This is a genomic window from Flavobacterium micromati, assembly GCF_900129585.1.
Lineage (GTDB): Bacteria > Bacteroidota > Bacteroidia > Flavobacteriales > Flavobacteriaceae > Flavobacterium > Flavobacterium micromati.
Genome location: NZ_FQWF01000010.1, coordinates 1 through 57,671, shown reverse-complemented (window position 1 = coordinate 57,671; position 57,671 = coordinate 1). Strand labels below are relative to the sequence as shown.

General features: G+C 33.2%; 37 protein-coding genes and 1 tRNA gene (1 of these 38 running past the window's edge). 16 read left to right on the top strand and 22 right to left on the bottom strand.

The window, feature by feature from the left end; all coding sequences use genetic code 11:
• Both BUB42_RS11465 and murQ read right to left on the bottom strand, forming a co-directional pair.
• A protein-coding gene (locus BUB42_RS11465; RefSeq protein WP_073020454.1) for a sodium:solute symporter crosses the window boundary here: on the bottom strand, positions 1-302 show its beginning. The gene continues 1,207 nt to the left of window position 1, outside the view; only the first 302 of its 1,509 coding nucleotides appear in the window; it begins with the start codon at positions 300-302; its stop codon lies off the left edge, out of view.
• Positions 303-369: 67 nt separating this feature from the next.
• On the bottom strand, positions 370-1,188 hold the full coding sequence (gene murQ, locus BUB42_RS11460; RefSeq protein WP_073020452.1) for an N-acetylmuramic acid 6-phosphate etherase: 819 nt from the start codon (positions 1,186-1,188) through the stop codon (positions 370-372).
• A gap of 618 nt (positions 1,189-1,806) precedes the next feature.
• On the opposite strand from murQ, the gene BUB42_RS11455 reads away from it, so the two are divergent.
• Positions 1,807-4,899, top strand: a complete 3,093-nt coding sequence (locus BUB42_RS11455; RefSeq protein WP_073020450.1) for a SusC/RagA family TonB-linked outer membrane protein — start codon at positions 1,807-1,809, stop codon at positions 4,897-4,899.
• Between the two features lie 11 nt (positions 4,900-4,910).
• Positions 4,911-6,206 carry a RagB/SusD family nutrient uptake outer membrane protein gene (locus tag BUB42_RS11450; protein ID WP_073020448.1) on the top strand — a complete coding sequence of 432 codons (1,296 nt, stop codon included), beginning with the start codon at positions 4,911-4,913 and terminating at the stop codon, positions 6,204-6,206.
• A gap of 465 nt (positions 6,207-6,671) precedes the next feature.
• On the opposite strand, the gene BUB42_RS11445 is transcribed toward BUB42_RS11450, so the two are convergent.
• From BUB42_RS11445 to BUB42_RS11430, 4 genes are all read right to left on the bottom strand, one after another.
• A complete protein-coding gene (locus BUB42_RS11445; protein WP_073020446.1) occupies positions 6,672-7,850 on the bottom strand; it encodes an exo-beta-N-acetylmuramidase NamZ family protein in 1,179 nt (392 codons plus the stop codon).
• Between the two features lie 96 nt (positions 7,851-7,946).
• Positions 7,947-8,876, bottom strand: a complete 930-nt coding sequence (locus BUB42_RS11440) for a DUF4397 domain-containing protein (RefSeq protein ID WP_073020444.1) — start codon at positions 8,874-8,876, stop codon at positions 7,947-7,949.
• 25 nt (positions 8,877-8,901) lie between these two features.
• Complete coding sequence (locus tag BUB42_RS11435) at positions 8,902-10,509, bottom strand: SusD/RagB family nutrient-binding outer membrane lipoprotein (protein WP_073020442.1); 1,608 nt, start codon at positions 10,507-10,509, stop codon at positions 8,902-8,904.
• Positions 10,510-10,519: 10 nt separating this feature from the next.
• On the bottom strand, positions 10,520-13,570 hold the full coding sequence (locus tag BUB42_RS11430) for a SusC/RagA family TonB-linked outer membrane protein (RefSeq protein WP_073020440.1): 3,051 nt from the start codon (positions 13,568-13,570) through the stop codon (positions 10,520-10,522).
• A gap of 211 nt (positions 13,571-13,781) precedes the next feature.
• Between BUB42_RS11430 and BUB42_RS11425 the strand changes: the two genes are divergently transcribed.
• The 10 genes from BUB42_RS11425 (at position 13,782) to BUB42_RS11380 (ending at position 32,797) form a co-directional block, all read left to right on the top strand.
• On the top strand, positions 13,782-14,531 hold the full coding sequence (locus tag BUB42_RS11425) for a DeoR/GlpR family DNA-binding transcription regulator (protein WP_073020438.1): 750 nt from the start codon (positions 13,782-13,784) through the stop codon (positions 14,529-14,531).
• A gap of 131 nt (positions 14,532-14,662) precedes the next feature.
• A complete protein-coding gene (nagB, locus tag BUB42_RS11420; RefSeq protein ID WP_073020436.1) occupies positions 14,663-16,588 on the top strand; it encodes a glucosamine-6-phosphate deaminase in 1,926 nt (641 codons plus the stop codon).
• A 15-nt stretch (positions 16,589-16,603) separates the two neighbouring features.
• On the top strand, positions 16,604-18,643 hold the full coding sequence (locus BUB42_RS11415) for a beta-N-acetylhexosaminidase (RefSeq protein WP_073020434.1): 2,040 nt from the start codon (positions 16,604-16,606) through the stop codon (positions 18,641-18,643).
• Positions 18,644-18,795: 152 nt separating this feature from the next.
• Positions 18,796-21,711, top strand: a complete 2,916-nt coding sequence (locus BUB42_RS11410; protein ID WP_073020432.1) for an FAD-binding and (Fe-S)-binding domain-containing protein — start codon at positions 18,796-18,798, stop codon at positions 21,709-21,711.
• A gap of 143 nt (positions 21,712-21,854) precedes the next feature.
• Positions 21,855-22,676 (top strand): alpha/beta hydrolase, encoded by an 822-nt coding sequence (locus tag BUB42_RS11405; RefSeq protein WP_073020430.1) that lies wholly within the window; start codon positions 21,855-21,857, stop codon positions 22,674-22,676.
• Between the two features lie 14 nt (positions 22,677-22,690).
• Positions 22,691-24,529: an outer membrane protein assembly factor BamB family protein gene (locus tag BUB42_RS11400; protein ID WP_073020428.1), complete on the top strand. Its 1,839-nt coding sequence runs from the start codon at positions 22,691-22,693 to the stop codon at positions 24,527-24,529.
• A gap of 219 nt (positions 24,530-24,748) precedes the next feature.
• Entirely contained in the window at positions 24,749-26,671 is a 1,923-nt protein-coding gene (locus BUB42_RS11395; RefSeq protein ID WP_073020427.1) for an amino acid permease, read from the top strand.
• Positions 26,672-27,082: 411 nt separating this feature from the next.
• Positions 27,083-28,306 (top strand): metallophosphoesterase family protein, encoded by a 1,224-nt coding sequence (locus BUB42_RS11390; RefSeq protein WP_073020425.1) that lies wholly within the window; start codon positions 27,083-27,085, stop codon positions 28,304-28,306.
• An 11-nt stretch (positions 28,307-28,317) separates the two neighbouring features.
• Positions 28,318-31,359: an AAA family ATPase gene (locus BUB42_RS11385; RefSeq protein ID WP_073020423.1), complete on the top strand. Its 3,042-nt coding sequence runs from the start codon at positions 28,318-28,320 to the stop codon at positions 31,357-31,359.
• Positions 31,360-31,759: 400 nt separating this feature from the next.
• On the top strand, positions 31,760-32,797 hold the full coding sequence (locus BUB42_RS11380; RefSeq protein ID WP_073020411.1) for a glycoside hydrolase family 130 protein: 1,038 nt from the start codon (positions 31,760-31,762) through the stop codon (positions 32,795-32,797).
• Between the two features lie 750 nt (positions 32,798-33,547).
• Here BUB42_RS11380 and BUB42_RS11375 read toward each other — a convergent pair.
• From BUB42_RS11375 to BUB42_RS11350, 7 genes are all read right to left on the bottom strand, one after another.
• Positions 33,548-36,142, bottom strand: coding sequence for a cation-translocating P-type ATPase (locus tag BUB42_RS11375; RefSeq protein ID WP_073020409.1), 2,595 nt, complete (start codon positions 36,140-36,142; stop codon positions 33,548-33,550).
• Positions 36,143-36,462: 320 nt separating this feature from the next.
• A complete protein-coding gene (locus BUB42_RS11370) occupies positions 36,463-36,747 on the bottom strand; it encodes a DUF2490 domain-containing protein (RefSeq protein WP_073020407.1) in 285 nt (94 codons plus the stop codon).
• A 755-nt stretch (positions 36,748-37,502) separates the two neighbouring features.
• Entirely contained in the window at positions 37,503-38,504 is a 1,002-nt protein-coding gene (locus tag BUB42_RS11365) for a sodium:calcium antiporter (protein WP_073020406.1), read from the bottom strand.
• A 172-nt stretch (positions 38,505-38,676) separates the two neighbouring features.
• On the bottom strand, positions 38,677-39,522 hold the full coding sequence (locus tag BUB42_RS11360) for a universal stress protein (RefSeq protein WP_073020404.1): 846 nt from the start codon (positions 39,520-39,522) through the stop codon (positions 38,677-38,679).
• 93 nt (positions 39,523-39,615) lie between these two features.
• Positions 39,616-41,028: an L-lactate permease gene (locus BUB42_RS11355; RefSeq protein ID WP_084118331.1), complete on the bottom strand. Its 1,413-nt coding sequence runs from the start codon at positions 41,026-41,028 to the stop codon at positions 39,616-39,618.
• A 392-nt stretch (positions 41,029-41,420) separates the two neighbouring features.
• Positions 41,421-41,564, bottom strand: coding sequence for a hypothetical protein (locus BUB42_RS16440; RefSeq protein ID WP_170857223.1), 144 nt, complete (start codon positions 41,562-41,564; stop codon positions 41,421-41,423).
• An 11-nt stretch (positions 41,565-41,575) separates the two neighbouring features.
• A complete protein-coding gene (locus BUB42_RS11350) occupies positions 41,576-42,565 on the bottom strand; it encodes a 2-hydroxyacid dehydrogenase (protein WP_073020401.1) in 990 nt (329 codons plus the stop codon).
• Between the two features lie 649 nt (positions 42,566-43,214).
• Between BUB42_RS11350 and BUB42_RS11345 the strand changes: the two genes are divergently transcribed.
• Together BUB42_RS11345 and BUB42_RS11335 are read left to right on the top strand one after the other, a co-directional pair.
• Entirely contained in the window at positions 43,215-43,520 is a 306-nt protein-coding gene (locus BUB42_RS11345) for a hypothetical protein (protein ID WP_139257361.1), read from the top strand.
• A gap of 735 nt (positions 43,521-44,255) precedes the next feature.
• Complete coding sequence (locus BUB42_RS11335; RefSeq protein WP_073020395.1) at positions 44,256-45,095, top strand: bacteriorhodopsin; 840 nt, start codon at positions 44,256-44,258, stop codon at positions 45,093-45,095.
• Positions 45,096-45,900: 805 nt separating this feature from the next.
• Here the strand turns inward: BUB42_RS11335 and BUB42_RS11330 are convergent.
• From BUB42_RS11330 to BUB42_RS11290, 6 genes are all read right to left on the bottom strand, one after another.
• Complete coding sequence (locus BUB42_RS11330; protein WP_073020394.1) at positions 45,901-47,172, bottom strand: S8 family peptidase; 1,272 nt, start codon at positions 47,170-47,172, stop codon at positions 45,901-45,903.
• Positions 47,173-48,129: 957 nt separating this feature from the next.
• Positions 48,130-49,251 (bottom strand): nickel-binding protein, encoded by a 1,122-nt coding sequence (locus BUB42_RS11325; protein ID WP_073020392.1) that lies wholly within the window; start codon positions 49,249-49,251, stop codon positions 48,130-48,132.
• A gap of 89 nt (positions 49,252-49,340) precedes the next feature.
• Positions 49,341-49,715 carry a DUF4242 domain-containing protein gene (locus tag BUB42_RS11320; protein WP_244533923.1) on the bottom strand — a complete coding sequence of 125 codons (375 nt, stop codon included), beginning with the start codon at positions 49,713-49,715 and terminating at the stop codon, positions 49,341-49,343.
• Positions 49,716-50,725: 1,010 nt separating this feature from the next.
• On the bottom strand, positions 50,726-51,106 hold the full coding sequence (locus tag BUB42_RS11310; RefSeq protein WP_073020388.1) for a hypothetical protein: 381 nt from the start codon (positions 51,104-51,106) through the stop codon (positions 50,726-50,728).
• Positions 51,107-51,784: 678 nt separating this feature from the next.
• Positions 51,785-52,237 carry a hypothetical protein gene (locus BUB42_RS11305; protein ID WP_073020386.1) on the bottom strand — a complete coding sequence of 151 codons (453 nt, stop codon included), beginning with the start codon at positions 52,235-52,237 and terminating at the stop codon, positions 51,785-51,787.
• A gap of 977 nt (positions 52,238-53,214) precedes the next feature.
• A tRNA-Arg gene (locus BUB42_RS11290) sits at positions 53,215-53,288 on the bottom strand.
• 92 nt (positions 53,289-53,380) lie between these two features.
• Here BUB42_RS11290 and BUB42_RS11285 point away from each other — a divergent pair.
• Complete coding sequence (locus tag BUB42_RS11285) at positions 53,381-53,893, top strand: adenine phosphoribosyltransferase (RefSeq protein ID WP_073020381.1); 513 nt, start codon at positions 53,381-53,383, stop codon at positions 53,891-53,893.
• On the opposite strand, the gene BUB42_RS16755 is transcribed toward BUB42_RS11285, so the two are convergent.
• From BUB42_RS16755 to BUB42_RS11270, 3 genes are all read right to left on the bottom strand, one after another.
• Positions 53,890-54,030: an SsrA-binding protein gene (locus BUB42_RS16755; protein WP_073020379.1), complete on the bottom strand. Its 141-nt coding sequence runs from the start codon at positions 54,028-54,030 to the stop codon at positions 53,890-53,892. The two genes, BUB42_RS11285 and BUB42_RS16755, sit on opposite strands and share 4 nt — an antisense overlap.
• A gap of 89 nt (positions 54,031-54,119) precedes the next feature.
• Positions 54,120-56,111, bottom strand: a complete 1,992-nt coding sequence (locus BUB42_RS11275; RefSeq protein WP_073020377.1) for a M56 family metallopeptidase — start codon at positions 56,109-56,111, stop codon at positions 54,120-54,122.
• Between the two features lie 48 nt (positions 56,112-56,159).
• Entirely contained in the window at positions 56,160-56,522 is a 363-nt protein-coding gene (locus tag BUB42_RS11270; protein ID WP_073020376.1) for a BlaI/MecI/CopY family transcriptional regulator, read from the bottom strand.
• A gap of 358 nt (positions 56,523-56,880) precedes the next feature.
• Between BUB42_RS11270 and BUB42_RS11265 the strand changes: the two genes are divergently transcribed.
• Positions 56,881-57,534 (top strand): response regulator, encoded by a 654-nt coding sequence (locus tag BUB42_RS11265; protein ID WP_073020374.1) that lies wholly within the window; start codon positions 56,881-56,883, stop codon positions 57,532-57,534.
• The last annotated feature ends 137 nt before the right edge of the window (positions 57,535-57,671 follow it).

Below are 57,671 nucleotides of genomic sequence, written 5' to 3'. Positions count from 1 at the left end.
CGGTAATATAATGGCAATAATACTTTTGTAATGATTATAAAACCTATTGCATTTCCAATAATAAATTGAAAATATTTAAATTGTTCACCACTTGCAGCACCTACTTCTCCAGGAACAGAAATAAAGGTCACTCCAGAAAGAGCAGTTCCTATCATCCCAAAAGCCACCAAATACCATTTTGAATTTTTATTTGCGGTAAAAAACGCTTTATTTCCATCATCCTTCCCACTTACCCTATGTGAGATATAAAATAAAACTCCAAAATAAACAATTATAAGTATAAGGATTGCACTTGGTGTCATTCTAGGTATTTATCGGTTTATGGTTTTTTGGCTTTTGGTCGCTTTTTAATAGTGTAAAAGTAAATTTTTAGATTTTATTTTCAGCCAATAAAACAGCTCTTACGCTTTTATGTTTGATCAATAATTCCGAAGCTAGTTTTTCGTCAATATTGAGTTCTTCAACAATCATTTCGACTCCTCTTTGAACTAGTTTTTTATTAGACAGTTGCATATCAATCATTTTGTTACCATACACTTTTCCTAGTTTTATCATTACTGATGTCGAGATCATATTTAAAACTAATTTTTGAGAAGTTCCTGCTTTCATTCGTGTACTACCCGTTAAAAATTCAGGACCTACTACAATTTCAATTGCAAAATCTGCTTCTTTTGAAATCAGGCTGTTGCTGTTGCATGAAATACTTCCGGTGCTAATACTATTTTCACGAGCCATTTTTAAACCACCAATCACGTACGGCGTATTTCCTGAGGCTGCAATACCAATAACAAAGTCAGAGCTTGTTATGTTGTGTTTTTGTAAATCTAACCATCCTTGCTTGAAGTCATCTTCGGCGTTTTCTACTGCTTTCCTGATTGCATAATCACCTCCAGCAATAATCCCAATTACTAAATCATGCGGTACACCAAAAGTAGGAGGACATTCTGATGCGTCTAAAATACCAATTCTTCCTGATGTTCCTGCTCCTATATAAAATAATCGCCCGCCAAGTTGCATTTTTATTACAATAGCGTCAACCAGTTTTTCTATGTTTGGTATTTGTTTTTTAATCACACTCGATATTTTTTTGTCCTCTGCATTAATTCCCATTAGTATTTCTTGTGTGCTCATTTTTTCAAGATTAGCATAAAGCGATTCTTTTTCTGTATCAGGATTAATTTTAGTCATAATTAATTTTTATTAAAAATAATAGGAGTTGTTACCAAATATCGACTCTATTACATCAGGTTATATTTTGTTTAAGTGAAATTGCGTTCAACAAATACGATCAGGTCGACAGTATTTTTATCCAACTGATGACAAAAATAACAATAAGTTTTAATTAAACAATCTTAATATGCATTATTATGTTTTAAATAATTATAATAATGCAAAAAAACGCATAATGTTGTTTAATGATGAAAATAAGATTGAAATAGTTTATAAAAATATATATTTCAAATATCTCTATTTTTTAGCAAAATAACTTCCATATTATAAGTAAATCATTTAGTGAACTAATTTAAAATCGCATAATTTACGTAATTTTTGCACTAAAATAAATTCAATTTATGAATATATAAAATGTTAACTGCTTTTTTTTCTTTTTATTTAATTTAAAAAGGGACTTATTTACTCGTTACTATAAGATGTAAAGTGATAGTAAACAGCTATTAAAGCTATCATATCAATCTTTTTTGCATTTTATTGCACTTATTATCATAAATAAGTAAAAAAAAGCAAATTTTATTTTGAATCTCATAAATTTTTAATAAATTTGAATATCAATTTAACTAACTATAAATTATGAAAAAACTAATTTTAACATTTTGCATTATTGTATTTTCAGCTTACATCGCTGAGGCACAAAGCAAAAGAATTTCAGGCAAAATTACAGATGTCGAGTCGGGAATGCCTATTGCAGGGGTTTCTGTATCTGTAACTGGAAGTAAAGCCAGCGCATCAAGCGGCTTCGATGGGGACTACAGCATAGAAGCTAAAAATGGTGATAACCTGCTTTTTACTTTTGTGGGCTATAAAGGTTCAGTAGTCAGAGTTACTGGTTCATCGATGAATGTACAGCTAGATGTAGAGACGAGTGCATTAGAGGAAATTGTTGTTATGGGTTCGACCATTCGAACCACAAGAAAAGAAATGGGTAATGCAGTAACCACAATAAAAGCTGCAGATTTGGTCAAAGCACAAGCCACTGGATTTGCATCTGCTTTGCAAGGCAAAATTGCAGGAGCTCAGATTACTCAAAATTCAGGTGATCCCTCAGGTGGTTTTTCAATTAAACTAAGAGGAACTTCTTCCATACTAGGCGGGTCAGATCCTCTCTACGTTATTGACGGTGTAGTTATCAGTAATAGTAGTGCCAATGTTTCAAATCCTGAGATTGGTGGTAACACAAACGTAGTCATAGGACAAAACCGTACTGCAGATATCAATCCAAATGATATTGAAAGTGTGGAAGTACTTAATGGTGGTGCTGCAGCAGCTATTTATGGTTCTCGTGCAGCAAATGGAGTTGTTATTATTACCACCAAAAAAGGAAAAGCTGGGGAAGCATCATACACTTTTTCAACAAGTTTGGTTGTCAATTCGTTACGCAAAAAATTAGACGTCAACCTTGTTAACAGACAATTTGAAATACCTGCAGCTAATGGAGCTTTATTTCCAATTAGTGGATTTGCTGCTAGCTCAGCTACAACTGTTCCTGTAAATAGAGGTTTAAATCAAGCTGGAGTTCCTCAAGGACTTATAAATATGGACACCCGTTTAAAAGATGTAACCCGCTATGATTTTCAGGATGATATTTTTACTACTGGTGTTGGTACCGACACTTACTTCTCGGTCGCAGGTGGTGATACTAACACTAAGTATTTTGCATCGGTTGGCTATCTAGAAAATGGTGGGATCGTAAAAAATACTGATTTTAAAAGACTAGGTATTAATCTTAAAGTTCAAAATAAAATCAACGAAAAGCTTTCTGCTTCGTTTGGTGTAAACTATGTTACTTCTCGCTCTGAAGACAAACCTGACGGAAATGTCTTTTACAGTCCGATGAATTCTTCAACGATTAATAATAACATCTATGATATATCCTCGCGGGATGGTAATGGCAATTTGCTGGCGGTTGATCCGGGTCGCGTTAATCCACTCTCTGTTATTGAAACTTTCAAATTTGGACAACAAACCGATCGTGTGATTGCTGATGTACAATTGAATTACAAGCCCTTTAAAAACTTTAATGCTGACTTTATTGTTGGATTAGACAATTTCAACCAAAAAGGATTTGGCTTTATTCCTAGATTTCCTTATGCACCAGTTAACGTAGGTACTTTTAACGATGGATTTGTATCAGAAACCGATAATAAAGTGTACCAATTAAACAATGATTTAAACCTTAGGTACGTTTGGAATGTCACAAAAGATTTTACGGCAACAACTTACGCAGGATATAATGTGCAATATTACAGAGATAAACTTTTTTCTGTACAAGGACGAGATTTGAAGCCGTTTATTGAAAATATAAATGCTGCAAATACAATAATTGGTGGTTCAGCTTCTTCTGGAGAAACAAATTACAATTTGTGGGGCGTTTATCTTCAAGAAACTTTGGGCTATAAAAATAAATTATTTGTAACAGCAGCTATTCGTCAAGATGCATCTACAATTTTTGCAGCGGATGTAAGAAGACAAATTTATCCAAAAGTTAGCGGAAGTTATGTTCTTTCTAGCGAAGAGTTTATGAAAGAAAGTAAAGTGAGTACTGCAAGACTGAGAGCTTCGTGGGGAGAATCAGGAAACTTAACGGCGATTGGAGCTTATTCTAGATTTACTAACTATTCTACCGGTAACCTTTTTGGACAAACTTCTTTTACGCTCGCGGGCAATAGCCGTGGAAATTTAGGTTTAATACCAGAACGCAATGTATCTTATGAAGTAGGAGCTGATTTTGGATTCTTCAAAGATAGACTAACACTTTCTGGGACGTATTATAGAGCCGATATTAAAGATTTACTTTTGCGTGTTCAAGCTGCACCCTCAACTGGTGCAACTTCATCGATTGAAAATTTAGGTGAAATGACTAACAAGGGCTTAGAATTTACGGTGAAAGGTATAGTTGTCAAAAGTGAGGATTTTAATGTTGAGATCTACGGTAACATGAGCAGAAACAGAAATGAAGTTACTAAATTGAACCAACCGTTCTTTTTGTTAGATTCAAATCCAGCGGGTGCTCCAGTTGCGGTTCAACTTAATCGTCCGGTTGGAACTTATTTTGGAAGTTACTATGCACGTAATCCTGATGGAAGCTTATTGCTCATGCCAGATGGATTGCCACAAACAGAGCGCGGAAATACTGCCACGGGAGCAATTCAACGAAATGCAAATGGGCAGCCGTTTGGTGATGTTTTGAACAAAGAAATTGGCGATCCAAATCCAGATTTTATTTATGCTTTTGGTACTAATATTACCTATAAAAAATGGGGACTTTCAGTTTTATTGGACGGAGTTAGTGGTGGAGATATATGGGATGCCGATTTTAGAACACGTCAAGGTACTGGTGCTGGTCAATTAGTTGCTCAAGAATTAAGAGGAGAGCTACCACGTGGCTACATTTACTCTATTTATAACATTCAAGAATTTAGGATTGTTGATGGTAGTTACCTTAAATTGAGAGAAGTTTCGATAAACTACTCTTTTGGTAAAGTGAGTAATTTATTCGAAGATTTTACACTAAATCTTAGTGGTCGTAACCTTTATTCGTGGGATAGATTTACAAGCTATGATCCTGAAGTAAATTCTGGTGGACAATCAGCTGTGGCGAGATACAATTTTGGGACAATTCCAATTCCGAGAACTGTTGCACTAGCGCTTAAATTTAAATTTTAATACAAAGAAAAATGAAAAAATTTATCATATTATCAGCTTTTATGAGCTTGTTTCTAACCTCCTGCGACGAAGAATTTTTAGATCCTACACGCGCTTCAGAAGAAGATGTATTTTCTTCACGCAATGGTTTAGTTGGTGCTGCCAACGGGCTACAATCAAGATTTAGTGTTGGGCGTCAGAGTCCGTATGGCTATGCTATTATAACTGCAAATGGATTTACTACAAATGAGCTTGGAGCTCCACAAGGCGGGAATGCAGATGAAGTTGGTTTATTCGCTGGTTCTGGAGAGGTTTTACCAGTCAACGGAGTAGTGAGCAATATTTGGGCACAAAGCTTAATTCTGAATTCGGAAGCTCAAAAGGTTATCAATAATATTGACCGCATTAGCCTGCCTGTCGAAAAAGCTAGCGTTTTTGTACATGCGTCAATTTTCAAAGCTTTAGCTTTAGGAAATTTGATTCAATTTTTTGAAAGAGTGCCAATTTCAACCGAAAAAAATGCTATTTTTAATTCACGCACCGAAGTGCTTGCGGTAGTAATTAAAACTCTTGAAGATACCAAAGCATCGTTGCCTAGTGCAACTGGTTTTGCTGGATTGGTGGGTAATTTAAATTACACAAATACAGTCAATGCACTTTTAGCTAGATTTTACCTGATGTCTGGCAGTCCTAGCGATTTAGATAGAGCTTTTGAACATGCAACATTAGTTAACTTAACTGTGCGGTCTAGCTTTCCTTTTGATGCTGTAAATCAAAATTCAATTGCAGCTACAGCATTTTTGGTTGCCAATAATTATCAGCCAATCGGGCGTACATTGGGATTACCTGCAGCACTACAGCCAGTTGCGGCTGATGGTCGAATCAATTTTTATATCAACCCACTTTCTACACCAATAGCTGTTCGAGGAGCAGGATTTTGGAGTAGTTTAAGTAGTTCGGTACCTGTTTATTTACCAGGAGAAATGATTTTGATTAGAGCAGAAGTATTGGCACGAAAAAACCAGTTGCCACAAGCTATTACAGAAATTAATAGAATATTACAAAAAACGGCCGCGGCTGACGCTTGGGGTATAGGCGCAAATTTGCCAGCTTATTCAGGAGCAGCTAACCAAGCAAGCGTGCTAACAGAAATTTATAGAAACCGTTGTATCGAGTTGTTTATGTCTGGTTTAAAACTTGAAGATACACGTAGATTTGGACGTCCCGCAGCTGGAACACCTGGTGCAGAGCGAAACCGCAATTTTTACCCTTACCCAGATTCTGAGCGTTTTAATAATCCAAATACGCCAGCTGATCCGCCAAATTAACTGATTTCTAATACTATTTAAACGAGTTGCTTTTTAGCAACTCTTTTTTTTATTTCAAACAGAAAACATAAAAACTAATAGCTATTTAATTAAACTTTTACGGCGGCATAAAGTATGGTTTCTTCTAAAGATTCATAACTTAATAACTGCAAATCTCACCGTTGTTGGACAATACATCTACTATCTTAGAATGATGAAGCTAATAAACGTGTATCACTTAATGTGAGGAAAATAAGCTGAGTTCAAGGTTTAGTTATTGCGATCCGCTATGAAATAAATAACCAAAATAAATTTTTTGTGCTGAAAAAAGAGTAGGGGAATGATATCGATTTTTTTTTTTAAGTTTTTTGGCAAATAACTGTAAATTAAAAAAGAAATAACGTCTTTAGTATTTAGAAATTAGTAGGAAATGAGCAAATATTTTTTATATTATTTCATTTGTATCTAAATACCTATTGAAACAACCTAATAAATTAGATATTTTGTCCTCATTTTTTTAAATGAAGTTAAATCTTTTTGCCAACTTTCTCTTATCTTATTTTCAGAAACACCTTTTTCAATTTGAGTTTGCAATTTCTTTGTCCCAGCTAGTTTGGTGAAAAAAGCATTAAAGAAATTAGTTTTATCGCTTGTGTTTTGATAGGCTTTTATTAACCATCTTAGTTCCAGCTTATGCAGTTTTGGATAGGTTGCTAGATCTTCCCCAAAACATTCTTTGCCATTGTGCATAGGTTCTTTAGCACCAAAATTTGGCTTAGGAGTAAAACGGTAATCATAAATTTTGCTGGACAAAAAAGGGGAACCATAAATTTGAAATTGTTTTTCAGTTCCTCGACCGACACTTACGTTAGTTCCTTCAAAAAAACATAAACTTGCGTAAAGATTAATAGATTGATCATTAGGTAAGTTAGGAGAAGGTTTTATAGGAATATTGTACTCCATTTTACGATTATAGTTTACACAAGGTATCACGGTTAGTTTACATTGTGCTGCATTTTTAAGCCAATTTTGACCATTAATCATTTTTCCATATTCGCCAATAGTCATTCCATGTAAAAGCGGGATAGGGTGCATGCCTACAAAACTGGTAAATTCCTTTTCTAAAAGTGGGCCATCAATAATAGTTCCATTAGGATTTGGGCGATCTAGTATAATAAGCGGAATTCCATTTTCTGCGCAAGCTTCCATCACATAATGCAGGGAAGAAATATACGTGTAGAATCGAGCGCCAACATCTTGTAAATCAAAAACCATCACCTCTATACCATCTAATTGAGCTGGTTTAGGTTTTTTATTATCTCCATAAAGTGAAATTATAGAAATTCCAGTTGTTAAATCTTTTCCGTCCACAACAAGTTCGCCAGCATCTGCAGTTCCTCTAAATCCGTGTTCAGGTGCAAAAATAGTTTGTACATTTATTTTTTGATCTAAAAGGAAATCTACGAGATGTGTTTTATTGCTTAAAACTCCTGTTTGATTAGTTACGATACCTACTTTTTTTCCTTTTAGTAAGGGAATGTATATTTCGAAATTATCTGCGCCAGTTTTGATTTCGCGACTGATATTGTTTGATTTACTATAGCAAACATCATTAAAAACCACAAAGAATAGAATAAGTGTGTATTTTATCAAATTTTGAAACATATGATTTTTTAATTATACTTCGATTAATAATGTTGACAGTAGATTAGTAAAAAAGAAACCGCTTTACAGTTGTAAGCGGTTTCAAATAAACTTTTATTATCTATTAGTTATAAAACTCACAACTGGTGGATTAACAGTTGCAGTAGGTAATCCACCTATAATTCCTCTACAAAATATCGTGTAAACTCTACCTGCTCGTGGTATGAATATTACTGCTGGTGCAACATTAGCAAGGTTTGCTATTGTTGTACCTGTTATTGTACCAGGTGCATTGCGTGGTGAACCAGCTACACGCACTTGCAATTGATATCCTCTCGTATCATTGGGTTCTTGAGGTTCAATCGCTATAAATTTTTCATCTCCGCCTTTGAATGTAATATTAGTATAAGTTAAAACCTCTTTTGTAAGAACAGGAGTAGCCCCAAGATTAGAAGTTGCTTTAATGATCCCTAAATCATATCCTACAGCGGCTGCATTACTAATTACATTTATAAACCGAACGTAAGCTTTTGTTTTGTCTAAATCAGCTGGTGCAAAATCATCATTAAGTTGTAAAGTAGAATAAACTGCTGGTGTAATTGTAGGTGGTGTTGATAAAAGGAAATTAGTATAAGATTTTCCTTTTTCAGTAACAATATTACCATTAAATATAGTACTTGCTGGAACCTCAGGCAAAGTGGCAGTCGCAGCTCTACTCGGAGTATCAGCTCTAAATTGTTGAGTTCCGGGCTCTATTAAAGCATAGTTAATAGGTGTTGGATATGTTGAACCGTAAACTATTCCTAAAGGTAAGCCTGAGGTTATGTTAAGAGCAGAGATTTTTATATTATTTACAAAGTAATTTATTGTAAAGTTTGCTCCCGTCGGTCCTACTGCTGCGTGTACAAATTTTACATTGGCTAAATTCTCAAGATTCTCTTTTGATTCAAATGGAGTAAAATCATGATCGTCTCCACATGATGCAAAAAAGAATAATCCAAGAACAGCAATGATCAATTTTTCTATGAAATTAAATTTATTTTTCATCTAATTAGTTTTTAATTTTTAATAATTACTGCTGAGAAAACCACATTTCTACTGTATGATAATCTGCTTTGTCCCCACCAATAGCTTTTAAAGCTTCAAAATTCCATACATATTCTGAGTTAAAGCGCGGACGTACACGGTACGGCAATTTCCCATTGTTGTCAATAAAAAGTCCTCCATTAGGGAGTAAATTTAACGTTGTATACACATTTACGTTATCGTACTTATATTTACGCATGTCAGTCCATGTTTCTAACATTCCAAATCCAAAAAGAGCTACATACTTTTGCAACATAATTTGACTAAGCGTTAATGCATTCGCAGCTGGTACAACATTCACATTGGCTATAAATGCTGCTTTCTCTGCGGCACTAATTAGCGTAGTGATAGGAAAAGTACTGCTTGGTACTGTATTACTGTTTACAAAATCAATACTAGCATCAATAGCTTTTCTATAAGCGTCTAATGCCATTGCTTTATCTCCTTTGATAAAAGCGGCTTCAGCTTTCATGAATTGAATTTCAGAGTAGGTCATCAAAGGAAAATTGGCTTTATCTCTAAATAAGTATCTCCCAGGAATTGTAACCGATCCAGGTGCATAAGTTCCCCACAAGTTAGGAATTCTATTTACGTTTGTAACTACTGTCGATGCGGTTGTGTTTAAAGGGTTTCCATTAAAAGTATATTTTGTTGGATCAGGATTAGCTGCTGAACTAGGTGCAGTTTCCGATGTTCCTACAGATGGTACAAGTACTCGTGACATCCTAGGATCTATAGCCCCAGTAAAAATACTACCATTCATTGTCCTCAATGCAAAATCAGTTTGACGGAAATTAGTCAGATTACTTCGTTGCGGCCCATAAAAATTACTATCATCAGTAACAGTTCCATTAAATCGTATTACCGCATTGTCTGCATTAGAAGATAGTGATTTATCGCAAAATTCGATCACTTTATCAGGATTGTAAGTTGCCTTATTGATTTGGCTATTTAAATTACGGGCTAAAACTCCGTAAGCGAACTTAGTCCATTTTGATCGCTCTCCTCCATACATTTTATCACCCACGCCAGTAAAAGCTTGCGAAACTCTACCATCTGTACGAGCTAGATCACCTAAGCCATCATTCAATAATCGTACTACTTCGGCATATACTTTTTCTTGTCCAACATAGTCGTATGATAGACGCTGAGTAAAAACTTGATCTAAGTCAATAAGCTCTGAATGATAATCAGTTGTGACCTGCCATGACCATGCTCTAATAACTTTTGAAATACCAGTAATATCGTGACGTTCCTCCTCAATTGCTTTTTCTTGCATTTTTGTCAAGTTCAAACCTATTGCAAAGTAAGTCATTCTCCAAATTTCGCCTGCTTGATCGCTATTTTCAACAAATCCATATCGATCCCACGGGTTACCTGTAGCAGTATTACTAAAATTTTGAATATACCTACCTAGGAAACGATTGTCAAATTGTAGTCCGCGAGCCATTTGTTGCTCTATCGGTGACATCAGTGACACTGCAGATACGTCTACAGGGAAACTCGGATTTACATTTAATTCTTGCAAGTCATCACAAGATACTGCAGAGACTGTAAGGGCCAGTAAGGCCATATATTTTTTTATATTTTTCATCATTTATTTATTAAAGTCCAACTCTCATACCTAAGTTCAAGCCTCGCGGCGTCGATAGTACGCCGAAATCAAAACCTACACCTCCAACACCTCCGGTGGAAGCATTTGTACCATTTACAGCAGGATCTGCTCCTTTATAATTTGTAAGTATAAAAGCATCCGTCATGGTCAACGACAAAGAAAAAGAATTCAAAAATGTCTTTTTCAATATTGCAGAAGGCATTCTATAACTTAGCGTAATATCTCTCATTCTTAACCAATTAATGTCTTTTTCAATAAAATCAGCATCTACACCACCAGATCTGTAATATTCGTTTTGAACACTTGGTCGTATTGGAATATTATTTTGAGTGGGTGTGGCAGAGTTTTCTAAACCATCACGCAATATTCCTTGGACAATTCTAGTTTCATTTCGATCAAGGGATTGTGTTGATAAACCTTCACTATATAAAAATCTTTCAGTTCCATTAAAAATATCTCCGCCTTTTCTAATGTCCAACAAAAAGGTAAGACTTATATTTTTATAGGTAAACGAGTTAGTTATCCCCATTACAAAATCAGGATTTCTATCCCCAACTACTTTAAAGTTAGGATCTCTTATTGGAAAACCAGATATTGCATCAATTAATGGTTGACCTGCATTGTTTCTAAGATAATCCACTCCAGTTATAGTTGTTAAGGGATTTCCAACTGTTACTCCACCGCGAACATTGCCATACAACCAAGTATCAGAAATATAATATTCAGTAACAGCCTCAGGAAGATTTAAAAGTTTGTTTCGCATTTTGTTAAAGTTTGCAGAAAAATTCCAAGTGAAGTTCTCATTTCTAACTGGAGTTGCATTCAAAGTCACTTCCAAACCTTCATTTTGCAAATCTCCAAAGTTTGCTGATGTCAAAACAAATCCTGTTCCATAACTTAACCGCAGAGCTCTCAAAATAGGGTCAATTGTTTTAGTGCTGTAAACAGCTACATCTAAACCAATGCGGTTGTCAAAGAATTTTAATTCGGCGCCTAACTCAGTAGATTTGCGAAACTCAGGTTTCAAATTTGCGTTAGCTCCTGTCACTCCGTATCCATATCCACCGTCAGTTGTTAACTGAGGTGTAAATACTGGTTCAGCTGAATAAGGAGATGGTATATTTGCCGCTTCTGCGTAGGACGCTCTCAGTTGTCCATAAGAAAGAATTTTTTTATTTTTTAGCGTTGGTAAATTCGTAAAAACAAAACTACCACTTACTGAAGGATAAAAGAAAGGATCTTTTAGCACTGATGTGTAATCTTGACGTCCCGTTAAAGTAACAGTTGCAATCCTATCGTAATCGAAACTAGCTTCAGAGAAAAAACCTACTACACGACTTTGAACAATTCGTTCTTGTGATCTTTGCGTAGTAACATCTGTATTGTTAATGGAATAGAAATTAGGATCAAAAAATTTACTTCCACTTGTGGATAAAACTCTGCTGTAATTGTCAAATACTGAATTTCCAACCATTATTTTAGAGTTGAATTTTCCAATAGATTTCTTTGCGGTGGCTAAAAATTGAGTATTTAGGTTACTGGTATTGTTATAATAGGTCTCAATAAAACCATTCGGTCCAATACCAGCTGAGGATTCTGGATTGATTGCTCTATATCCTTGGGCTGAATTTATATCCCATCCTACGCGCCCTGTTAGATTGAGCCATGAAGATGGATCATAAATCAATCCTAAATTAGTTATAAAACGGTTATTAATATCTTCCGCTGTATTTCTATTTACATCCCAGTACGGATTGTCTATTTCAACCGCTTCAAGTGCACCAGTTGTAATTCTCCTTCTAGTCCCATTTGGATTAAGGTAGTCACTTGCATCATCATCTGCAGGCCAAGCTAATAGAGCTAGTACAGATGTTCCAGCACCTTTTTGAGCTTTTTGGTTACTTGCTTTTGTAAAATTAAATGTAGCTTCTGTTCTTAATTTTGAAGATATCTTTGCTGTTGCATTAAGGCTTGCTGTTAAACGGTCATATCCAGTGTTTGGAGTTACACCAGTTTGCGTTAAATTAGCAACAGATAAACGATAGGACGTAGTTTCAGTTCCTGCTTCAAATGAAAGGTTGTGATTAGTTAATACTCCCACGCGGAAAAAATTTTGAACATTGTCATAAAGTTTGGTGTCTGGTGCATATTCAGTTCCAAATTGTCTTCTATATTCAGGATTATTTATACCATCAGCACCTCGTTGAAAAACTCTTTGTGTTTCTGGAAAACGATAAATATTTTCTAATCTCGTGTTTGTAGAGAAAGTAATTTGTCCAACGCCCTTTTTACCCTTTTTTGTGGTAATAACAATAGCACCATTCCCAGCCTGAATACCATACAATGCTGCTGCTTCAGGACCTTTTAAAATAGTGAATGTCTCAATATCTTCTGGGTTGATATCAGCTCCTCTATTGGTGAAATCTTGAGCTCTATTTGGCTGATCAGATATCAATGAGCCTTGGCTTAACGTTTCATTACTGATAGGTAAACCATCAACTACGTATAATGGCCCATTGTTACCGCTCAACGAGTTTACCCCTCGTAGTTGGATTGCTGCAGAAGCTCCTGGTGCACCTGAGGTGCTTATGACACTTAAGCCAGCAACGCGACCTTGTAAGGCATTTGCAAAGTTAGGGCGTTGTGTATCTGCAACCTCTTTACCTTTAATTTCTTGTATTGAGTATCCCAATGCTGATTTTTTTCTCTCAATACCTAATGCACCTATTATTGTTACATTATTTAAAGTCTGCGAGCTCTCGTCCAACATTATTTTCACAACATTGTTGTTTACAATAATTTCTTTTGTGTTATATCCTATGTATGTTATTAAAAGAACTGCACCTTTATTAGCTTTTATTGTAAAATTTCCATCCGCATCAGTTAAAGCTTGATTTTTTGTTCCCCGCTCCAGGATGTTAGCTCCGGGTAATATGCCACCTTCGCCGTCAATGACTTTACCTTGTACTATCATGTTTTGAGAATAACTCGAAAGTATTCCAAAAAAGAATAGGAGAAGAATTAAATACTTTTTTTTCATAATTATTTTAGTTTTTTGATTACACACAAATATATTAAAATTTTGATAATGACTGCAATATTGTTCGTATTAATTTATAAAATTAAATAAATAACGCAACATAACGCTAAAAAAAGATTCATTTAGTTGTAATAGTGACTTTTAGGAATAACACTATTAAGTTTCGAATTGATTTTTTTGATATATTTGCATTAGATATTTAAAATGTGATATGTTAAAAGCAGAGCGACACCAATTCATAATAACTAAACTTGCTGATGAGCAACGTGTTAGTACCATAACTTTAGCACAAGATTTGAGTGTATCTGAAGATTCAATCAGAAGAGATTTGAATAAGTTGCACGAAAAGGGATTATTAGAAAAAGTGTATGGCGGAGCAATTCCTCTTAGTGAAAAGCATAAAAGTGTTTTTGATATCGAAATATCTAATGAGGAACGGAAAAAAGTAATTGGTAACAAAGCGCTATCATTACTGCATGACGGTCAAGTAATTATTATGAGTGGTGGTACTACTAATCTTGTTTTTTCTAAATTGATTCCTCCGTCGTTAACGGCTACAATTTATACTTATAGTTTGCCTATTGCCATGCAATTATCTCGATATCCAAATATCGATTTGATATTTATTGGTGGTAAAATGCAAAAGAACGCTATGGTTACTATCGGCATGGACGTGCTGCAAGTATTGGCAAAAATTAAAGCGGATATTTGTTTTATGGGTGTTAGTAGCATTGATAGTAAACAAGGGCTGACCGAAATGGGTTATGAGGTTTCAATTGTCAAAAAAGCGATGATCGAATCAGCTGAAAAAGTAATTACAATGTTTACATCTGACAAGTTAAACACTAGAAAGCCGCATGTGGTATGCGACTTAACGCGATTAGATACTATAATTACTGATTTAAGCCCTGATGATGCAAGTCTTGAAGAGTACAGAAAATCAGGTATAATTATACTTTAGCTATAATTTAGATATTCTTAAATTTGCATTATTTAGCGTTATTTAATTTTATTTATAATAAATAACGCAAAATAAAATAATTGTTTTTCTTTTTTGTATATATTTGTTAAACTATTTAACTCAAATGTATTATGGAAAACACTGTTTCTTTACTTTATGATATTCCTGGAAAATTCGAAGAAACACGATTCGAGAAAAACCACAATGTAATTTTTAAAAACTCAGTTGAAGCTTCAAAAGTCGTCGCTGAAGAAATAGCACAATTAATTCGTCTAAAACAATCCAATAACGAATCTTGTGTTCTTGGTTTAGCAACAGGTTCATCTCCTATTAAAGTCTACGAAGAGTTAGTTAGAATGCACAAAGAGGAAGGTTTAAGTTTTAGCAGTGTTATCAGCTTCAATTTAGATGAATATTATCCTATGACCAAAGAAAATCGTCAGAGTTATCATTATTTCATGCACGAGCATTTATTTAATCACATCGATATAAAACCCGAGAATGTAAATATTCCAGATGGAACAGTGGCATTAGAGCAACTCAATCAATATTGCACAGATTATGATTTAAAAATAAAAAAATCTGGTGGAATTGACTTTCAGTTATTGGGTATTGGTCGTACTGGACACGTAGGATTTAATGAGCCTGGTTCTCATATTAATTCGGGAACTCGAATCATAACTTTAGACCATATTACAAGAGTCGATGCATCTTCTGATTTTAATGGAATAGATAATGTTCCAAAAAGAGCCATAACCATGGGCGTCTCCACAATACTTAAATCCAAGAGAAATGTATTAATGGCTTGGGGACAAAACAAATCTGAAATAATCAAAAGAACCATTCAAGGCGATATTTCATCTGATGTTCCCGCTACTTTTTTACAGCATCATTCTAATGCGACTTTTGTATTGGATCAATCTGCTGCTTCTGAATTGACACGATTTAAAACCCCTTGGCTTGTTGGACAATGCATTTGGACACAAGAATTAAAAAGTAAAGCAATTGTGTGGCTTTGTAATGAAACCAACCAAGCAATTTTAAAACTAACGGATAGAGATTATAATAACAATGGAATGTCCGACTTACTTGCGCAAGAGGGTTCTGCTTACGATTTGAACATTAATATGTTCAATGTTTTGCAACATACCATCACTGGCTGGCCGGGAGGAAAACCAAATACTGACGATTCTAAAAGACCAGAACGCACTAATCCTGCTCATAAAAGAATTATCCTTTTTAGTCCGCACCCTGATGATGACGTAATTTCGATGGGAGGAACATTCTCTAAGCTTATAAAACAAGGTCATGATGTGCATGTGGTTTATCAAACCTCAGGAAACATTGCTGTTACTGACGACGAAGCCCTAAAATTTGCCGAAGTTTGTAACGACTTTATTGGAAAAGAGAATAACGGACTTGATTTCTCATCAGTTATCGATTCTCTCACTAATAAAAAGGAGAATGAAGTGGATTCTTTAGAAGTTCGAAGATTAAAAGGACTTATTAGAAGACGAGAGTCCTACGCAGCTACTCGATATATTGGTTTAAAAGATGAAAACACACATTTTTTAGATCTCCCATTTTATGAGACGGGACAAATTAAAAAGAACCCATTAGGAATCGATGATATTGCGATCGTTGCAGCAATCATTGCAAAAATAAAACCGCATCAAGTTTTTGCTGCGGGAGATTTAGCTGATCCACATGGTACGCACGAAGTCTGTTTGAACGCTATATTTGCAGCAATGAAACATTTAAAATCAGAATCATATATGAATGATTGCTGGCTTTGGCTGTACAGAGGCGCTTGGCACGAATGGGATATTCATGAAATTGACATGGCCGTTCCATTAAGTCCTGACGAAGTTATGATTAAAAGACATGCCATTTTATACCACCAATCTCAAAAAGACAGAGTGATGTTTCAAGGAAATGATTCAAGAGAATTTTGGGTGCGGGCAGAGGATAGAAACAAGAATACTGCAAAGCTATATGATGATTTAGGTCTTGCTCAATATGAAGCAATGGAGGCTTTTAAACGTTTTGATTATTGATCTAAATAATAAAAAATGAAACACATTGTAGTTCTATTATTTTCAGTTTGGATTGCCAATGCTCAAACGCAAAAAGAGCAATTAGACTTGATGCCATGGCCTCAAAATATAAATGTAACGGAAGGTACTTTTGCTTTAAGCAAAAAATTTAAAGTCAACATTACTGGGAATCCAAATGCGAGAATATTTATAGGAGCTACAAATTTTATCAGAAGGTTAGACAATAGAACGGGATTGTTTCTGGAACAAAATTTTATAACTAAAGTAAGCGAAATTCCCGATGCAGAACTGCAAATAAATTGCACTGGCAGCGGAAAAATAGAAATTAATCAAGATGAAAGTTATGAGCTTACAATAACTCCCAACAAAATTACGATTAACGCTGCTAATGATTTAGGGGCATTGCATGGACTGCAAACTTTATTGCAATTACTGCAAAACAATAGTACTTCCTATTATTTTCCAAATATCAAGATTATCGATTCTCCACGATTTACTTGGAGAGGGCTAATGATTGATGCCGCTAGACATTTTCAGCCTGTTGATGTTATCAAAAGAAATCTAGACGCAATGGCATCAATGAAAATGAATGTTTTTCATTGGCATTTAGCCGATGATCAAGGTTGGAGAATTGAAGTGAAAAAACTCCCTAAACTAACTGATTTGGGTTCCAATGGGAATTTTTATTCACAAGAACAAATCAAAGATGTTGTAAAATATGCAAGCGACAGAGGAATTCAAGTAATTCCAGAAATTGATGTTCCCGGACATGCTTCGGCAATATTAGCCGCTTATCCTGAAATAGGAAGTAAAGTCGATAACGGAATAGGGAGTTATGTGGTTCAAACTAATTCAGGAATATATAATTCGGCATTAGATCCTACAAATCCCAAAACATATATCATTTTAGCTGCTATTTTTGATGAAGTTTGTCCGTTATTCCCATCTAATTATTTTCATATTGGTGGTGACGAGAATAATGGAAAAGAATGGGCTGCAAATCCAAAAATTCAGCAGTTTATGAAAAAGAATAAGTTGGCAGACAAACATGATTTGCAAACTTATTTCAATATGAAATTGATTCCGATGTTAAAAATTCACAATAAAAAATTGATGGGTTGGGAAGAAATAATGACTGAAAACATGTCTAAAGATGCTATTATTCATGCTTGGCGCGGTACAAATGAAGGAGTTAAACCTGGAGAATCATTGATTCAAGCCGCAAAAAAAGGTTATAATTCTGTTTTGTCAAATGGTTTTTACATCGATCTGATGCTTAATATTGAAACTCATTATTTGAACGATCCACTGTCTAAAAATGCTAGTCTAAGTCTGGAAGAAAAGGCGAGAATATTAGGAGGCGAAGCCGCAATGTGGAGCGAACTTGTAACGCCTTTGACAATTGACTCACGCATCTGGCCAAGAACGGCAGCAATTGCTGAGCGATTATGGTCTAATGAGAGCATCAGAGATATGAATAGTTTGCGGAAGAGACTAAAAACAATTTCTTTTAGATTAGAAGAACTCGGTATTATGCATATCAGGAATAAAGAAGTAATTTTGAGAAACATTAGTAACAATCAAAATACAAACGCAATAAATGATTTTTCAAATGTTTGTGAACCGCTTAAAAATTACAAACGCAACGGTGGAGGAAAAAAATATAGAATGCATTCACCACTCACTTTATTTGCTGATGCTTGCACTTCAGACGCTTCAGATGCTTTTGATTTTAAACTTGCGACATCCAATTATTTAGAGAATAAAAATCCAGAAAATCAAATGATTGTAACCAATTTTCTGAAAAAATGGATAGTAATGAATACGGATTTGATTGCTTTAAGTGTTAATGCGCCTTTAGTTCACCAATTTTTACCTTTGTCAAAAAGTTTAAGTGATTGTTCAGCACAAATTTTACTAATAATCGATAAAAAACAAACGTTAGATAGGGATAATATAAACGCTTTATTGGAACAAGCAAATGTTAGAAGCGATGCCGATGTAGAATTAGCAGTTTTGAATGACATTAAAAAATTATTAGAAAGCAGCTTTTAAATTTTTAGTATTATTTTGATTGTCTCTTGATAGAATTGTTTTGTCAAAAATACTTTTTAAAAATCATTTCAATGTCTTATTTTTAAGGCTTCTGTAAAACAACATAGTAGTCATCAGTTTTTCTCGAAAAACAACATAAATGTTACCTGTAAATGTCAATTTCACATAAATTATCGCACTTAGCAGAATCATTAGAAGGAACACTTTTATATGATGAATTAAACAAGATTTTATATTCCACTGATGCTTCTGCTTATCGGATAGCACCTGTAGCGGTTGCAATTCCAAAATCGGAAGAAGACATAGCGAAAATAATTCAGTTTGCTTCACAGAACAAAATTTCAATCACGCCAAGAACCGCTGGAACATCTCTTGCCGGACAGACGGTTGGAAACGGAATAATTGTAGATGTTTCTAAACATTTTACAAAAATCATAGCATTTGATCAAATTAATAAAACGGTAACTGTCCAGCCCGGCGTGATTCGGGACGAGCTGAACTTATATTTAAAACCATACGGATTATTTTTTGGTCCTAACACTTCAACTTCTAATCGTTGTATGATGGGAGGCATGGTGGGCAATAATTCATCAGGAACCACATCAATACGATACGGAGTCACTCGAGATAAAATAGTAGAAATAAAAGCTATTTTGAGTGATGGAACCGCTGTTGTTTTCAAAGAATTAAGCTCAGCTGAATTTTCAGAGAAAGCAAAAGGTGACACGCTTGAAAGTGCAATTTATAAAGCAATTTATCAAGAGCTATCTGTTGTAGAAAATCAAATTGAAATCATAAAAGAATTTCCAAAACCTGAAATTCATAGAAGAAACACCGGTTATGCCGTTGATATCTTGCTTAATTCTGAACTTTTTGGAGGAACTGAAAGTACAATAAATTTAGGAAAACTGCTTTGCGGAAGCGAGGGAACTCTTGCTTTTACTACTGAAATCACATTGAAAGTAGATGATTTGCCACCTACGAATAATGTAATGGTGGTGGCGCATTTTCACACAATACAGGAAAGTTTAGAAGCGGTTGTTACAGCTATGAAACATCATTTGTACACTTGTGAAATGATGGACGATACGATACTCAACTGCACAAAATCCAATAGAGAGCAAGCCAAAAACAGATTTTTTATTCAAGGCGAACCCAAAGCTGTTATTATGCTAGAAGTGGCTTCGTATATCAGTCTGGAAGATGCCGAAAAACAAGCTGATGCATTAATTGCTGACTTGGAAAAAAATAATTTCGGTTATGCTTTACCAAAGATTTTTGGGACTGATATTGACAAAATAAACGAGTTAAGAAAAGCAGGATTAGGACTGCTAGGAAGTATCGTAGGTGATGACAAGGCAGCTGATTCTATTGAAGACACGGCTGTGGAATTAAGTGATTTACCCAATTATATTGCTGAATTTTCAGCAATGATGGAGCGTCACGGACAAAGTGCGATTTACTATGCACATGCTGGCGCGGGAGAAATTCACCTACGTCCAGTTTTGAATTTAAAAACAAAAGAAGGCTTACATCAGTTTAGAAACATTGCATCCGAAGTCGCTATTCTAGTAAAAAAATACAGAGGTTCATTAAGTGGTGAACATGGAGACGGAATTGTTCGCGGCGAGTTTTTGCCATTTATGATTGGCGATAAAAATTATGAATTATTAAAAAGAATAAAAAAAGCATTTGATCCACACACCATTTTGAATGTTGGTAAAATTGTAAATGCTTCTAAAATGGATGAAAATCTAAGAGTAGAAGCCGGCAGGGTGGAGCCTGAAATTCAAACCATTCAGGATTTCTCAGACAGCTTGGGGATTTTGCGTCTGGCAGAAAAATGTAACGGTTCTGGAGATTGTAGAAAACTGCCTTCTGCAGGTGGAAGTATGTGTCCTAGTTATCGTGCAACACGAAATGAAAAAGATACAACCCGAGCAAGAGCAAATGCGCTAAGAGAATATTTAACGCATTCTGAAAAAGACAATAAATTCGATCACGAAGAATTGTATAAAGTGTTTGAATTGTGCATAAGTTGCAAAGCTTGTGCGAGCGAATGTCCAAGTAACGTTGATGTTGCAGCATTAAAATCGGAGTTTTTATATCAATACCAAAAAGCAAATGGTTTTTTAGTGAGAAATAAAGTTTTTGCTTACAACGCTAAACTAAATGGTCTAGGAAGTATTACCCCAAAATTGACAAATTTTATCGCTAATTTACCTTTTGTCAAAAAGAGTATGGGAGTTGCACCGCAGCGAAAAGTGCCACTTCTAGCTCCAAAAACTTTTAGAAATTGGTATGAGAAAAATTGGAATCAAGCATCAAGTGATTCATTTATAAACGGAAAAGTATGTTTGTTTGTTGACGAATTTACAAATTACTACGATGTATCTGTTGGAATTGACGCATACGAATTATTGACAAAGTTAGGTTACGAAGTAATAATAGTAGATCATGAAGAGAGTGGCAGAGCGTTTATTTCCAAAGGTTTTCTAGACCAAGCCAAAGCTATTACCAATACTAATGTTGCTATTTTTTCAGGTTATATTGCAGATGATTTTCCACTAATTGGGCTGGAACCATCGGCAATTTTGACTTTTCGAGATGAATACTTGCGTTTAGCAGATAATAAAAATGCGGCAATAGAACTTGCAAAAAATGTTTTTACTGTTGAAGAGTTTTTCAAAAATGAGATTACAGCTGGTAAAATAAATGCCGATCATTTTTCAGATGAAATTAAAACGATCAAAATTCACGGACATTGCCATCAAAAATCGTTGAGTTCTGTTGAAGCTACTTTTGCAATGTTGAATGTACCAAAAAATAGTTCGGTTACCATTTATAATTCAGGATGTTGTGGCATGGCTGGATCTTTTGGATACGAGAAAGAACATTATGAAATCAGTATGCAAATGGGCGAGGATACTTTGTTTCCAAAAATTAGATCAACAGCAGCAACGACAGAAATTGCAGCGGCGGGAACAAGTTGTCGTCACCAAATTTTTGATGGAACAAGTAGAAAAGCTTTACATCCAGTTACAATTTTGCGAGGATGTTTAAAATGAATTGATCTAAGATTGATTTCTCTTCTAAATATCAAATGCTTATAGAATAGTATTAAACTTAGCTGATCTAAAATTAAATAGTACAGAATTTTAATTTGCTCGAACTATATTTAGAAGAGATAAATAGTAATCAAGACCAAAACATGAAAAAAACAATTTTTACAACTGTACTTTTATCTGTATTGTTATGTGCCAATGCGGCAAAGATTGACACGATTCAAGTTTACAGCACTGCAATGAAAAAAGAGATTAACTCGTGCGTAATCACTCCCGATAATTACGAAAAAGCTAATAGAAATTTTCCGGTAATTTATTTATTACATGGATATGGTGGAGATTATGCTACATGGGTAAAGAATTTTGCAGACGTAATGACGCAAGTTGACAAATACAATTTTATTGCCATTGGTGTAGATGGGAATTATTCTAGTTGGTACTTCGATAGTCCTATTGATCCTGCTTTTAAATATGAAACGTACATAATTCGGGAGTTGATTCCTTTTGTTGATCAATCATATAAAACCAATGCAAGTCCTAATGGTAGAGCAATCACAGGTCTCAGTATGGGTGGACATGGAGCGTTGTATTTATCATTTAAACATCAGGACGTATTTGGTGCGGCAGGAAGTATGAGTGGAGGAGTGGACATTCGACCATTTTCAGAAAAGTGGGATTTGAAAAAACGACTGGGTTCCATAACTGATTTTGCTGAAAATTGGGAAAAAAACACAGTGATTAATATGATCAATTTATTAAAAAGTAATAAACTAAAACTTATCATAGACTGCGGTGTAGACGATTTTTTTATTGAAGTAAATAGAAATTTACATCAAAAGATGTTGACTCTTAAAATAAATCATGATTATATTGAACGTCCGGGAGCACACAATGACGAATACTGGGACAACTCCCTAAAATTTCAATTCTTGTTTTTCAGTAATTTTTTTAATAGTGTTACAAATTAAATCAATAAGTAATTATGAAATTTTTATATTCTAAAATCTTATTTGTCTTTGCAATCGCAACTTGTTTTGGACAACAATTAAAGCAAATTCCTGATATAAACTTCGTCCATCTCACTGATTTACATGTGTCTGTTGGTAACGATAATGATTTTCTACTTCAAAAAATAATCAAAGAAATTAACGATTCTAAAAACGAATTTGTTGTAATAACTGGAGACTTAACTAATCGCGGTGATGATGATGAGCTCAATCGAGTTCACACGATACTTACTGATTTAAAGATTCCATATTACGTTATATCTGGGAATCATGAGACCACATGGAGCGAAAGTGCGGGCTTGACTTACAAAAAATTATGGGGCGAAGACCGATTTGTTTTTTCAAAAGGAGATTATCTTTTTGTAGGTTTTCCTTGCGGCCCTTACATGAAAATGGGTGATGGTTTCGTAAAAAAAGAAGATATTCTTTTGCTTGACAAAACCATTGAAGAAAGTCTAGAAAATAGTAATAAAAAAGTTCTAAGTTTTTCTCACTATCCATTGGATAACAGTCTAAGCAACTATAAAGAAGTTCTTTCTGTTCTAAAAAAATATCCTGTTGTTGCTAATTTTTGCGGACATGGACATACTTTGAAAAAATATAATTTCTCAGGTTTGAGCGGTCTAATGGGAATATCAATAATTTCACGAGACGGCAAAACCAGGAGTTATAATGAAGTAGTAATCAACAATGATAGTATTAGTGTTTATCACAAAAAAATAGATGAGAAAGCTGTTTTTACTCATTCCGTTTCTACTAAACCCTCTACTATTGTAATTGAAAAAGAGTCTGAACTAAATCAAATAAAGGCTTTTGCCAACGATATCGCATCTATTTATAGTGTTCCATCTTTCGATAAAAGAAATATTTATTTTGCGAATTCACTAGGAACAATTCAGTCCGTTAATTTGAAAAATAAGAAAGTTAATTGGCAAATTGAAACAAGAAATTCGATTTATTTCCAACCAATAATTGTAAAAAACAATCTTATTGTTGGGGACATTGAGGGAAATATTATGGCATTTGATAAACAATCGTCAAAACAAAAATGGATAAGAGCAGTTGAAGGCATTCTAGTTGGATCTCCAATTGTTGAAAACGAAAAATTATATGTAGCTAGTTCCAGAAAATTTATTTGTCTTGATGTTAACAACGGAAAAGTAATTTGGGAGAATAAATTGCCACAATCTTATTCACAGGGAATACCATTGATTCATCAAAACTCTATTATTTTTGGAGCTTGGGATACTTTTATTTATTGTTTAGATAAAAATACGGGCGGACTTCTGTGGAAATGGAACAATGGAAATGAAAAACAAGAATTATATTCTGCTGGAAATGTAGGCGGAGTTTCGTCAAATAACCGACTCTATTTTGTAACTCCGCAACGATTTTTGACAATTTTGGACATAAATACAGGAAAAACCTTGTTGAGAACCTCCAAATGGAAAGTTCGTGAATCGATGGGGAAAAGTCAAGATGGAAAATTCTTTTATGCTAAAACAATGGACGGCGAATTGTTGAGATTGCCTTTAAGTGATGATCTTGAATTAACAGAAGAAAATTTAGTAAAAGAAAGTAGAATTCTGGATTTAAAAATAGGATACGAACACAATCCGGCAGCAATTCTAGAGAATAATGGTAAAATTTATCTAGGAAGCCGCAAAGGTGAAGTTGTAATTGTTGATGCTAATAAATTTGAAGTTATAAAAACATTGAATTTGGGCACTTCAAGTGTAAATGGATTTACGACTGACGATAATGGAACTGTTTGGACTTCGCTCATTGAAGGGGGGATTTATCGATTAGAATAAATTTGTAAAAAATAATTTGATTCTGATTTTGTTTTACTTTAATAACAGTCTACATCGTTTAATTTGATTTAAAAAAACGTTAAAAAAAATGCGCACTCGTTTCTTTCAGAACTCAATTTGTTTTATATATTTGGTTTTTCTTGAATAACATTTCTATTTTCACAAAATAAGTTCTTGTTGTTTGTAAGAAATTAATTTTAAAAAGATAAAATTTATAATATGGGTTTAATTGGTTTATTTAGAAAAAAAACGGTACAAGATATTTTAAAACAAGTTGAAAAAAATAATGCTGACGGACACAATTCACTAGGTAAACATTTAACTGCAAGAGATTTAACTGCTTTTGGAATCGCAGCAATCATAGGTGCTGGTATTTTTAGTACCATTGGAAAAGCAAGCGCAGACGGTGGTCCAGCCGTTATTTTTCTTTTTTTATTTACTGCTATTGCTTGTAGTTTTGCCGCTTTCGCTTATGCCGAATTTGCTTCGATGGTTCCTGTTTCTGGGAGCGCTTACACCTATTCTTATGTTGCTTTTGGAGAAATTATAGCCTGGATTATTGGTTGGGCATTGATTATGGAATATTCTGTGGGTAATATTACCGTCGCGATTTCTTGGAGCGATTACTTTACTGGATTACTCGAAAGTGGCGGCCTAAACTTACCACAGTGGGTTCAAATGGATTTTTTATCTGCTTCAAGAGGTTTTGATGAAGCAACAGCATTAATGCAAAGTGGAAAAGAATTCTCTAAATTAAGTCCGGCTTTACAAGATGCTTTTACAGCTTGGTCAACTTCGCCTGCTATTGGCTCATTTCATTTTGTTGCTGATCTTCCTGCTTTATTAATTATCGTTTTGATTACTGCGTTGATTTATCGCGGAATGAAAGAATCGCGTAACGCAAGTAATATCATGGTGGTGGTAAAAGTGTGTATTGTACTTTTAGTAATCGCTGTTGGTGTATTTTATGTAGATACTGCCAACTGGGATCCTTTTGCACCAAACGGAGTTACTGGAGTTCTAAAAGGAGTTTCTGCTGTGTTTTTTGCCTACATAGGTTTTGATGCTATTTCAACAACTGCCGAAGAATGTAAAGATCCACAGCGTGATTTACCTCGAGGAATGATGTGGGCAATTATCATTTGTACTATTTTATACATCGCTATTGCGTTAGTATTAACTGGAATGGTAAATTATAGTTTATTAAATGTGGGAGATCCTCTAGCTTTTGTTTTTGAAAAGTTAGACCTAAAATGGATGTCGGGTATAATTGCGGTGAGTGCAGTTGTAGCTATGGCAAGTGTTTTATTGGTTTTCCAAATGGGTCAACCGCGTATCTGGATGAGTATGAGCCGAGATGGCTTATTGCCAAAACGTTTTTCTAAAATACATCCTAAATTTAAAACACCTTCTTACGCTACTATAGTTACTGGCTTTGTTGTCGCGGTTCCAGCTCTGTTTTTAAACTTAACATTGGTGACAGACTTAACCAGTATTGGGACGCTCTTTGCCTTTGTTCTAGTTTGTGCTGGAGTTTTAGTGCTTCAAAACCGCACAGATATTCCGCGTGGAAAATTTAAAACACCGTACGTAAATTCTAAATTTATTTTACCTGTTTTAATCATTATTGGATTGGTATTCGCTTTTGGTTACAACAAAAAAGCGACTATGGATTTTATTAATAATGAAACTCAAATTAATAGTTCAGAGGCAATTATTACTTCATTAAATAAAGAAGAAACCCAAAAAGTATATGCTTATTTAGTTAGAATAGATCCTAAAAACAGCACAGATAAAACTCCCGATTTAGAACTTTTATTAGGTCAATACCATAGCGATGATACAAAATATGCAAATGTAATTGCAGGTTTACCAATTGCCGATTCAGTAAAATATGAAAGCGGATTTAGCTTATTTAAACACAAAATTCCAATGTGGATTTTTCTTTTTGTCTTAGTTGGTTTAGTTGTTTGGTCTTTCAAATCCAACTTATCATTGATCCCGATATTGGGTCTAATTAGTTGTTTGTACTTGATGGCTCAACTTAGCGTTTGGAACTGGATTTATTTTGGAATTTGGTTGCTGATAGGTTTAGCAGTCTATTTCAGTTTTGGTCGAAAGCATAGCAAATTGAATATTTAATTTTTTCAAAATCTTCAAAACCGTCTTTGTTAAAACTAGACGGTTTTTTTATTTAAATTAGAATTAATGGCAAAGCTATTTTCATTGAAACTGAAATTGATTTTGCCACCTGTCAGTACTTATTTGTCACGCTGGAAGCGTCCCAATGTTATCGAGCAACTCAAGTGTAAAGAACTAAGCTCAATAACAAATATATAACGTATCCCTTTTCATATCGTTTTGTGTAATTCTTTAAACAATTAAAGATCTTACAGCAACTTAAAAAGTTTCAAAAACCGTTCAAAACTTAAAAAATCAGCAAAATCTAATTTTATAAAAACTGCTTTTTATTGATTTTTATTGTCATATTGCTGTTGCAAAATACCTTTAAGAACCACTATTTTTGAGAGTTAAATTTAATAGCAGTAAAGCATGAGAATTTTACATACAGCCGATTGGCATTTAGGAAAAAAATTAGATCATTTCTCTCGTTTAGAAGAACAGAGGATGGTAATGGATGAAATATGTAACATCGCCAACGATCAAAATGCAGACCTAATTATAGTTGCTGGTGATTTATTCGACACTTTTAATCCGCCAGTTGAGGCTGTTGATTTACTTTATAAAACGCTTAAAAAATTGACTAATAATGGAAAACGACCTGTAATTGCAATTGCGGGTAATCACGATAGTCCAGACAGAATTGATGCGCCAAATCCGCTTGCACGGGAATGCGGAATTCTATTTGTGGGTAATCCCGATGTTACAATTCCGAAAATGACGATTGACGAAGGATTTGAAATCACGCAATCAGAAAATGGTTTTTTAGAAATTAAATTACCTCAATATATTTTTCCAATCCGAATTATAACTACGCCTTACGCAAATGAAATGCGTCTAAAAACTTATTTAGGTGCGGATAATAAAGAACAGCAGTTAAACCAATTGCTACAAACTTCTTGGGCTAAACTAGCTGATAAATATTGCGATACAAAAGGCGTAAATATTTTGACAACTCATTTGTACATGCTCAAGCGTGGCGGCGAAATCCTTGAAGAACCTGATGGTGAAAAACCTTTGCGAATAGGAAACGCAGATATTATTTACACAGATTGTATTCCGCAGCAAATTCAATATACTGCGCTCGGACATTTACACCGGTATCAAAACGTAGGAGGACATTGCAGTCCTGTGGTTTATTCCAGCAGTCCCATATCATATAGTTTTTCTGAAGCGGATCAGCAAAAAAAAGTTGTACTAATTGAAGCTCAACCCATCGAAGAGGTGAAATATACTCCAATTTCAATTGTATCAGGTCGCCCTTTACACAGAAAACGATTTGATACTATCGATTTGGCTATTGAATGGTTATTGGCAAATCCGTATTGTTTAGTTGAACTGACGTTGGTTAGCGATACTTTTTTTGCAAATCAGCATTTAAAACGAATACACGAAAGTCATGACGGAATTATTTTTATAATACCAATAATTCGAAATGAAACCAACCAAGAGCTAAAAATGCCAAAAGTAAATTTAGATCAAAATATCCAAGGATTGTTTGCTGATTACTTTCAGTCTAAATACAAACAGCAACCCAATGAAGAATTAAAGGATTTATTTAATGAAATTATAGGAAGTCAAGCTAAAAACGAATAATCTAAAACGTCATGTTACCACTAAAATTAAGTATTACTGGTTTGTATTCCTATCAGAAAAAGCAAACAATTGATTTTGAAGAATTGACTGATGCTGGTTTATTCGGAATTTTTGGCGCTGTGGGTTCTGGTAAATCCTCTATTTTAGAAGCTATCGGGTTTGTGCTCTATGGTGAAACAGATCGGTTGCATAAAACTGACAGGCGTGCGTACAACATGCTAAATTTAAAATCGGATAGAGCTAATATTGAATTTGATTTCGTGAATTTTGAAGAACGTAAATTCAAATTTGTAGCCGATTGGAAGCGCAAAAAGCGTTTTGAGGAAACGACTTCCATCGAGCGATTGGCTTATGAATGGAAAGAGGAAACGTGGATTCCTATGACTTCTGCTGATGCAACATTAATTATTGGATTGACCTATGAAAACTTTAGACGCACCATTATAATTCCGCAAGGAAAATTTAGTGAGTTTTTGAGTTTAAAAGGCAAAGAGCGGTCCGATATGATGAAAGAGATTTTTTATCTTCAACGTTTTGATTTGGCTTACAAAGTTGCAAATGCGCAAAGTGTTACAAGAACGGAGCTAGATCTATTAAAAGGTGCCTTAACCGGTTTCGAAGCAATTTCTGCTGAAACAATCTCAGTTTTAGAAAATGAAGTTTCTACTGCGGAAAGCGAGTTACAAAAAGATAAAGCCGTTTTAATTTTGGCTGAAGCCGAACTTCAAAAATTAACTACGCTAAAAAAGAACTTTGAGGATTTAGAGAAAAAGAAAGTAATTCTTGCTGAATTAATGGTACAAAAGCCAGATATAGATACTTTACAACATGAGATTATTACTTATGAAATCACCGAGAAAAACTTCAAAGCTATTTTACAGGAACTAAAGTTGGGCAAAACTGTTTTGGATAAAACAAAAGAACAATTACTAAATGTTGATAATAATAAAACTGCTTTAGAACAAAACAGAAAAAACAATCAAATTGTAATTGATGGATTGCAACCACAATTTGATCAATTAGAAGTTTCTAAAAAAAGAGTAACTGATTTAGAATCGATTGAAAAAGTTTTAGGATTGCAGATAGACTTGGCAGCAATTGAAAAAAAGATTGCTAATGCTACCGTTTTTTCATTGGAAAGTGAAAAAAAAGAAAACGAGCTTAAACAAAATTTGACAATAATTCATGCGGATTTACTCAGTTTGAAATCAAAAAAATTGGATGGAAATATATTGTTAGAAGTTGGTAACTGGTATAATTTACAAGAATCAAAACAATCACAACTGGCTACGAAAGTAGATAGAATTAAAATAATCGAAGAATATGTCGTGACTCAAAAGGTTGCATTTTTAGATTTGGCTTTACCTCTCGAAAATTGGAAAAAGCTCTTAGATGAAAAAAAAGAAGTGGTTCACAATGATAAAACAATTGCTTTTTCAAATAAAACCAAACTATTGGTATCCAAGGAATTGGCTCATTTTACTAATAGTTTACATGAAGGTGAAAACTGTCCGCTTTGTGGATCGCTCGAACATCCTAATGTGATGGTGGCTGAAGATGTTTCAGAAGAACTAAAAAATAATGAAGCAACCATTTTACGATTGGTAAACCAAGAAAAAGAGTTCGTCTTACTGGAATCAAAAGCTAATAAAATAGATTTAGCCATTGCGCATGCGGTCGAGCAATTACAAATTACGTTGGCTGAAAAAGCAGCGCTAGAAAGTGAGTTTACACTTCATTTATCGAATTTTATTTGGAAGAATTTTAACGCTGTTGATAAATCGGTTTTTTTAGATACAAAACAACAGCAACAACTCATTGAAAACAAGATATCTGAAACGGAAGTAAAAGAAAATAGTATTCGAGTTCAGCAGCAGAAAACAGCTAACGAATTGAAAACTCTGTCGGCAGAAAATGCAATTCTATCAAGCGAGAAAGCTGCAAAAACAGCAACGTTGACCAATGAATTATCTCAATTAAAAGTTGTAGATTTTGGTGATTATGAGAAATCTGCAATAATAAATATTCAAGAGGAAAAAAATAAGTTGAACCAGCAAAATAACCGTATTGCAACCGAATTTAAATTAAAATCGGATGCAATTACTTTGCAAAATATTGAATTGGCAGGTTTAGAGGGGACTTTGAATTTAATACAGCAGCAACTTATCTCCTATCAAAAAGCGGTACAGGAAATCCAGAAAACAATAGCTATTCTTTTGCAAACACATCACTTTGATTCTGTTGAAATCGTTAACAACATCCTGGAAAAAACTTGGGATATCGCTTTCGAAAAAAATAGAACAAGACAATTTGCAATTGATTTGAAAGTAGCCGAAAACGCTTTTGCGCAAGCGGAAGAATTAGTTTTGAACCAAATTTTTACAAGTCGAGAATTTGAAGACTTCATTAATACTGTCGCTGTTAGAAAGGAAAAATTTGAAGTGCAGTTAGGAATAGTCTCTAAAGTTCAAGATAACTTGAAACGCATAACAGCTGCTTTTGCTGAAAAAGCTGAATTGTTACAGCAGTTCGAAGTGCTAAATAATCGATTTATTAACCTAGGAATTCTAGCAAATATGTTTAACGCAAGCGGTTTTGTCAACTATGTTTCTAGTATTTACTTACAAAATTTATCTGATGTTGCCAACGTACGTTTTCATCGAATGACTAAAAATCAATTGAGCTTGACAATTAATAGCTCTAATGAATTTGAGGTTATCGATTATCTTAATAATGGTGCATCGCGCAGCGTTAAAACACTTTCGGGTGGTCAAGGATTTCAGGCTTCTTTGTGTTTAGCTTTAGCATTGGCGGAAAGCGTTCAATCCCTAAATAAAAATGATAAAAACTTCTTTTTTATCGATGAAGGTTTTGGAACCCAAGATGCTGAAAGTATTTCGATTGTTTTTGAAACACTTCAATCCTTACGAAAAGAAAATAGAATTGTAGGTATTATTTCGCACGTAGCTGAATTACAAGAGCGGATTCCGCGTTCTATTACCATTGTCAACGAGGACGGAAAAGGAAGCAAGGTAATTACAAACTGGAATTAAAATTTTCACTTTAGTATAAAGTTAGTACGGTTTTGCAGTTATGGATAATAACTCATTAGATGCGTGATTTATATAAGTAACCGTTTTAATAGTATAACATAAACACTATTTTTAAAATCTATCTTTGCAAAATAATAGCAATTTTATTTTAATTTTAAGATAGAAAATTCTGGCCTGTCTTTTAAAATAAAGAGGTTATTCAAGAAATTTTATATAAAACATAAGTAAGAATTGAATTTTTTTATGCAATGCAGCATTGCGAATTTATTAACCAAATAAACATTGCTTGTCTTAGTGGGCAACTTAACAGTTAATAGCTAGTAGGAATACACATTTCAAGTAGTATGAGGCGTAACTAGTTATTAGCTGCGCCTTTTATTTTAGAAAAATCCTGGTACACATGATAAATATCAAAAAAGAAGGCATTATTCTTGAAAAGACCGCACTCTTATTTGAAAATGAAAGCGTTCTAAATCCTGCGATAATGCAAGAAGGTAACGTAATTCACATGTTGTATAGAGCTGTTCGAGCTGGGAATTATTCAACAGTTGGTTATTGTAAATTGGAGGGTGCAACAGAAGTTGTTCAAAGAAATAACAAACCGTTACTGATACCTTGTTGCGAAGAAGCCTCAAATGGGATTGAAGATCCGCGCATTGTAAAAATTGACGGTATTTATTATATTACATACACTTCTTTTGATGGAATTAATGCATTAGGAACTTTAGTTACTTCATCTGATTTAGTCACTTTTACTAATCATGGAATCATTGTTCCGCAGTTTACTTTTGATGAGTTCCAGCGATTAGCAGAATGTACTAATCTAGTTAACGCTAAATATTTTAGGCATGTGCGCCACTTTAACAGAAGCAAAAAAGTATTTATTTGGGACAAAGATGTGATTTTTTTTCCACGAAGAATTAATGGTAAATTGGCTTTTCTGCATCGCATTCGGCCTGGAATACAACTTGTTTTAATTACTAGCTTAGAGGATTTAACTAGAGAATTTTGGAATAATTACTTTTTACATTTTAACGAACATATAATTCTTGATCCGGTTGGTTCACATCATGAGTCAAGTTTTACAGGCGGTGGATGTCCGCCAATAGAGACAGAAGACGGATGGATACTAATTTACCATGGTGTTTTTGATACTTCAGAAGGTTATATTTACTCGGCGGCCGCTGCATTACTAGATCTTGAAAATCCAACAAAAGTAGTTGGTAGATTACCCTATCCATTAATTTCTCCTGAAATTGATTATGAAATAAATGGTATTGTAGACAATGTTGTTTTCCCCACTGGAACAGCACTATTTGATGACAAACTTTACATTTATTACGGTGCTGCCGATAATTGTATTGCTTGCGCTTCATTAAGTTTTAGTGAACTATTAAATGAACTCAAATTAAATCCAGTTGTTGAGGAAAACAATTAAATTTCATCCGATTCCATAAAATATTTTACCATAAAATATTTGCCGGTTTTACTTTTAATGCTGTAAACCCAGATTTAGATAAGGAGATGCTAGAATCAGTCCCAGTATGCGAAATTTTTTGGGAGTTTATATCTTAGATGTAGAGTCAATGCACACCATTATTTATACAATTAGCGATCGTGCAATAACAACAAGTTTAATAACGGCGGGTTCAGTGTATATACTTTACGTTTTATGAACGGTAATAATGAATCTCATTCTGCAAAATTTCACTGTAAACCAAAATTAGTCTCACATGTTATTGAGTGGGACAAAGCTCAGAAAATCTAAATGAAAAAGTCCGATTTCCAAAGTCAAGATTTATAAGAGGTGATAAATTCTGCTAATTTTCAACATTCAGATCTTGGCGTTCAAATAATTTCAGGTACAAGGGAACATAAATTTGATTATGGTATTGTAGATCCAATAAAGTTAATTCTAGAAGAACTTGTTCCCGTTACTATTATTGACAAAATGGTATGAAATAGAATTCTTATTTACTTTTTATAGAAACGGAGTAAATTGCTTTTTATTCAATCATGTTGCGCTAAGTATTGATGCAATGTCGATACAAGTTTGCAGAAAAAAAAATTCAGATGATAGAATTACAACTTTTGAAAACAAAAATTTCTATATTATAAACAGTACTTAAAATGACTAAAATCAGTATTAATGACTAAATTCTTTTAGTATTTTTTTTTAAAATTGTGCTTACTTTTTTTGCATTGTTAGCTCTAATTGTTTACGTTTTATTCTCTTCACCCATTTCTCAATTTCCACTGCCCAAAACACAATAGTTGACAATCCAAGGCACAGTAGTAATTCATTTAAAGTAAGGGCTTGTGTACTAAAAATATCCTGCATGAATGGAATGTAAATGACCGCCATTTGTAAGCCAAGCGTCAATAGCACAGCGCCTACTAATTGTTTGTTTCCAAATATACCTTGTGTGAATAAGGATTGCCATTCGCTGCGGACCGCCATTGCTTGTCCCATTTGAGAAATGCTCAAAACCGTAAATACCATTGTCATCCATTTATCATTTCCGACGTGAATTGCCCAACTTTGGAGACCTATAGCAACTCCGCCCATTAACAAACCAACCCAAAGAATATGAATTACCATTCCACCTGCAAATATACTTTCAGTTGGTTTGCGTGGCGGTCGTTTTAAAATGTTTTCTTCGGCATTTTCCGATGCAAAGGCCAGTCCTGGTAAACCATCGGTAACGAGATTTAACCATAGGATTTGAATGGGAAGGAGTGGAATGGGCAAGCCAAGAAGCGGAGCTAGAACGACAGTCAATACTTTACCACTGTTGCCGGTAACGCTGTATTTAATGAACTTGCGGATGTTGTCAAATATTCTTCGCCCTTCTTTCACTGCATGGATGATGGTCGCAAAATTATCATCGAGTAAAATCATGTGTGCGGCTTCTTTGGAAACATCAGTGCCTGTAATACCCATTGCAATACCGATGTTCGCGTGTCTCAGAGCGGGAGCGTCATTGACTCCATCGCCTGTCATGGCAACAAAATTATTTTTATTTTGGAGGGCTTTTACAATATTTAGTTTTTGTTCGGGTGAAACACGCGCATATACTTTTATGGATTCAATTTCTTTTTCAAATTCCTCATCCGTCAAATTTGCAAGTTCTGTTCCTGTAATTACTTTGTCTGTATCAAGACGTAAAATTCCTGTTTCTGTAGCAATAGCTTTTGCCGTAATGGGATGGTCACCGGTAATCATAACTGGCGTAATACCTGCCGTATGGCAATCAGCAATTGCTTGCACGGCTTCTGCACGGGGCGGATCAATCATTGCAGCTAGACCAATAAAGTTTAAATTGGTTTCAATGGTTTCAATTGAAATCGTATCTGGTAAAGTATTCACGACTTTTACAGCATAAGCCAAAACCCTTTTCCCTTGTTGAGCAAAAGCCTCAGTAACTGAATTTATTTCTTCGGCATTTGCATCCTTACAATTGCTTAAAATATTTTCCACTGCGCCTTTTGTCACAATCATAAACTGTTCCGCTAAGGGGTAAATAGTTGTCATTCGTTTACGAACTGAATCAAAAGGCAATTCGTCGTGGCGTTTAAAATTGCTTAACCATTGCGTATCATAATTTTTATTTTTTCTAGCATATTCGACTAATGCAACTTCAGTAGGATCGCCTTTAAGCATATTATTTTCATCTTCAACCGCATCATGGTTGAGTTCCATTGAAAGTAATAATAATTGTTCAGTTGAAAAATCACCAATAGCTTCTGCTTTTGGCGAAATCCAAACGTCCAGCACTGTCATTTTATTTTGAGTAATGGTTCCTGTTTTGTCCGAACAGATGTAAGTTACAGAGCCTAATGTTTCAACAGCAGGTAATTTTCGAACGAGTGCATTTTTTTGAACCATTCGTTTAGCACCTGCTGCTAAAGCAATGGTAATTACTGCAGGCAATGCTTCTGGAATGGCCGCCACTGCTACAGAAATTGAGGTTAGCAACATCTGCAGTGGATTTTCACCACGCAACCACCCAATGATAAAAAGAAGTGCGGAAATACCGATAACTACAATTGATAATTTTTTACCGAAATCAGCTAATCTTTTTTGCAATGGGGTTTTGGATTCATCCTCCTGAAGCAGTTCAGCGATGCGCCCAATTTCGGTGTTCATTCCGGTTGCAATTACAATGCCTTCGCCACGGCCATAAGTTACAATGGTGGTTTTATATGCCATGTTAAAGCGGTCGCCAAGTGGTAAATTTTCTACTGTTAGTTCATCTGTATTTTTTTCTATTGCATTAGATTCACCTGTTAGTGACGCTTCGTCAATTTTTAAGGAGCGTGTTTCAGTGAGGCGAATGTCTGCTGGAACTGACATTCCCGCTTCGAGAATTATTATATCACCAGGCACTAATTCGGAGGCAGCAAGCTGAACAATAGTTCCTCCTCTGCGAATTGTAGCATTGAACGCTGCCATTTTCTTTAATGCCTCCATAGCTTTCTCTGCTCTAAATTCCTGCACAAAGCCGATGATGGCATTCAGCACTACAATAATTAAAATTACTACAGCATCTTTTAAATTACCAACAGCTAAAGAAATTCCAGCCGCAATTAATAGAATAAAAATCATTACATCTTTAAACTGATTTAGCAATAAAACGAAAACCGAAATTTTCTTTTTCTCGGTTAAGTCATTTTTTCCATATTTTTTTTGTCGCTCTTCTACTTCTGAAGTACTTAATCCTTCCTTCCTTGAGTAAAGCAATTTATAGGTTTCGGACGCGGATACGAGATGGTGATTCATATTAATTTTATTTTATAATAGTCCATTCTAATATATAGAAATTTAAAATTTGGAAAAGAACTATAAATTTACTTAATCTGATAAAATATAAGAAAGCGAATATTTTTATTTTTAATTTGACTAACAGAGCATTTGTATTTTTAGCAAATCCATTTTTGTCGTTTGGAAAATAACTAATAATTTTAAAGAAACCAATTTATAGTAAACCAAGACGTTGCTCGGGTTTGATTGTTGATAAATGATTCAAATCGATTATCTAGACCTATTTCTATCTTATGTTGTTTATTTATTACGTAACCAATGTTAGGAACTATCCTAAATTATAAATCATACACATTATCCTGAATACTATTGAGAACATCGGTATTAAACTTAAAATAAAACTCTTTATCATCAAGTTTTTGACCTGATAGCAGGATTTCTGCACTTAATCTGTACCTCAATCTAAATTCGGTAGCTTCGTTTGAAGAAAAGGTTTGGTCTGTCGCTATTCTGTGTGCTACCCGAAAAGATTCAATTTTAGTTTGAAATATAAATTGCTGAATTGTTCTATAAGACACTGCATCTGGTTCTATTAGTGCATTTGTATCTTTTGAAATTTCCATTTTTGGTAAAGAGAATCGAGTTTACCTTCTATTTTATTATAGATCTTTGGAGCCAAAGCGCTTTTTTTGATTACATATTCTACATCTTGTAAGATTCCCAATGTGTCAAATGCAATACTAAATTGTTTGTTATTATATTTAAATTTTGGCTCTAGGGAAACATCATTAAGACCTTATTTTTTAAACCATTTTATTTTTAAATCTTTAGCGATTGAATCAATAAACTGTTATGCAGCTTGCGGAATCATTTCGGAGTTCATTTTATATTCGCGTTCCTACTTTTGCTGTGCTTGTGAGACAAATGGGAAAAGCAATAAAAAGCCAATTAGTAGAATTACAGAAGTGGTATTCATAAATTATTGATTATTACTTGTAATAAGTATGTATTATTACGAATTGTAATTTTTCATTTACACATATTCTCAAAGTTACGTAAAATAGATCTTTGCTAAAAATTATTCCGCTTGTATTAAATTCTTTGTCAAGGATTTTGATTAATCTTTCTAATCAATACAATTGTGAGCCATAAGTGGTAAAAAGAAGATTTATCTTTTATATTTCGCACGCAAAAAAAATTAGCGCTACGAGAATTAAAATAAATGTTATCTTATCTTGGAACTGTTATCGATAAACCGAATACTATCAATTCATTTTACCATTTTGCATAAGCCAATTTGCTGCTTCAGCTATTTAAAGTCGTTTTATATTTGTTTAAGGCAGTTCTTTAATTTGAAATGCAGATAATTAGTGACAATTCATGATGAAAGTTTATATAAAATGACCATATTAAAAATAAACATGATTACAATAAGCAAAGTATCCCATGCAAGAAAAAAAGCTTTACTTTTTGATCGATAAGTAAGGCCGATAATAGCAATTGCGGTCATCGTAATTATCGAGAATACAGAAACGATATGGCTTTCCGATGCGTCAACTAAAATATGTCCTTTTCTGTAAAAAAAGTTGCCAATAGCTAAAATGAAAATATTAAATAAATTACTACCTAATAAATTACCTACAGCCATATCGATAGCACCTATTTTGATTGCTGCTATTGAAACAGCCACTTCAGGTAGCGATGTAGATGCAGCTAACAAAATTGTACCAGTAAATGATTTGTTCAGCCCTGTTTGATTGGAAATTTGTTCTACAAAATGCGGGAGTACCAAAGCGGCAACAATAACGACTAATGCATTTAAAGTATACCAAAAAATAACTTTTTTGATCGATGTTCTATTTTGTAACTCCAATAGTTTGGATGGAATACTCGGTGTTGGGTGGCCTTTATCATATTGATAAACTAATTTAATTGAAATCAAATAAAAAGCAATAAAAACAATACTGCTTACACCAATCCAATCAATAAGTTTAAAATCATAAGGCAAAAATAGACCAATACCTACAAAAGAGAATAAAACAACACCTAATGCCCCAGCAAGCACATGGCTTTGCGAAGCCACGGAGAATAAACTTGTTTTTTTTGAAAATACATCCAAAAGAGATAATATTGCTAAGTTAAACGCACAACTTCCTAAGACATCACCAACTGCAAAGTCAGCAGATTCTATTATGCTCGCTGAGCTTATACCAACAAACAATTCGGGCAAACTAGTCACTGAAGCCATCATAATTAAACCAAACCATGCTTTACCCATTCCAGTTAGCTCGGCCATTTGGTCGCCGTAATGAGCTAATTTAGTGCCGCTGAAAAAAATTACAGCAGCACAAAGTAAGAATCCAAGTATTGTTAATAGCATGATAAAGTAATATTATAATTGAAATTTTAAGTACACTTTTTATTTTCTCTTTTGATTTTAATAAAATCTCGATGGTTTCCTATTTCTCTATAACTGTGTCTTAACTCTAAAGTATTTATTAACAAATGCAATGACAACTTTATCCAATTAATTTCATTTCAAAAATATTTAGCTAAAAACTCCTAGCTGGAATAGCCAGTAAAGGAATCAGGGTATGACAAGCCATCTTTTTAGTTAAACTAGTATGAAAAAAGCGATTAATAAAACTTTCACGCTTGATAGTAGTCATTACAGTTAGATCAATATTTTCCTTTTGAACTATAGTTGAAATAGACTCTTGTGCGTCATTGTCTTGGTGTAAACTGAATTCTTTGTCTCTATTTTTTAATAAACTGCTGATTGTTTCTTTAAAAGTTTCCATCAACTCTATATCTTTCGTGGAAGGTTTTCCTTTTGGCGTGATGTGCAGGAAATGAATGTTTGCATTTTTTGTAACTGAAAACTGAAAAATAAATTTGAGTACCACCAGATCATGTAAAGCATAGTTAGTTGGCATCAGTATTTTTTGAATTGACTTGTATTTATATTTTGCAGGAATAGCTAAAACTGGACACTCACTTTTGGCAATAATATCAGCGGTAACACTTCCTATGAGTACTTCTTTTAAGCCACTTGCGCCTGTGGTTCCCATAATTATCAAATCAATTTTATTTTTCTTGCTGTAAGAAATTATTTGTTGTGACTCTACACCTTTGTCAACGCAAGTTTCTATCACAATATCAGGAAATTTTTTATTCATTTTAAACTTAATTTTTTCAATTCTGATTTTTAATTCCTTTTCAACTTTAATGATTTCTTTCCTGTTAAATTCAGGTGAACCTGATAAAGCACTATTAAAAGGGATGAAGGAGTGATAGAAAATAAAATTAGCATCACTGCCTGATGCAAAATTCAAAGCATACTCAATTGCATTGAGCGATGCTTTTGAAAAATCAGTTGGAAAAAGGATTTTTATCATTGCTGCTAATTTATCTTGTTATTAATTTATTTTTTGACTGTATTTACGTGCTCAGCGCCTCTTATCAAGTGCATATCGCCTTTTATTTCTTACCTATCTCACATAAATCAGAGTAGATATTAGAACTAACACAACATAAATCCCAATAATAGGCAGGTTAAATTTTAATATTCTTGACTCTGAAATATTATCAGGTATAACAGATTTTACCATAATTATATTTTGCAACGAAATAGCATTACCTATCGCACCCCCTGTATGGAGCAACGACATAAATAGAGGCTTTTGACCCAATGCTGTAGTATTTAAGCTTCCTGCAAAAAGAAGATTACTCATAGTAGCACTTCCGGTAATAAAACTTCCGCTGATACCAATTAACGGTTGAGCCATAATTTGCCATGAGCTCATAGAAGCTGTTAATGAGCTTACAAGCTCCGAAAATGATTTTGCAATTAATTGTGTGAACGAAATAAGCAATAATATGGTGACAGCTGGAAGCCAGATTTTCAGCAGAGATACTTTTAGCAGAGATAAAAAATGTTTTGCGAAATGTCCCTGATTTAAAACAAACAAAACCAAAATAGAGGCAATTATAAAAATAATTCCTGGCTGATATATCGAGACTTGCTTTATACCAGACGCAAAAGAAATTAGTGTATCTTGGGCGAGAAACCTAAAACTCAAAAAGAGTACAATGAAAAATAAGTAAGGAGAAAAGGTATTCCACCAAATCCGTCCTGATATTTTTTCTTTAGTTGGTATAAATACGAAGACGAATAACAGTAGTCCAGCTATTCCCGCAATCGCTGATGGAAATTCTAAGGATAACATTGCGGTAAGTGAAAAGGGGACGTAAAAACAAACTCCGGCACCTAAAACTGTTTTCCACTCTTTTTTCCAGTTAATTTTTATTTGCTCCGTTTTGGACAAAAGATAAGTCAACATAAATGGAATTACTAATGCAGGCATAGCATTTAAAATGATAGTTATTGTTACCACTTCATCAGGTTCATTTATTCCCAATCCAATCCGCAACGGTCTTCCCAAAGCTCCAAATAGGACGGCCGTTATTGTTGCTGCCAATGGCAAAACAATAGCAGTAACTGGCTTAAATCCTACGGTAATCATAAGTGGAGCTATAAGTAATGCTGGTATACCAAAACCCGCAATACCTTCCATAAAACTCCCCATAAAAAAGCAGAGTATAATTGCCAGTGAAATGCGTGAAGAAATTATTGAAACGCTTTCTGTAAAAAGAATAAAATGTTTGTAAGCAGAAAGAATATTATAAAAAAGGTAAGCTCCGAATATTAATAAAATGAGTTCTGTCCCAATAATCATAGCATTTGACAACTCATAATAAACTGCTTTGCTCGCTGCTGAAAATGAAAATTTTGAAACAAGAACGATGATAACAGCGCCCAATGCTCCGAGCCATAATTTTCGGAAAATAAATACTCCAGTGAGTAAAAACAAAAACGATAGAAGGAGGATTAGGCTAGTCATAATTAATTATCCTTTGTTTATTTTTGAATGATTTCATTTGAATATATCAAAACAGATATTAGTTGATATAGCTTAATTCTGCCGATTAACTATTCAAAAGTATAGTATTAAAAAAACCTTTTTCTCTATTTGAAAACATAATTAATAGACTAGGCTTTGGTTTTTAGAAATATTGTGCCAACCAGTCTACAAGTGAAAAATCAAAGTTATTTATTGATTGTTTAATTCAATGCCCTCAAATTCTTTTGCATTGAATAATTCTTTAGTACTTTTAAACTTTATTTTATAGTGGCGAATTTGCTATATTCATTACTAATAACAGTACAGATAAACTTTTTTAGGTATCAAGAAAATCATTTATTTCTTTGATTTTGTACTTATTAAAAAAAGTATTACTCCATCAAGTGAATTCGATAATAATGAATTGCAAAGTAGAAAATAACTATCATGTTTTTAGTTTGCTTAGTAAAAGTTTGACCAAATTTAATGGCTCCTTTGACGTTTGCCAAAAAATAGGTAGTCACTAATAATTTCATTATTATATATTTTAATTGATATCATTTACTGATTTTCCTTCTTTCTGCCACTGATCTATATTCTTGATTGTTGTGGACACAATACCATCTAATGCTTCGTTTGTTAAAAAGGATTGATGTGCTGTGATTAATACATTGCTAAATGTTGTAAGCAAAGCCAAAGTATCGTCTTCGAGAATACTTTTACTCAAGTCGTGAAAAAAGACACCTTTTTCATTTTCGTAGACATCCATTCCAAATGAACTAATTTTGCCAGATTTTAAAGCATTTATTACTGATTGAGTATTGACAATTCCTCCCCTTGCTGTATTTATTAGCATCACACCATTTTTCATAATGGTAATTTGTTGTTCGTTTATTAAATATTTTGTGTCTTTATTTAGCGGAAGATTCAGACTGATAATATCAGATTGTTTGCAAAGCTCATCAAGATTAGTGTAGTGTAATGCATACTTTGACTTTAATGAGCTTTCCTCAATTTTATCGTAAGCAATTACTTTACATCCAAAGCCATGTAGTATTTTTGCTAATACGGAACCTATTTTACCAGTTCCGATTATTCCGACTGTTTTACCATTTAAGTCAAATCCGGTTAGGCCACCTAAACTAAAATCATGTCGCTTAATGCGATTGTCGGCTAATATTAATTTTCTATTCAGTGCCAAAATCATAGCTACTGTATGTTCAGCAATGGCAAAAGGTGAATATTCTGGTACATTAGCGACTTTTATTTTCAATTCTGTCGCTTTGTCTATGTCTACATGATCATAACCCACAGAGCGTAAAGCAATAAATTTTACGCCATATGAATGTAATAGATTTAAAATTTCTTCATTAGCACTGTCAGAAGTAAAAATTGCAATACCATCAAAGTCTTTTGCCAAATACGCGGTTTCTGCAGATAATTGTTCTTTAAAATAAACAAGCTCGTGACTGTTTGTCTTAATTTTTTCAAAAAAAGGCCTATCAAAACTGTGTATGCTAAATATTGCTACTTTCATTTTTGCATTTTTTAAAATTGTTGTCTAGTTTGCTATTTTATTACAACTCCTCTAGTAGAAAAAACACCTTCTTTAATTTTCTGTTGCATCAAATTCGTTGGCTTTAGCTTTAAGATTGTTTATTAAAACCAAACTTCTAAAGTTGGCTTAATTTTATCATCAATACATTACATAATTTCCAATATTTCTTATATAATTCATATTTTTTTTAATCTTAAGTATTTTTGAATTTTAAATTACTCAAAAAAATAGAACATCAAGTGATAATAAAAATTAATAGTATTTAGGATTTCGTTTATTTGAGTTTGATGGTTGTGGTTGCTACGCTATTTTTTTTTCCATGGTTTAAACTGTGGATTACTATTTTATTAATCTTATTATTATCGCTTCAAAAGTGATAGTATTTTGAGTAGTAGGCTGTGTTTTCATCAAAAACAAAAGTATTTTCTAGCACCGATTAAAGTGAAAATCCTCCCGATTTTTATCGGGAGATTACAGCGTAAAGCGGGAAATAAGTGCATTCATAAACAACATTACAAATCAGCTTTTCTATTTTATTTGTGGCGCGGTTTTAAAAACACATTGCCCACGGTTTTAACCGTGGGCTACTTTTATGAATTTGATTGTAAATTCCTAAAAATGAGAGTATTTGAGAAGAATGGTTTTTGTGTGGCTGAAAAAAGAAAATTATTTTCCAGCACCGATTAAAGTGAAAATCCTCCCGATTTTTATCGGGAGATTGCAGCGTAAAGCGGGAAATAAGTGCATTCATAAACAACATTACAAATCAGCTTTTCTATTTTATTTGTGGCGCGGTTTTAAAAACACATTGCCCACGGTTTCAACCGAGGGTTACTTTTATGAATTTGATTGTAAATTCCTAAAAATGAGAGTATTTGAGAAGAATGGTTTTTGTGTGGCTGAAAAAAGAAAAGTATTTTCCAGCACCGATTAAAGTGAAAATCCTCCCGATTTTTATCGGGAGATTGCAGCGTAAAGCGGGAAATAAGTGTATTATTAAAAAACATTACAAATCAGCTTTTCTATTTTTATTTGTAGAGCGGTTTTAAAAACACAATGCCCACGGTTTTAACCGTGGGCTACTTTTATGAATTTGATTGTAAATTACTAAAAATGAGAGTATTTGAGAAGAAGGGTTTTTGTGTTCATGAAAAACAAAAAGTGTTTTCTAGCCCCGATTAAAGGGGAAATCCTCCCGATTTTTTTTATCGGGAGATTGCAGCGTAAATCTGGAAATAAGTTATATCGAAATGAAATAAATGTACTCCTAAACAACAATCCAAATCAGCTTTTCTATTTTATTTGCGGAGTAGTTTTAAAAACGCAAAGCCCACGGTTTAAACCGTGGGCTACTATTCTATAAATCCGATTATTGCCTCTTCAAAGTCAGAGTATTTAGGTAGAAGGCTTTAGGTCAATATTATTTAAGTAGATGAAAAACAAAATTTCTAATCGGTTTCAGAAATGAGTAATCGAGGAATATTAAAATATAATTATCATTAAAACAGTTAGTTAAACTAATCTTAATAATTTCGAAGGCATAAAAAAACAACTTTATCTTTATCATAACAAAACAATCTTCTAAAATACCAGTCGAAATACAAAATGCAACTATAGTAACTTTAGTTTATCAAATAAGAAAATAAGTAGTAATCAAAACGAAATTAATATGAGTAATTTAGGAAATGCGACTTTTGAAAATTATGTAGGTTTGCAACAAGGATTCAGCGAAATGGCTTACCAAATCGTAGCTCACGTTCTTACACTCGGTTATGCCGTCATGCTTTCTGCGCTTTTTTATTTTGTACTCACTATTAAAGCGGTAGCGCCTAAATATCGAATATCATCTGTGCTCTCGGTTGTAGTAACGGTATCAGCTTTTTTATTGTTATTTGCTCAGGCAAAAAATTGGACAAGTAGCTTTGTATTTGATATAGAACGGGGGCGATATTATCTTGGGGGTGGAGCTGATCTTTTTAACAACGGTTACCGGTATTTAAATTGGCTCATCGATGTTCCTATGCTGCTTTTTCAGATGTTGTTTATTATTTCGTTAAAACGTTCTAGCTTTAGTAGCATTCGCAATCAGTTTTGGTTTTCAGGCGCAGGAATGGTCATTACCGGATACATTGGCCAGTTTTATGAAGTTACTAATTTAGTAGCGTTTGCGGTTTGGGGAGCAATCTCAACCGTATTTTTTATACATATTCTCTACCTGATGAAAAAAGTAATTGATGAAGGAAAAGAAGGTATTCCTCTTAAAGCGCAGCAAACCTTAAATTCTATATGGATTTTATTTCTTATATCTTGGATGTTGTATCCAGGTGCCTATTTGATGCCACATTTGCTAGGAATAGAAGGAGGATTTTTTAACGAAGCTGGGGTTGTTGGTCGTCAGATCACTTACACAGTAGCAGATATTTGTTCAAAAGTTATTTACGGTATACTATTGACAAATGTAGCTGGCATTTTGAGCAAACATGAAGGATATCAATCTGAAGTAGATTAAAATTATAATATCAAACGAATTACTAATTTTTATAGAAACTGCTCTTTATATTGTAGTACTACTGCTGTTGTAGAATAGTTCATCAAAATCCTCAAATCCATTTCTAGAAATGGATTAATTTTTTTAGAATTTTTCAACAATTTTTCATAAATAATTTAACATAATTCATTGATTTATAATATCAATTATTCTATTATCGATTACATTTCGCATAAAATTCCCAACTTTGTAATTCAAAAAAGCAAAATTTTAAATCTCATAAAGTCAAATAAGAAAGTATTTCGCAAAATCTATTATAACCTTCAGAAAAATTATAGTCAATTAAAGAAATAGGATTAAGGAAATAGTAACATGCAATTACTTTTAAAAATCATTTTCAATAATTGCTAAAGGGTTTCTTATTTAAAAAAACAGTATGCGTCAGTGTTTAAAAAAAAATGTGAGAATTTTTTTTATATTTATTACTAGATTGTAACTTGATCAAAGACGAAACCATATCCAATTATGGTCAAAAACCAAGCGAACAATGAAAAAGTCCAATTAAGAGCTAAGGAAAATAGAAGATATTTGGCTCTAAGTGAATTTAGACAACAATCGTTTTAAATGTTACGTTTTCGGATTTTATAAGATGCTTTAAGAATGTTTTTCCAATACGTAATTTGGGTTTAACAGTTTAAACTTTTTTAAAGTTGTTTTTTACAACGACAAAAAAAACAGCATCAAAATTATTGATGCTGTTGAAAAATTATTGAGCTAATCACAGCATAATTAAAACTGTGTAATTCTCCTTATAAATTTGATTGAATTATCTAACTGCAATAGGATAGATCTGACTTCTAGATGTTACACTACCACTTAATGCAGGACTACCATTTCTTGCGTGCATAATTCCTGCAACGTGAGGACTAGCCATAGAAGTTCCGCTTATAGTGTTGTAACCACCATTTAACCAAGTGCTTTGAACATTACTACCAGTTGCTATTACATCTACAGCAGATCTATTGTAGTTTGAAAATGAAGAAAATGTTTTCTCACAAGTCATTGATGCAACTGTAAAAATATTAGTTCCATTTGTACATGCCGGACTATAAAGAGTTGCGTCTGCCGCATCATTTCCAGCTGCTAATGCTACTCTAGTTCCAGAGGTCCCTAATCCTCTCAATGCTGTAAGGTATGGTGAAGTTGTACTGCAATTTGCGCCAAAAAAACCGCCAAGACTCATATTTACAACATCTCCTGGAGCATCATTTGCACCTATATGATTTATTGCTGCTAAAATATCAGAAGAACTTGCACCACCTGTACAACCAAATACTCTTATAGGAACGATTGGAGCTCCAGCTGAAACACCTACAACACCAATTGTATTATTTTTTGCCGCTGCTGTTCCAGCAACATGTGTTCCGTGTCCGTTACAGTCTTCAACTGATGTTCCTATATACGATTTGGCATATCTAGTATCAGTAATAACATTAAGATCTGGGTGATCTGTATCCACGCCTGTATCGACAATCCAGATCCACGCATTTGATGTGGCGCCATTTACGAATCCTCCAGCATTTGTAATTCCGCAAGGTGTAACTTGACCAGCAATTCTACTAGCGATATTATTTTGAGGAGACTTTATAATATTATCTATAGGATTTGGAATTATTTGGTCGTAATAAATTGCTTTTACTGCTGGATTTTTAGAAAATTCTTTTAGTTCATCAACACTGACATCATGAACAGATATACCATTAAATTGAGTAGAATAATAATTTGAAACTTTTGAGTTATCAAATTTTATATTAGATAAAAGTCTATCTATTTTAAATTTCGCGTCGCCTTCAATTACTTTATAAGCATTTGACTTTTCAAGTCTTGAGGAAAACACTTTTGTAGACATTTTCATTCTTGAGGATTCTGACTTATCATCATTAAATAGTATGATGTAACTCCCTAATATTTTTTCCCCCGCTAATTCTGCAGGCTTTACAATATTTTCAATTTCGCTTTGCTCTAGATTTTCGTTTTGACAGGAGCTAAATAATGCTAAGAAAAATAATGTTCCTACAGCAATTTTAATCTTTTTCATAAATAGGTTTTTGTTAATTAATAGGCACAAAATTAGCAAAAAACGTATTGGTTTTACAAATCTATTACGAATGTAGAGGACTTACCTTCTTTCTATCTCCAAAAATTAAAGTCAATTACCGCAATAGCTTAGTATATTTAAGGGATTAAAATGAAAATAAGCTGGACTATTTGTTATCTTTTTTAACAATATTTTAACTTTTTTAAATTTGATGCAGGTGTATTTTTTAACGTTAAACTACTGTATTTTTTAAAATTGCGATGTAAATTCTTAAGAAGTTGAGGTTGGTTCTAAAAACAACTATTTATATCGAATGTTATAAATAAATATGAAAATTTGGATAGCTTAGCGCCAAAAGGGCTTTTAGAATTAATATAGTTTTTGTGCTGCAGGACAGATATTGGCATTAAATATAATGAACCCACAGGACAAAAAATAAATCTATTATGATGTACTCCTTTTAAAACCAAAAGGTGTTTTTTGTTTTTATATGTTTTGCAATGATAAATAGCTCTGAAAGCTTAAAGTAGTCTAGCAATAATTCTATAAAGTACATTTAAATTGTTCAAATACGCTTTCTATTTGCTGCACAAAGGGTTTTTCACTTTATAAAAGTTTAGTAAGATCACATTTAAATTTTATATCTTTTATTGCCTTAATTTACATCATTGGCAATTCTTCGCCTGCATAATGTCATAAAATAGTTATAATAAAATGCTCTTTAAAAGGGTATTGTTCTCTTCTAATGGTTACAACTGTTTGCAGTTTTAAGTTTATTGTTTGTGTGTTTTGATAAAATTTCTAATACCGAATAGGCGTAATTAGAATAACAAAAAAAAATTGATGACAAACCGTAAGTTATATAAAGAAATAGTATCTTAAGGAACCAGTTATAATAGTTGTTCTGTGGTGATTTTTTTTCTACGATCTTATTAGTGTTGCATAGAACTAGCTACTTCATCTTTTTTGACTTATGGATTGACTTGTATATTGCAGTTTACTATATTTCGAGGGTAAAATACCATAAGCCTCATAAAAACATTTTGAAAAATAAGTTGGACTACTAAATCCGGTCTGATAAGCAATTTCAGAAATATTTGATAGTTGTCTGTCCAATAATTCAAGCGCTTTATTCAGTCTGTAATCTCTCAAAAAATTGTTTGGAGATTTACCAATTACAGGCTTCATAATTCGATAAAGATTTGATTTACTTAATCCCAGACGTTCACTAAAATCTTGGACACTTGTATTGGAATCTTGCCAAACCGTTTCTATATATTCCAGTAGATTTACTAAAAATTCCTTTTGATAAACAGTTAAATACATCACGCCAGTTATGTTCATTGGGTTATTTATATTTTCACTTTCGTAATCATCCTTTACTTCTGGCGATAAAATTATATTATTGTTAACTGTGTAACACAAATAATTGGCTTCTTTTATGGTATCTTCAAAAATGCTTTTGCCTTTGGTCACCGGAAAACCTGAACTTATGCCTATTTTAAATTTTAGATCTGGAGTAATCACACAATTGTACAATTCTTGAATTTTAATAGCACTTTCCACCGCGTTTGTAGCACAAGTAAATGACATTAAAAATGAACTTCCTTCTCGCTTAATAACACGACCATCATGATTAATAACAATATTCATTATGGATTTCTTATAACCTCGAATTGCAGCTTGTATTATTTCGATGTTTTTACTTCTTAAACTATGTTTTTTGATAGTAATAACCATTAATATCCTAAATGCGGTATCGTCTATAATATTTAGTTTAGTGTTTTGTAATTTTTCAGGATCTTGAATTCTACCTAAAAAAGATTCAACAAGTATATCATTCACTTCAATTATCCGTTGTGGGACAGCTCCATGCGATTTTTCATGAAGTTCTTTAATAGCTTGTGCATTGGGGGCTTCAATTAAGCAAAAAGCAGTTTTCCGTCGTTCATCGCACCAGTAAGTCAATCCACGGCAATTGTATTTGTGTTCAATTTTTAAGTCTGCTTGATGCATTTCTGCAATATGCGCAGCGGTAACGCCATCAGGCAAATCATGAAAATCCATGTATATTGGCATACAATTATTTTTCAAGAAAGATAATCATTTTTTCAATGTAAAAAGCTATATTTTAGGTAATTAGCGTTTTGATAAATGAAAATATCAAACTATTGTTTAGCCGTAATAGGACCAATTACATTTTTAACTTCACTTATAGAATTTGCTGGGAAACCTCCTTTTTTAGCATGCTCTTCAATTAATGCCATATTTTCTGCTTTGTAAACACAATAGACCTTATCTCCTGTAACATAACTCTGTTGCCATTCAATTTTTGGTCCCATTTCTGCTAGAACTGAACAAGATGTTTGCGAGATGCCCTTTAACTGTTCAGCTGTTAAGTTTCCCGCACCCGGAATTACACGTTCGATTACGAAAGTTTTCATAGCGTCATTGTTTTTAAAAGTTGTTTGATTTTGTTGTTGTGCTTGTGCATGATTTAATGCAAAGACAACAAGGACTAAAATTAGTTTAATTGTTTTCATGATTTTTGTTTTAAATATTAGTTTATAAAAGTAAAACAACTTAAAATCAATAAATTATACTTTCAGTCCAAAGAATCACAATTTTGGTTCAGTGCTTTTATTAGTATTTAAAAATATCCTCAGTTTCTGAACAAACCTCCGTCTATTTGCTAAAACATTACAACTTTATTTTATAATAAATTTTTTTATGTTTGAGGTTTCAACAATAAAAACGTTGTTTGACTCGAAATCGCAGGAGAAAATCCATAGATTTAGTGCGGTGCAGCTATTAATGAAATTGAAAAAAATTACGAAAAGAATTCTAAAAAAAATTCACTTTCGCAAAAAGAAAAAAGGAACTGATAGCTTACTCGCGAGTATAAATTATTGTTAGGTTTTAATCAACACCAATTAATTAAAAGAAGCCACTCTAAAGTCATTAATTAAATTGCCAACAAATAGAGCTTCTATTTTGGTGTCGGTTCAACGCAATTTCATCTTTTGACTTATTGTAGAAAAAGAAAGTTGCATTAAGAAACGATAAAATTTTAAAATGGCGCAGTTACACGCCTAAATGATCATGAAAAAAACCTAAATAGCTAAGGCAACATCAATCATTTAAACTATTGACTGATAATTTACTTCCTGAAATTTGGTCATATTATACAAATAATACTTTCTAAAAATAGATCTTTTTATAAACAAAAGCCATGTTTGACAATCAACAACCGCTTGATTTATAATGTGGTGACTTATTTATAAAAATGGCTAAATTATAAAACATGGGGTTGCTTCTCACTTTTTTCTCGGTGCGATGTCGTCTGCAATACTGACCTTCAAGAAGAAGCAATTATTAGCATTATCTTAAAGTATTAGTAAAGGATTATTGTGTAAATAGTTGATTTAAATCAATTTGCGTGGAGCAATATTCCTGACCTAAGCGTAACGAATTTATAAACGAAGTCCATCTCAACAGTTAGAGGTGATTAATAATTAGCTAACAGCCAAATTCTAATTTTTGTACGAGGATGTTATTCTTTTTTATTGATTTTCTTGTGAAAGGTATAAAAAATGGTTTGAACCTTTATTTTACCTTTTTCGATTAGAAAGGAATCAGCACCATCTAAAATATAAGAGTCTTCGGAGTTTCCTGTCCAATGAAGAAAACAGATTTTTTCATAACAGAGTTTGATTTTATAATCATAACTGCCATTTGAAAGCTGTTCATCTAATAATGTAGCAGCCTCTTTTGTCCCCTCATGTCCGTAAAATGTGCCGTAATTAGTCAAGAGTACAATATCTGTGGCATAATTATTTTTAAGATCTTCGCCAAGCTTGCCTTCTTGTGCAAGTTTGAGGTGGTCTTCAAAGACTTCGTAAGCGGAGCGTTCAGAAAGATTTTTTGTTCCCATTTTTACTTTTTTTGCAATATTAGATATTGATTAATGAGCTTAAACATAAATGAAGTTACAATTGCTAGTTTTCATTTTCAAAATATCAGTGAATAAAACCTTCGGTATGAACGGTATTTGACAACAACGAATGGTTTGATGACTAAATTCGAAAGTATAAATCGCAGAACATTACGAAATTTTATTTTGAACTAAGAAAAGAAGCTTAATTTTTCGGCCATTTTGCGACAATGGAGAATTTGTCTTGCTCGCGATTTGTCTAAAATTTATAAAAGCATAAAACGCTTGATCCTTTACTAAAGATACTAATTAAATATTCTGTTAAAACAAAACGTCAGTAAAGCAAAAATTTCGTTTAATCTCCAGATTTGTTTTTCGTCAATTTTTAAAGTGCAGCAATGCAATTCAACGGAACTTAATTTTATTTTTTAAAACAGTCGTGAGAAGTCGGGATACAAAAACACATAGTCGGAATTTGCCTTAAAGATTTTATTCGACATTATTTAAAAAAATAGTAAAAATAGTAAAGTGATATTAGTATTTACGAGTAATAATTTTAAACAAATTTTATCACTACAGAGTTTCTCTGTTGCAGTTTCAGGATAATAATTTTATAAAAAAAACATCGTTTTAAACGATGTTTTTCTATAAAATTAGCAAATTATTTTAATTTCAATTCTATTTGAAAGTATTGAAGTCACTATTTTTAGAACGAAGATCATCGGAATTTAGATTGGGATCTTCCGTTAAAAAATCGTCGTCATTTTGTTCTGCTGTTCTCTCGCTGTTCCCATTTTCGCCCTCCAAATTATCGTCTTCCTCATCAAAAAAATCTTCATCGTCGTCACGTTCAAAATCATTTTGATTGTCTTCAGCTGCCTCATCATTGTCTAAGTCGTCATCTTCTAAAAAATCATCATCTAGATCACTCAAGCTTATTTCATCGTCGAAAGGAATTCCATCGGTTTGCATTTCCTCTTGTTCTTTTACATAGAATTCATGGTGGTTCAAATCTGGACGTAATGAAGGAATAATTGCATTTTCAAAATCATTTTGAAATGATTCGTTTTCGCTATTAGCAGAAAAATTTTCGCTAACAGTTTCTTTGATTTGGTTGTTTGAAGTTTCCATACTTTATCATTTTTTAATTAGTAATAAGGCAAAATTAATAAAGAAGCTTTTATTTAATTTACAATACTATTTAATATAGTTATATAATTATCAGATTATTAACGTCGATTTTATCGACAAAAATCACTATCGGCTGAGATTTAATTATTTCAGTTTTTTACGAATTTAAGATATGTTTTTCTAAATGTGAATGATATAACTTTAATAAATAATTCTATAACTATTGATTATGATGCAGTTCCTAAATTTACAAAACAGAAATCAAGCCAATCTTTAGCAATTAATTTTTACTTAAGTAGAAACAAAAATAAAGAAAAAATTGATTACTGTTCTTACTTAGTCAACGCGACAAAACCGACTGAGTAAAAAATTGAACCGATACTTGGCGTAACGAAGGTCACGGGTAGTCAGGTTGTTGAAGTAGCTGTAATGGCGCATGTCCTTTCCACCCGTTCGGGCACGTACAAAAGCCTACGTCTCCATTGTTTAAGGGGAATCAGCAACACAACAATGAGCCAAGAATCGGTCAATTTTTTTTTGCATACAAATGAAGCAAACTTGCTTAAATCGTATATAAATTTTCATCCTAACTTTCGTTTACTTTTAAAGACGTCGAAATTTTTAAAACACCATTTTTTCAGTTCAAAGTCTCATGGTCATTTGTCTTTTATTAGATCATTTGAGCAAACAATCTATTATTTCTATTACATTGAATCTTCAATATTTGTATATCTTTTTTTGAATTTTAATAGAAATAATAAGTAAACGACTTGATCGCTTTATTTGTACTTTTCCATTGGGTTGTTAATCGAGCTTTTATTTTACAAACCATAAAAAAACCCCAACATCTGTTGGGGTTTTGTGACCTTGACTTATTCGCTTTGCGCATCCAGCAAAGCTCCGCTTTGAAAATCATTACAGCAAAAAAAAACGCTCAAGCAAGCTTGGCGTTTTCTTCTGATTTAATTATTTAATCGTGACCTTGACTGGATTCAAACCAGTAACCTCTTGAGCCGTAATCAAGTGCGCTATTCAGTTGCGCCACAAGGCCATTTGCAAGTGGTTATAATAACCTGATTGCGGGTGCAAATATAGGGTTATTTGTGTAAATTGCAAGAGTAAATTTGTAAAAAATAGAAAATTATGTTTTTAGAAAATTATATACGTGATATTCAAGGTTTTCCAAAAGAAGGAATTTTATTTAAAGACATTACGCCGCTTCTTATAGATCCAAAAGGCACACAAGAATGTCTGAAAACATTAGTCTCAACTCTAAAAAACTTAAATATTGATAAGGTAATAGGAGTGGAGAGTCGGGGGTTTTTCTTTGGGACATTGATTGCACAAGAACTGAATGTGGGCTTTGTTCCAGTTAGAAAGCCCAAAAAATTACCTTATGAAACAATTTTTGCTACTTATGATATAGAATACGGCACTGATACTTTAGAAATTCATATAGATGCGATCAAAAAAGGAGATCGCATTTTAATTCATGATGATGTTTTAGCAACTGGCGGAACTATAAAAGCAGTTTGTGAACTAGTAGAGCGATTGGGCGGTGAAGTGATGCAATGTAATTTTATTATGGAACTGTCTTTCCTGAACGGAAGAGAGAAAATTAAAGACAAGCCAATTTTTGCCGCAATTACGTATTAATCGATAGCCCTTGTAGTCACATAGTAGCGAAAACCAATTATAGCCATTTGCCATTTTTTGGCTTTGGATAAATCTAATCGCTGTTTTGTAAAACTAGGTAATAGGAGCTTATTGATTTGAGCTAGAATTTTAAACATATTTTTTTTTCAAAGATATAAAAAAAGACAGTCTCGTGAGAGACCGTCTCGTCTATCATTTACTATTTGTTTTTTTGTATTTGGGCGTGCTATTCCTGAATTTGTTTTTCGTAAATCCTCATCTTTTGCTCGAAAATTTCCATTTGCGCATTAAAAGGTTTCATTTGTTTATCAAAATCGGCCATTTTTTTATCAAAAGCTTCTATTTGAGGTGCCATTGCCTCCATTTTTTTACTAAAATCTTCCATTTTTTTGTTGAAGCTTGCCCACGCTTTTTTATCACCATTTTTTAGATAACCTTTTGGTGCTATCGGCGCTTTAGGGAAAATAGGGGCTTTAGGTGCTTTTAAACTAAATGTGGGAGGAGTCGGAGGCATAGGAGGTTCCGGTATGTTGCCTTTAGTTGAAACGTAGTTTTTGGTAATAATGCGGATTGAATTTTTATTTGAATTTGCATCTTTTCTTACGTCCATACTGCTGATAAGGTCAGGAATCATGCTTTCCGCTTCAATCGCGAGTACTTTTTTTTCATCAATAAAATATTCTGTATCAGTTGGAACACCATTTTTTTGTGTCGTTACACTTTTAACAGTATAGGTGCCTTTTGGCTTATGTAAACCGTTTAGATTTGTAGGGTCAGTTTTATCTAAGCCTAATTCAATAGCTGGAATTTTTGGATCGAATAGAATAATATTTTTATCTGTCTTTGTAATAATCCTAATAGTTGATTTATCAGTATTTTTATTAACATCGATTGTTATAATGTCATTCGGATTTATTTTATCCAAATCACTTTGGTTTGCTTTTTTACCATTAATAAAAATTTCTTTTTCATCAGTTAAGGGAGCATCAGGTGCAACAATACCAGTCTGTACCTCATTATTGATATTATCTTCCATTGTGAAATCGATTTGTAAAAACCCTTTCACGTTTTTAGACACTACTATTCCAAATGTTTTTATGGCATTGGTTTCCTGTATTTCCATAACTTTTGAAATCTCTTTTCCTTTTTTAAGCACTACTCTTATAGCAACTAACTCACTGCTTGAATTTCTTTTTACTTTTGAGAAAGTAGTTTTAATGCCATAATTAGTATTGATGTTTAAGGCATTTTCCTCTAATTCTTTGTCAGTAGTGTTTTTATTTATTTGGTAAATATCTACCGTAGTCAAATCTCCTTTTATACTTTCAATTTCTTTAATTCCATCAATTTTTTCTTGTGCAATGACTTTAATTTGGAATAAAAACATAAAAGCAACTAATGCTGGTAGCACAAGTACGTACTTCCATGAATTTCTTTTGTCTGATTGATTTTTGTTTAACATGACGATTCGTTTTTTGATTAATGATTGATAAAAATGATTGGTAATGGCAACACAATTTTCATGCGTTGTTATTTTTAAAAGTGTAAACTGATACGCTTTCTTGTCAGATATTTTTTTCGTGGCTTCGCTGTCAGCAATGAATTCCAAGTTTTGTAAAATGGTCTTTTTGTACAACCAAATTAGTGGATTGAACCAAAAAAGAATACAAAAAACCCTAGAAATTAATACGTCAACACTATGTTTTTGTTCACAATGTACTCTTTCGTGTTCTAAAATATTCTCTAGTTCGGAGGTACTATATAATGACGAATTGTAGACGATTGTATTAAAATAAGAAAATGGAGCAACGTTTTCAGTAGTATCAATAAATTTATAATCAGCCTGAGTATGCATCGTTTTCCCTTTCAAAATAGAGTTTAAGCTATAGAAATCGGATACAAACTTTGCTAAAAATAAAAAAGCACCAAGACAATAAATGAGCAAGAGAATTAAATACCAATTGATTTCGAACTCTTGATTATTAGTCGAAGTAGCTACAGGAATTTTTGACCAATCAATAGTATTTGTGCTTGCTTCCACAATTACTGTTTTAGTAAAAACAGCTAGAGGCAACAATAAAGCAGTAAATAAGCCCATTTGCAAAAACCAGCGATTACTATTGAAAAAAGTTTCTTGGCGCAATAAAAAATAGTATCCAAAATAAAACAAGGCAATAAGTCCGCTTGATTTGACGAGGTAGATGAATAATGCTTCCATAATTGAACTTTAATTTAGTAAAAATTGTTTTTCAGTAAGCATAACTTTTTATTTGTTTCTATTTTCAATCATAGCCAAAATTTCTCGCAGTTCAGCTGCTGAAATTTTCTCTTCTTTTGCAAAATGCGAAACCATATTTTTATAGGAACTATTAAAATAGTTATCGATTGCAGTATTCATAAAGCGCTTTCTGTAATCGTCAATACTAATAATTGGGTAGTACTGATGCGTGTTTCCAAAGGCATGGTGGGCAACGAAACCCTTTTCTTCTAGATTACGCACAATAGTTGAAAGCGTATTATAATGCGGTCGATCTTCGGTAATTTCAGCCATGACTTCTTTTACAAAAGCTTTTTTAAGCTTCCATAAAATGTGCATGATTTCCTCTTCTTTATTGGTTAATTTTTGCATAGCTATTTATTGTGTTATCCTGAGCGTTGGCGAAATACAAACTTACAACTATATTTCTAGTTTGCTAACTATTTTTATAGTTATTTAACTAAAATAGTCGTTTGTTTTAATTTTTTGTAAAGTAATGCTATTATAGTATCCAGCTAGGAGTAGTTTTTAGTTATTAAAAAAAAAAATTCCCTCGCTATTGCGTTAAGAGTTTAAAATGCTGGAAGAAATAATATTGATAATTCTACCTTCATACTAAAAACTCACCATAAATTAAAAATTAACTTTTTTTTAACTATTAAGGAACGGCAATTTTGTTTTTGTGTAGTATTTTTACCCGACCTACTAGTATTAATCAACATAAAAATTTATGGCCTTTAAAATATTAGCAATTGACCATCAACTTAATACGGATGTATATTTAAACTTAGGACAGCATTTACCGTCTTGCCATGATTTAGAAGTTTGCAATTCTTTAAAAGATGCCTATTGCATACTATTTGAATACAAACCCCAATTTTTTTTTGACGTAGTCATACTAAATTGGCTGATGCCGCCTTTCGCAGAAAAAAACATTTGCAATGGTGCAGTACTAGCCAAACAAATAAGAACTAAGTTGTCCAACACTAAAATAATAGTAATGGCGAGGTTCTGGCAACCGTCGCAGCTTAGAGATACAATCAATAGTTGCAAGCCTGATGGAATTTTTGAAAAATGCGACTTGTGTTTTCAAAACATTCCAATTTTTGTCTCGCAAGTCTTGAAAGGCGAAATCATAAGGACACCCACAATACTTGACTATTTGCAAATCATCCATCGCAACGATATAAATTTTGATGAATATGATAGGCAAATTCTATTTTACTTAAGCATCGGTTACCAAACAAAAGATTTGGAACCATTGGTGTATTTGAGTGTAAGCGCCATCAAAAAACGTAAACAAAAAATGAAAGAACATTTTTATATGGGTGGCTGCAGTGATATTGAGTTGATTTCAATTGCAAAAGAAAATAAGGTGATTTGAAGCACGCAGTTGCATATTATTTTCAAATAAAAGTATTAAAGTCACTACGATCCGAAAGTCTAAAATAAAAAGTGCCTGAGATTCCCTTATTTTTGTTTTGCGAAAAATAAAATAATTATATGGGACTCTTCAGGCGG

Coding starts and splice junctions, on each gene's coding strand:
- BUB42_RS11365 (WP_073020406.1), bottom strand. CDS start 38,504: ATGCTATTAACAATACTTGGATTCTTACTTTGTGCTGCTGTAATTTTT.
- BUB42_RS11415 (WP_073020434.1), top strand. CDS start 16,604: ATGAAACACATTGTAGTTCTATTATTTTCAGTTTGGATTGCCAATGCT.
- BUB42_RS11370 (WP_073020407.1), bottom strand. CDS start 36,747: ATGGAAATTTCAAAAGATACAAATGCACTAATAGAACCAGATGCAGTG.
- BUB42_RS11330 (WP_073020394.1), bottom strand. CDS start 47,172: ATGAAAAAGATTAAAATTGCTGTAGGAACATTATTTTTCTTAGCATTA.
- BUB42_RS16755 (WP_073020379.1), bottom strand. CDS start 54,030: ATGTTTAAAATTCTAGCTCAAATCAATAAGCTCCTATTACCTAGTTTT.
- BUB42_RS11425 (WP_073020438.1), top strand. CDS start 13,782: ATGTTAAAAGCAGAGCGACACCAATTCATAATAACTAAACTTGCTGAT.
- BUB42_RS11385 (WP_073020423.1), top strand. CDS start 28,318: ATGTTACCACTAAAATTAAGTATTACTGGTTTGTATTCCTATCAGAAA.
- BUB42_RS11430 (WP_073020440.1), bottom strand. CDS start 13,570: ATGAAAAAAAAGTATTTAATTCTTCTCCTATTCTTTTTTGGAATACTT.
- murQ (WP_073020452.1), bottom strand. CDS start 1,188: ATGACTAAAATTAATCCTGATACAGAAAAAGAATCGCTTTATGCTAAT.
- BUB42_RS11305 (WP_073020386.1), bottom strand. CDS start 52,237: ATGGAAACTTCAAACAACCAAATCAAAGAAACTGTTAGCGAAAATTTT.
- BUB42_RS11265 (WP_073020374.1), top strand. CDS start 56,881: ATGGCCTTTAAAATATTAGCAATTGACCATCAACTTAATACGGATGTA.
- BUB42_RS11410 (WP_073020432.1), top strand. CDS start 18,796: ATGTCAATTTCACATAAATTATCGCACTTAGCAGAATCATTAGAAGGA.
- BUB42_RS11360 (WP_073020404.1), bottom strand. CDS start 39,522: ATGATAAAAATCCTTTTTCCAACTGATTTTTCAAAAGCATCGCTCAAT.
- BUB42_RS11310 (WP_073020388.1), bottom strand. CDS start 51,106: ATGGGAACAAAAAATCTTTCTGAACGCTCCGCTTACGAAGTCTTTGAA.
- BUB42_RS11395 (WP_073020427.1), top strand. CDS start 24,749: ATGGGTTTAATTGGTTTATTTAGAAAAAAAACGGTACAAGATATTTTA.
- BUB42_RS11320 (WP_244533923.1), bottom strand. CDS start 49,715: ATGAAAACAATTAAACTAATTTTAGTCCTTGTTGTCTTTGCATTAAAT.
- BUB42_RS11450 (WP_073020448.1), top strand. CDS start 4,911: ATGAAAAAATTTATCATATTATCAGCTTTTATGAGCTTGTTTCTAACC.
- BUB42_RS11285 (WP_073020381.1), top strand. CDS start 53,381: ATGTTTTTAGAAAATTATATACGTGATATTCAAGGTTTTCCAAAAGAA.
- BUB42_RS11270 (WP_073020376.1), bottom strand. CDS start 56,522: ATGCAAAAATTAACCAATAAAGAAGAGGAAATCATGCACATTTTATGG.
- BUB42_RS11275 (WP_073020377.1), bottom strand. CDS start 56,111: ATGGAAGCATTATTCATCTACCTCGTCAAATCAAGCGGACTTATTGCC.
- BUB42_RS11400 (WP_073020428.1), top strand. CDS start 22,691: ATGAAATTTTTATATTCTAAAATCTTATTTGTCTTTGCAATCGCAACT.
- BUB42_RS11435 (WP_073020442.1), bottom strand. CDS start 10,509: ATGAAAAATATAAAAAAATATATGGCCTTACTGGCCCTTACAGTCTCT.
- BUB42_RS11380 (WP_073020411.1), top strand. CDS start 31,760: ATGATAAATATCAAAAAAGAAGGCATTATTCTTGAAAAGACCGCACTC.
- nagB (WP_073020436.1), top strand. CDS start 14,663: ATGGAAAACACTGTTTCTTTACTTTATGATATTCCTGGAAAATTCGAA.
- BUB42_RS11355 (WP_084118331.1), bottom strand. CDS start 41,028: ATGACTAGCCTAATCCTCCTTCTATCGTTTTTGTTTTTACTCACTGGA.
- BUB42_RS11350 (WP_073020401.1), bottom strand. CDS start 42,565: ATGAAAGTAGCAATATTTAGCATACACAGTTTTGATAGGCCTTTTTTT.
- BUB42_RS11390 (WP_073020425.1), top strand. CDS start 27,083: ATGAGAATTTTACATACAGCCGATTGGCATTTAGGAAAAAAATTAGAT.
- BUB42_RS16440 (WP_170857223.1), bottom strand. CDS start 41,564: ATGAAATTATTAGTGACTACCTATTTTTTGGCAAACGTCAAAGGAGCC.
- BUB42_RS11325 (WP_073020392.1), bottom strand. CDS start 49,251: ATGCCAATATACATGGATTTTCATGATTTGCCTGATGGCGTTACCGCT.
- BUB42_RS11335 (WP_073020395.1), top strand. CDS start 44,256: ATGAGTAATTTAGGAAATGCGACTTTTGAAAATTATGTAGGTTTGCAA.
- BUB42_RS11445 (WP_073020446.1), bottom strand. CDS start 7,850: ATGTTTCAAAATTTGATAAAATACACACTTATTCTATTCTTTGTGGTT.
- BUB42_RS11455 (WP_073020450.1), top strand. CDS start 1,807: ATGAAAAAACTAATTTTAACATTTTGCATTATTGTATTTTCAGCTTAC.
- BUB42_RS11375 (WP_073020409.1), bottom strand. CDS start 36,142: ATGAATCACCATCTCGTATCCGCGTCCGAAACCTATAAATTGCTTTAC.
- BUB42_RS11440 (WP_073020444.1), bottom strand. CDS start 8,876: ATGAAAAATAAATTTAATTTCATAGAAAAATTGATCATTGCTGTTCTT.
- BUB42_RS11405 (WP_073020430.1), top strand. CDS start 21,855: ATGAAAAAAACAATTTTTACAACTGTACTTTTATCTGTATTGTTATGT.